This window comes from Niallia sp. 01092, from assembly GCF_052318935.1.
Classification (GTDB): domain Bacteria; phylum Bacillota; class Bacilli; order Bacillales; family Cytobacillaceae; genus Niallia.
Window position 1 is genome coordinate 57,672 of sequence record NZ_JBQRKO010000006.1, and the last position, 57,671, is coordinate 115,342.

General features: G+C 36.2%; 57 protein-coding genes and 1 riboswitch (2 of these 58 cut by a window edge). Of the genes, 37 read left to right on the forward strand and 20 right to left on the reverse strand.

Annotated elements, in window-relative coordinates; all coding sequences use genetic code 11:
- From ACTXGU_RS07375 to ACTXGU_RS07390, 4 genes are all read left to right on the forward strand, one after another.
- On the forward strand, positions 1-1,086 hold the 3' portion of the coding sequence (locus tag ACTXGU_RS07375; RefSeq protein ID WP_443480857.1) for a Zn-dependent hydrolase. Its footprint begins 177 nt before the window's first position; the window shows 1,086 of its 1,263 coding nt (coding positions 178-1,263); its start codon lies off the left edge, out of view; it ends in the stop codon at positions 1,084-1,086.
- A 13-nt stretch (positions 1,087-1,099) separates the two neighbouring features.
- Complete coding sequence (locus ACTXGU_RS07380; protein WP_443480858.1) at positions 1,100-2,425, forward strand: amidohydrolase family protein; 1,326 nt, start codon at positions 1,100-1,102, stop codon at positions 2,423-2,425.
- A gap of 73 nt (positions 2,426-2,498) precedes the next feature.
- Complete coding sequence (locus ACTXGU_RS07385; protein ID WP_443480859.1) at positions 2,499-3,161, forward strand: HutD/Ves family protein; 663 nt, start codon at positions 2,499-2,501, stop codon at positions 3,159-3,161.
- A gap of 322 nt (positions 3,162-3,483) precedes the next feature.
- On the forward strand, positions 3,484-4,854 hold the full coding sequence (locus tag ACTXGU_RS07390) for an FAD-dependent oxidoreductase (protein WP_443480860.1): 1,371 nt from the start codon (positions 3,484-3,486) through the stop codon (positions 4,852-4,854).
- A 405-nt stretch (positions 4,855-5,259) separates the two neighbouring features.
- Here ACTXGU_RS07390 and ACTXGU_RS07395 read toward each other — a convergent pair whose 3' ends face one another.
- Complete coding sequence (locus ACTXGU_RS07395) at positions 5,260-6,228, reverse strand: bile acid:sodium symporter family protein (RefSeq protein ID WP_443480861.1); 969 nt, start codon at positions 6,226-6,228, stop codon at positions 5,260-5,262.
- A gap of 244 nt (positions 6,229-6,472) precedes the next feature.
- On the opposite strand from ACTXGU_RS07395, the gene ACTXGU_RS07400 reads away from it, so the two are divergent.
- From ACTXGU_RS07400 to ACTXGU_RS07440, 9 genes are all read left to right on the forward strand, one after another.
- Positions 6,473-7,237, forward strand: coding sequence for an ABC transporter ATP-binding protein (locus ACTXGU_RS07400; RefSeq protein WP_443480862.1), 765 nt, complete (start codon positions 6,473-6,475; stop codon positions 7,235-7,237).
- A gap of 22 nt (positions 7,238-7,259) precedes the next feature.
- Positions 7,260-8,078, forward strand: a complete 819-nt coding sequence (locus ACTXGU_RS07405; RefSeq protein ID WP_443480863.1) for an ABC transporter permease — start codon at positions 7,260-7,262, stop codon at positions 8,076-8,078.
- A 264-nt stretch (positions 8,079-8,342) separates the two neighbouring features.
- On the forward strand, positions 8,343-9,368 hold the full coding sequence (locus ACTXGU_RS07410) for an ABC transporter substrate-binding protein (RefSeq protein WP_443480864.1): 1,026 nt from the start codon (positions 8,343-8,345) through the stop codon (positions 9,366-9,368).
- A 61-nt stretch (positions 9,369-9,429) separates the two neighbouring features.
- Positions 9,430-9,538, forward strand: a riboswitch (TPP riboswitch).
- A 131-nt stretch (positions 9,539-9,669) separates the two neighbouring features.
- Positions 9,670-10,167: an energy coupling factor transporter S component ThiW gene (gene thiW, locus ACTXGU_RS07415; RefSeq protein ID WP_443480865.1), complete on the forward strand. Its 498-nt coding sequence runs from the start codon at positions 9,670-9,672 to the stop codon at positions 10,165-10,167.
- Between the two features lie 555 nt (positions 10,168-10,722).
- On the forward strand, positions 10,723-12,168 hold the full coding sequence (aspA, locus tag ACTXGU_RS07420; RefSeq protein WP_443480866.1) for an aspartate ammonia-lyase: 1,446 nt from the start codon (positions 10,723-10,725) through the stop codon (positions 12,166-12,168).
- Between the two features lie 171 nt (positions 12,169-12,339).
- Positions 12,340-13,581 (forward strand): PucR family transcriptional regulator, encoded by a 1,242-nt coding sequence (locus ACTXGU_RS07425; protein ID WP_443480867.1) that lies wholly within the window; start codon positions 12,340-12,342, stop codon positions 13,579-13,581.
- A 135-nt stretch (positions 13,582-13,716) separates the two neighbouring features.
- Positions 13,717-14,853 (forward strand): alanine dehydrogenase, encoded by a 1,137-nt coding sequence (gene ald, locus ACTXGU_RS07430; protein WP_443480868.1) that lies wholly within the window; start codon positions 13,717-13,719, stop codon positions 14,851-14,853.
- Between the two features lie 222 nt (positions 14,854-15,075).
- Positions 15,076-16,017 (forward strand): ABC transporter ATP-binding protein, encoded by a 942-nt coding sequence (locus ACTXGU_RS07435; protein WP_443480869.1) that lies wholly within the window; start codon positions 15,076-15,078, stop codon positions 16,015-16,017.
- A complete protein-coding gene (locus tag ACTXGU_RS07440) occupies positions 16,014-16,961 on the forward strand; it encodes an ABC transporter permease (RefSeq protein WP_443480870.1) in 948 nt (315 codons plus the stop codon). The genes ACTXGU_RS07435 and ACTXGU_RS07440 overlap by 4 nt, the downstream gene beginning before the upstream one ends.
- A gap of 414 nt (positions 16,962-17,375) precedes the next feature.
- Here the strand turns inward: ACTXGU_RS07440 and ACTXGU_RS07445 are convergent, their stop codons facing one another.
- On the reverse strand, positions 17,376-17,513 hold the full coding sequence (locus ACTXGU_RS07445) for a hypothetical protein (protein ID WP_443480871.1): 138 nt from the start codon (positions 17,511-17,513) through the stop codon (positions 17,376-17,378).
- 235 nt (positions 17,514-17,748) lie between these two features.
- Here ACTXGU_RS07445 and ACTXGU_RS07450 point away from each other — a divergent pair, with 235 nt between their 5' ends.
- The 4 genes from ACTXGU_RS07450 (at position 17,749) to ACTXGU_RS07465 (ending at position 20,679) form a co-directional block, all read left to right on the forward strand.
- Positions 17,749-18,075 (forward strand): MerR family transcriptional regulator, encoded by a 327-nt coding sequence (locus tag ACTXGU_RS07450; RefSeq protein ID WP_443480872.1) that lies wholly within the window; start codon positions 17,749-17,751, stop codon positions 18,073-18,075.
- Positions 18,076-18,433: 358 nt separating this feature from the next.
- Positions 18,434-19,198, forward strand: a complete 765-nt coding sequence (locus ACTXGU_RS07455; protein WP_443480873.1) for a threonine/serine exporter family protein — start codon at positions 18,434-18,436, stop codon at positions 19,196-19,198.
- Positions 19,199-19,210: 12 nt separating this feature from the next.
- Positions 19,211-19,663 carry a threonine/serine exporter family protein gene (locus ACTXGU_RS07460; protein WP_443480874.1) on the forward strand — a complete coding sequence of 151 codons (453 nt, stop codon included), beginning with the start codon at positions 19,211-19,213 and terminating at the stop codon, positions 19,661-19,663.
- A 116-nt stretch (positions 19,664-19,779) separates the two neighbouring features.
- Positions 19,780-20,679 (forward strand): NAD(P)/FAD-dependent oxidoreductase, encoded by a 900-nt coding sequence (locus tag ACTXGU_RS07465; RefSeq protein ID WP_443480875.1) that lies wholly within the window; start codon positions 19,780-19,782, stop codon positions 20,677-20,679.
- Here ACTXGU_RS07465 and ACTXGU_RS07470 read toward each other — a convergent pair.
- Positions 20,676-21,398 carry a class I SAM-dependent methyltransferase gene (locus ACTXGU_RS07470; protein ID WP_443480876.1) on the reverse strand — a complete coding sequence of 241 codons (723 nt, stop codon included), beginning with the start codon at positions 21,396-21,398 and terminating at the stop codon, positions 20,676-20,678. The genes ACTXGU_RS07465 and ACTXGU_RS07470 overlap by 4 nt on opposite strands.
- Before the next feature lie 187 nt (positions 21,399-21,585).
- Between ACTXGU_RS07470 and ybaK the strand changes: the two genes are divergently transcribed.
- Positions 21,586-22,059 (forward strand): Cys-tRNA(Pro) deacylase, encoded by a 474-nt coding sequence (gene ybaK / locus ACTXGU_RS07475; protein WP_443480877.1) that lies wholly within the window; start codon positions 21,586-21,588, stop codon positions 22,057-22,059.
- A gap of 590 nt (positions 22,060-22,649) precedes the next feature.
- Here the strand turns inward: ybaK and cydC are convergent.
- The 4 genes from cydC to ACTXGU_RS07495 are packed head-to-tail and all read right to left on the reverse strand — an operon-like array spanning position 22,650 to position 28,489.
- The gene (cydC, locus tag ACTXGU_RS07480) at positions 22,650-24,371 is read right to left on the reverse strand and encodes a thiol reductant ABC exporter subunit CydC (RefSeq protein WP_443480878.1); all 1,722 of its coding nucleotides are present in this window, start codon (positions 24,369-24,371) and stop codon (positions 22,650-22,652) included.
- A 14-nt stretch (positions 24,372-24,385) separates the two neighbouring features.
- The gene (cydD, locus tag ACTXGU_RS07485) at positions 24,386-26,077 is read right to left on the reverse strand and encodes a thiol reductant ABC exporter subunit CydD (RefSeq protein ID WP_443480879.1); all 1,692 of its coding nucleotides are present in this window, start codon (positions 26,075-26,077) and stop codon (positions 24,386-24,388) included.
- Positions 26,077-27,093 carry a cytochrome d ubiquinol oxidase subunit II gene (gene cydB / locus ACTXGU_RS07490; protein ID WP_443480880.1) on the reverse strand — a complete coding sequence of 339 codons (1,017 nt, stop codon included), beginning with the start codon at positions 27,091-27,093 and terminating at the stop codon, positions 26,077-26,079. The genes cydD and cydB overlap by 1 nt, the downstream gene beginning before the upstream one ends.
- Complete coding sequence (locus tag ACTXGU_RS07495; protein ID WP_443480881.1) at positions 27,086-28,489, reverse strand: cytochrome ubiquinol oxidase subunit I; 1,404 nt, start codon at positions 28,487-28,489, stop codon at positions 27,086-27,088. Before ACTXGU_RS07495 ends, cydB begins: the two co-directional genes overlap by 8 nt.
- Positions 28,490-29,135: 646 nt before the next feature.
- Between ACTXGU_RS07495 and ACTXGU_RS07500 the strand changes: the two genes are divergently transcribed.
- Positions 29,136-29,993, forward strand: coding sequence for a Cof-type HAD-IIB family hydrolase (locus tag ACTXGU_RS07500; protein ID WP_443480882.1), 858 nt, complete (start codon positions 29,136-29,138; stop codon positions 29,991-29,993).
- A gap of 36 nt (positions 29,994-30,029) precedes the next feature.
- Here ACTXGU_RS07500 and ACTXGU_RS07505 read toward each other — a convergent pair whose 3' ends face one another.
- The 3 genes from ACTXGU_RS07505 to ACTXGU_RS07515 form a co-directional block, all read right to left on the reverse strand.
- The gene (locus ACTXGU_RS07505) at positions 30,030-30,680 is read right to left on the reverse strand and encodes a TetR/AcrR family transcriptional regulator (RefSeq protein ID WP_443480883.1); all 651 of its coding nucleotides are present in this window, start codon (positions 30,678-30,680) and stop codon (positions 30,030-30,032) included.
- Positions 30,681-30,755: 75 nt separating this feature from the next.
- On the reverse strand, positions 30,756-31,778 hold the full coding sequence (locus ACTXGU_RS07510) for an ABC transporter permease (protein ID WP_443480884.1): 1,023 nt from the start codon (positions 31,776-31,778) through the stop codon (positions 30,756-30,758).
- Positions 31,768-32,505, reverse strand: coding sequence for an ABC transporter ATP-binding protein (locus ACTXGU_RS07515; RefSeq protein WP_443480885.1), 738 nt, complete (start codon positions 32,503-32,505; stop codon positions 31,768-31,770). Before ACTXGU_RS07515 ends, ACTXGU_RS07510 begins: the two co-directional genes overlap by 11 nt.
- Positions 32,506-32,692: 187 nt before the next feature.
- On the opposite strand from ACTXGU_RS07515, the gene ACTXGU_RS07520 reads away from it, so the two are divergent.
- Entirely contained in the window at positions 32,693-33,142 is a 450-nt protein-coding gene (locus ACTXGU_RS07520; protein WP_443480886.1) for an SRPBCC family protein, read from the forward strand.
- A 254-nt stretch (positions 33,143-33,396) separates the two neighbouring features.
- On the opposite strand, the gene bshB2 is transcribed toward ACTXGU_RS07520, so the two are convergent.
- From bshB2 to pdxK, 3 genes are all read right to left on the reverse strand, one after another.
- The gene (gene bshB2, locus ACTXGU_RS07525) at positions 33,397-34,068 is read right to left on the reverse strand and encodes a bacillithiol biosynthesis deacetylase BshB2 (RefSeq protein ID WP_443480887.1); all 672 of its coding nucleotides are present in this window, start codon (positions 34,066-34,068) and stop codon (positions 33,397-33,399) included.
- A gap of 28 nt (positions 34,069-34,096) precedes the next feature.
- Entirely contained in the window at positions 34,097-34,444 is a 348-nt protein-coding gene (locus ACTXGU_RS07530; protein ID WP_443480888.1) for a YojF family protein, read from the reverse strand.
- A 145-nt stretch (positions 34,445-34,589) separates the two neighbouring features.
- Entirely contained in the window at positions 34,590-35,420 is an 831-nt protein-coding gene (pdxK, locus tag ACTXGU_RS07535) for a pyridoxine/pyridoxal/pyridoxamine kinase (RefSeq protein ID WP_443480889.1), read from the reverse strand.
- A 281-nt stretch (positions 35,421-35,701) separates the two neighbouring features.
- Here pdxK and ACTXGU_RS07540 point away from each other — a divergent pair, with 281 nt between their 5' ends.
- The 7 genes from ACTXGU_RS07540 to ACTXGU_RS07570 all read left to right on the forward strand — a co-directional run bounded on the left by ACTXGU_RS07540 (position 35,702) and on the right by ACTXGU_RS07570 (position 40,604).
- Positions 35,702-36,157, forward strand: a complete 456-nt coding sequence (locus tag ACTXGU_RS07540) for a molybdenum cofactor biosynthesis protein MoaE (protein ID WP_443480890.1) — start codon at positions 35,702-35,704, stop codon at positions 36,155-36,157.
- Positions 36,158-36,159: 2 nt separating this feature from the next.
- Entirely contained in the window at positions 36,160-36,393 is a 234-nt protein-coding gene (gene moaD, locus ACTXGU_RS07545; protein ID WP_443480891.1) for a molybdopterin converting factor subunit 1, read from the forward strand.
- Positions 36,394-36,494: 101 nt separating this feature from the next.
- The gene (locus ACTXGU_RS07550; RefSeq protein ID WP_443480892.1) at positions 36,495-37,517 is read left to right on the forward strand and encodes a MoeB/ThiF family adenylyltransferase; all 1,023 of its coding nucleotides are present in this window, start codon (positions 36,495-36,497) and stop codon (positions 37,515-37,517) included.
- 373 nt (positions 37,518-37,890) lie between these two features.
- Positions 37,891-38,640: a DUF4230 domain-containing protein gene (locus ACTXGU_RS07555; protein WP_443480893.1), complete on the forward strand. Its 750-nt coding sequence runs from the start codon at positions 37,891-37,893 to the stop codon at positions 38,638-38,640.
- A gap of 1 nt (position 38,641) precedes the next feature.
- On the forward strand, positions 38,642-39,334 hold the full coding sequence (locus ACTXGU_RS07560; RefSeq protein ID WP_443480894.1) for a uracil-DNA glycosylase: 693 nt from the start codon (positions 38,642-38,644) through the stop codon (positions 39,332-39,334).
- Positions 39,335-39,831: 497 nt separating this feature from the next.
- Positions 39,832-40,122: a YwdI family protein gene (locus ACTXGU_RS07565; protein ID WP_443480895.1), complete on the forward strand. Its 291-nt coding sequence runs from the start codon at positions 39,832-39,834 to the stop codon at positions 40,120-40,122.
- Positions 40,123-40,232: 110 nt separating this feature from the next.
- The gene (locus tag ACTXGU_RS07570) at positions 40,233-40,604 is read left to right on the forward strand and encodes a DUF423 domain-containing protein (protein WP_443480896.1); all 372 of its coding nucleotides are present in this window, start codon (positions 40,233-40,235) and stop codon (positions 40,602-40,604) included.
- Positions 40,605-40,711: 107 nt separating this feature from the next.
- Here ACTXGU_RS07570 and gerQ read toward each other — a convergent pair whose 3' ends face one another.
- Both gerQ and hemQ read right to left on the reverse strand, forming a co-directional pair.
- Positions 40,712-41,161 carry a spore coat protein GerQ gene (gene gerQ / locus ACTXGU_RS07575; RefSeq protein ID WP_443480897.1) on the reverse strand — a complete coding sequence of 150 codons (450 nt, stop codon included), beginning with the start codon at positions 41,159-41,161 and terminating at the stop codon, positions 40,712-40,714.
- 522 nt (positions 41,162-41,683) lie between these two features.
- Complete coding sequence (gene hemQ / locus ACTXGU_RS07580; RefSeq protein ID WP_443480898.1) at positions 41,684-42,436, reverse strand: hydrogen peroxide-dependent heme synthase; 753 nt, start codon at positions 42,434-42,436, stop codon at positions 41,684-41,686.
- A 261-nt stretch (positions 42,437-42,697) separates the two neighbouring features.
- Here hemQ and pta point away from each other — a divergent pair, with 261 nt between their 5' ends.
- Positions 42,698-43,675 carry a phosphate acetyltransferase gene (gene pta / locus ACTXGU_RS07585; RefSeq protein ID WP_443480899.1) on the forward strand — a complete coding sequence of 326 codons (978 nt, stop codon included), beginning with the start codon at positions 42,698-42,700 and terminating at the stop codon, positions 43,673-43,675.
- 200 nt (positions 43,676-43,875) lie between these two features.
- Positions 43,876-44,721, forward strand: coding sequence for a lipoate--protein ligase family protein (locus ACTXGU_RS07590; RefSeq protein ID WP_443480900.1), 846 nt, complete (start codon positions 43,876-43,878; stop codon positions 44,719-44,721).
- Positions 44,722-45,075: 354 nt separating this feature from the next.
- Here ACTXGU_RS07590 and ACTXGU_RS07595 read toward each other — a convergent pair whose 3' ends face one another.
- Both ACTXGU_RS07595 and ACTXGU_RS07600 read right to left on the reverse strand, forming a co-directional pair.
- Positions 45,076-45,846, reverse strand: a complete 771-nt coding sequence (locus tag ACTXGU_RS07595; RefSeq protein WP_443480901.1) for an RsfA family transcriptional regulator — start codon at positions 45,844-45,846, stop codon at positions 45,076-45,078.
- Positions 45,847-46,209: 363 nt separating this feature from the next.
- Positions 46,210-47,565, reverse strand: a complete 1,356-nt coding sequence (locus tag ACTXGU_RS07600; protein ID WP_443480902.1) for an MFS transporter — start codon at positions 47,563-47,565, stop codon at positions 46,210-46,212.
- Positions 47,566-47,875: 310 nt separating this feature from the next.
- Between ACTXGU_RS07600 and ACTXGU_RS07605 the strand changes: the two genes are divergently transcribed.
- The 3 genes from ACTXGU_RS07605 (at position 47,876) to ACTXGU_RS07615 (ending at position 50,243) form a co-directional block, all read left to right on the forward strand.
- The gene (locus ACTXGU_RS07605) at positions 47,876-48,100 is read left to right on the forward strand and encodes a DUF1450 domain-containing protein (protein WP_443480903.1); all 225 of its coding nucleotides are present in this window, start codon (positions 47,876-47,878) and stop codon (positions 48,098-48,100) included.
- Between the two features lie 272 nt (positions 48,101-48,372).
- Positions 48,373-49,674, forward strand: coding sequence for an HD domain-containing protein (locus ACTXGU_RS07610; RefSeq protein WP_443480904.1), 1,302 nt, complete (start codon positions 48,373-48,375; stop codon positions 49,672-49,674).
- A gap of 62 nt (positions 49,675-49,736) precedes the next feature.
- Complete coding sequence (locus ACTXGU_RS07615) at positions 49,737-50,243, forward strand: YwgA family protein (protein WP_443480905.1); 507 nt, start codon at positions 49,737-49,739, stop codon at positions 50,241-50,243.
- Positions 50,244-50,696: 453 nt separating this feature from the next.
- On the opposite strand, the gene ACTXGU_RS07620 is transcribed toward ACTXGU_RS07615, so the two are convergent.
- Entirely contained in the window at positions 50,697-50,882 is a 186-nt protein-coding gene (locus ACTXGU_RS07620) for a 2-hydroxymuconate tautomerase (protein ID WP_443480906.1), read from the reverse strand.
- A 246-nt stretch (positions 50,883-51,128) separates the two neighbouring features.
- Between ACTXGU_RS07620 and ACTXGU_RS07625 the strand changes: the two genes are divergently transcribed.
- The 3 genes from ACTXGU_RS07625 (at position 51,129) to ACTXGU_RS07635 (ending at position 52,806) form a co-directional block, all read left to right on the forward strand.
- Positions 51,129-51,770, forward strand: coding sequence for a site-2 protease family protein (locus tag ACTXGU_RS07625; protein ID WP_443480907.1), 642 nt, complete (start codon positions 51,129-51,131; stop codon positions 51,768-51,770).
- Between the two features lie 19 nt (positions 51,771-51,789).
- Complete coding sequence (locus ACTXGU_RS07630) at positions 51,790-52,299, forward strand: YwhD family protein (RefSeq protein ID WP_443480908.1); 510 nt, start codon at positions 51,790-51,792, stop codon at positions 52,297-52,299.
- Between the two features lie 264 nt (positions 52,300-52,563).
- Positions 52,564-52,806, forward strand: a complete 243-nt coding sequence (locus ACTXGU_RS07635) for a hypothetical protein (RefSeq protein WP_443480909.1) — start codon at positions 52,564-52,566, stop codon at positions 52,804-52,806.
- Here ACTXGU_RS07635 and ACTXGU_RS07640 read toward each other — a convergent pair.
- On the reverse strand, positions 52,797-54,863 hold the full coding sequence (locus ACTXGU_RS07640) for a transglycosylase domain-containing protein (RefSeq protein ID WP_443480910.1): 2,067 nt from the start codon (positions 54,861-54,863) through the stop codon (positions 52,797-52,799). The genes ACTXGU_RS07635 and ACTXGU_RS07640 overlap by 10 nt on opposite strands.
- A 240-nt stretch (positions 54,864-55,103) precedes the next feature.
- On the opposite strand from ACTXGU_RS07640, the gene speE reads away from it, so the two are divergent.
- Positions 55,104-55,928, forward strand: coding sequence for a spermidine synthase (speE, locus tag ACTXGU_RS07645; protein WP_443480911.1), 825 nt, complete (start codon positions 55,104-55,106; stop codon positions 55,926-55,928).
- Positions 55,929-56,150: 222 nt separating this feature from the next.
- On the opposite strand, the gene ACTXGU_RS07650 is transcribed toward speE, so the two are convergent.
- Positions 56,151-57,284 (reverse strand): sigma-70 family RNA polymerase sigma factor, encoded by a 1,134-nt coding sequence (locus ACTXGU_RS07650; protein WP_443480912.1) that lies wholly within the window; start codon positions 57,282-57,284, stop codon positions 56,151-56,153.
- A 238-nt stretch (positions 57,285-57,522) separates the two neighbouring features.
- On the opposite strand from ACTXGU_RS07650, the gene ACTXGU_RS07655 reads away from it, so the two are divergent.
- Positions 57,523-57,671, forward strand: partial view of a DUF1934 domain-containing protein gene (locus tag ACTXGU_RS07655; RefSeq protein WP_443480913.1) — the start only. 304 nt of this gene lie beyond the right edge of the window; the window shows 149 of its 453 coding nt (coding positions 1-149); the start codon lies at positions 57,523-57,525; its stop codon lies off the right edge, out of view.

Genomic DNA, 57,671 nt, shown 5'->3' on the forward strand with positions numbered 1-57,671 from the left:
GTAGATCAAGCGGCAAATATATGGGCAAAGCGTGTTGGAGAAGATGAAGCACTCCCTAGTATCGCATTTGGATCGCATATTGATACGGTCCCGAATGGTGGGAAATATGATGGAGCTTTAGGAGTATTAATTGCTCTTGAAATAATGAAGGTGCTGGAAGAAAATCAAATTTCAACACGTCACCCGCTAGAATTGGTTTCTTTTAGTGCGGAAGAGCCGAATCCTTTTGGTTTATCCACCTTTGGCAGCCGTGCAATCAGTGGAAAGTTAAAGCAGGAGAATATTACACATGTAACAGACTCAGAAGGAACAAAGTTAACCGATGCCTTAAGAAGCGCTGGTGGGGATCCAGAAAATTTTAATAAATCCCTACGTAAATCAACAGAGTTAAGTGCATTTTTAGAGGTGCATATTGAACAAGGAAAAAGGCTGTTAACTCGTTCAATTCCTGTTGGAATAGTAACCGCTATTACAGGGATTTACCGTGAGGAAATATCCGTATATGGAGAAGCAAACCATGCTGGCACTACTATTATGGAAGATAGAAAAGATGCTTTGCCAGCAGCCTCAGAGATTATTCTGGCATTGGAAAGCATTGGACGTAATCATCCTTCTACTGAAGTAGTTGGAACGATCGGAAAGATAGAGGTTATTCCTAACGCACCGAATATTATACCTGAAAAAGTAAACATGGTTTTAGAAATTAGAGGTAAGTTGTCATCAGAGATTTATGAAGTAGTAGAAGAATTAAACGCTCATTTTAAGAGAATACAAGAAAGTCGGCCCGTTCAGATAGAGCGGAATATTATTTTAGACCAATCTCCCGCTCCTATGGATGAAACGGTTATTAAAACGCTTCAAAAATGTGCGGAATCATTAAACTATCCTTCTTATTTGCTTGGAAGCATGGCAGGGCACGATGCTACACATATGGCGTCTTTAACGAAAAGCGGGATGTTATTTGTTCCAAGTTTAGAAGGAAAAAGTCACTGTCCGGAAGAAGAAAGCCGAATGGAAGATATTGAAAAAGTGGCGAATGTGTTATTGCAGACGATTCTTTTATTAGATCAAAAACTTGATATATAAAGGAGATATGAACATGAGTGTTTTATATATTGCTGATTCTATATACGTAAATAATCAGTTTAAAAATGATCAAGGAATCTATGTAATGAATGGAATAATTAAAGAAATAGGGCCCAAAAACAAATTGCTGGAAAAGTATAGAGGAGTTCAAATCGTTGATTGGAAAGGAAAAGCAATTTTACCTGGAACGATTAATGCCCATAATCATTCCTTTCAAAGCCTATTGAGAGGGATTGCAGTTGACCGTCCATTTCTAGAGTGGCGTGACCAGGCACTTTATCGCTATACACCATTTTTAGATGAAGAAGCAATCTACACTGGAGCGTTATTTGCGTTTGGAGAAATGCTAAAATATGGCGTAACAACAGTAAGTGACTTCTTTTATGTGCATAATGGCGGAACGGCTACAGATGAAGCTGTTATTCAAGCTGCCAAGGATTTGGGAATTCGTCTCGTTTTTGCGCGTACAATGTATGACTGGGATGGTGCTCCTAAAAGTTATCGTGAAACGGTTAGTGAGGCAGTAGATAGAACTAGGCAATTAGCGATTAAATATCAGGGAGATCCGATGGTATCTATACAGCCAGCACCGCATAGTCCGCATGCAGCATCTCCTGAAATGATTAAAGCTGGCCATCGTTTGGCAAAAGAATTAGGTACGCCATTTCATATTCATGTTGCAGAAGAAACATTTGAAGTAGATGAAACTCTTGAAAAGTATGGGTTAAGACCTGTTCATTATTTAGATTCACTAGGAGTTGTTGATGAAAGCATGATTGCCATCCATCTTGTTTGGCTGGATGATAGCGAAATCGAATTATTGGGACGAAAAAAAGCTGCTTTAGCCTATTGTCCTTCGAGTAATATGTTTTTATCAGACGGTGTGACTCGTATTCCTGATTTACTTCAAGCAGGCGTACGCATCTCATTAGGATCCGATGGAGCTTGCAGTAATAATCGTATTAGTATTTTTGAAGAAATGAGAATGTGTTCTCTTCTTCAAAAGGTAACTCGATTAGATGGAACATGTATAAATGCCAAGCAGGTGTATGATATGGGTACGAAAGTAGGAGCTGAGCTACTGAACCTTCCTACAGGAGAAATTCGTGAAGGATTGAAAGCTGATTTTGTCACTTTAGATATAAATGATCTTTCTCTTTCGCCTAAGTCAGAATTATTTGCGAATGTGGTTTATTCCCTTCAGCCAAATGCCATTATTGACGTAATTGTAGATGGGAAGCTGATCGTAGAAAACCGAAAAATCACAACTGTTTCTGAACAAAGCATCGTCAATCGAGTGGATAGCTTAATGGAAAAGTGGAAGAGCGTAACAAAATGAGTCTTTCTTTCGGTATGAGTGTCGTGATAAAGCAATAGCTTCAAAAATCTTCAAGGAAATTCAACAAATTTCTTTGAAAATAGGAGAAGATTTTGCTGCTATTAATAAAGGGGCGAGGATAATATCTTACTCAGTAAGAACCATTAAAAAAGAAGATCAAACTATAAATTTATGGACAGGCGGAACAACAACAGAGCTAGCTATTTTTCCTGAAAATACAGATTATTACAAACAAAATTTCTTATGGCGACTAAGTGTTGCAACAATTGATGAAGAAGAGTCTTTGTTTACTTCCTTACCCGGTGTCCAGAGAATCACCATGATAATAAATGGTGAAATGCACTTGGAACATGCTGGACATTATCGGAAATTTTTAAAACCATTTGATCAAGATACTTATAAAGGAGAATGGACTACCCGGAGCAAAGGAAAAGTAAAGGATTTTAATATAATGTTAAGAAATAATTATCAGGCGGAAATGGAAACGATAAATCTTGAAGCTGGTACACAAAGAGTTTTTAATCTTAAAAATAAATCTTCCTTTGATAAAGTAACAGACTTTGTTTATTGTATACAAAGCAAAGTTAGAATAAGAATTTCTGAAGAAAAACCATTGGTGTTGCAAGAAGGAGATTTATTGCTAATAAACAGAAATGTAAAAGAAGAATGGAATATTGACTTATATAACCAGGGCAATGAAAAACTAACATTAATTAAAGGCGAGATATTTATTTAGTAGTAAAATATTTAATTCCATGACCATTATATGAAAATTTCTATTTTATAAACATGAAACCCTTACTTGTTCGGTAAGGGTTTTTAAGTGTTCACGGTGTTTATTTAGAATGAATAAGGACACTGTATAAGGGAATATTAAAAAAAGAAAAATTTATTGTGAAAATCATCACAAAAAGATTGTATAAAATAAAATAATATGTATAATTAAATTATGAACATTTTGTGAATGGAATCACAATATATGTGATTGTTTTCACTATATAAGTGAATATTTTCACAATCGCTTAATGTTTAAATTCATTACAAAAGGAGCTTTTTAAATGAAAGTAATTGTAATTGGATGTACTCATGCAGGAACAGCAGCAGTTAAGACATTAGCAAAATTAAACCAGAATATAGAGATTACTGTATATGAGAAAAATAATAATGTATCTTTTTTATCATGTGGCATTGCATTGTATGTTGGAGGAGTAGCAAAAGATGTCAGCCAATTGTTTTACTCTTCTCCGGATGAATTAACATCTCTTGGTGCTCAAATGTTTATGGAGCATGAGGTATTAGAGGTAGATACGGATAAAAAACAAGTTGTCGTAAAGGATTTAAAAACAGGCGAACAAAAAGTGGATAGCTATGATAAATTAGTGATGACAACAGGCTCTTGGCCAATAATTCCTCCGATTGAAGGAATTAAATTAGATAATATTTTATTATCCAAAAATTACAACCAGGCAAATGAGATAATCGAAAAAGCAAAAGACATCCAAAAAATAACCGTTATTGGCGCCGGATATATTGGAGTTGAGCTTGTAGAAGCGTTTAAGCTAAACGGAAAAGAAGTGACATTAATAGACGGAGTAGATCGAATATTAAACAAGTATTTAGATAAAGAATTTACCGATATAGTTGAGGAAGAATTCAGCAATCAAAATATTCAATTAGCGCTTAACCAAACGGTAACAAAATTTGAAGGAAATGAACAAGGCAAAGTAACAAAAGTAGTGACAACAAAGGGAGAGTATGAAACGGATCTTGTTATATTATGTGTTGGTTTCCGTCCAAACACAGGATTATTAGCAGGCAAGGTGGATTTGCTTCCAAACGGTGCAATCAAAATCAATGAGTATATGCAATCAAGCAATCCAGATATATATGCAGCAGGAGACAGCTGTGCGGTGAATTATAATCCAACAGGAGAAAAAGTGTATATTCCACTGGCAACAAATGCTGTAAGAATGGGAACGCTTGTCGGCTATAACATTGCTGGGAAGCCGTTAAAATATTTAGGTACGCAAGGTACGTCTGGACTGCATATTTTTGGATGGAGCATGGCTTCAACTGGATTAACGGAAATTACGGCAAAATCGAATAATATTCCTTATGAAATGGTGGAAGTAGTAGAAAATAATCGCCCAGAATTTATGCCAACCTTTGAGGAAATACGTTTAAAAGTATTGTACCATCAAGAAACAAGACATATAATCGGAGCGCAAATTATATCAAAAGCCGATATGACGCAAATGATGAACACATTATCTGTTTGTATACAAACAAAAATGACCATTGATGAGCTAGGCTTTACTGATTTCTTCTTCCAGCCACATTTTAATAAACCGTGGAACACATTAAATCAAGCTGGTCTATTAGCGGTAGCAGAAAGGGAAGAAGCAGAACAAAAAGCGGTGCATATATAAGAAAGGGCGGTTAGATAAACATTTGTTATAAGCTAAACAACTGTTTATTCCAATAAAAAGGGAACTCCTATATATTAGGAAGTCCCTTTTGTATTTTTTATAGGAATCTTAAAGACACAATCGAAAAAAAAGAGAAGATTTGTCTAATAGAAGGCATCTCAAGGACAAAATCAAGGGAAAAAGAGAAGATTTGTCTAATAGAAGGTGTCTCAAAGACAAAATCAAGGAAAATAAACCAAGTTTTGTCCTAGTACCATAATTGAATATTTTACAAGTTAGATAACGGTCCAGCTTCAATGCCTATCCTAAAGAAAAAAATAATCTCTTGTCTCCAAAAGTAAAGAGCACACTTCTGGGCCAAGAGATCATTTTTCTTCAGTGCTAACAATCGTGCCTACGCCTTTCTTACTGTTTCACCGCTGTTTTTATCGAAGCCGGCTTCGAATAGACCATTTTGATCAGATGTCCATAAAAAGCAGCAAGTATTTGTTGGAACAACATGCCGATGACAACTGGTACTGCTACTTGAGGCGGGAAAAAGCTAACCGCCAAAACAGCTCCTGCGCTAATATTCCTCATTCCGCCAGTATAGATCATCCCAATCACTTCATCTTTATTTCTTTTCGTTAATACGCCAAGAATCCATGCGAAAAAGTAGCCAGATAAAGCGATAAAAAAGATAGTTAGTGCAATTTGAATAAACTTTTTATCAATATGGCGTAAATAGGGAGCAACAACAGAGCTATTAATGCCAACAACTGCTGCTAAACCTAGCTTTGAAAAAGGGGCTAACGTTTTATTCCATTTCTCTGCAACAGACTTGGAATAAAACTGGTTAATGGCCATGCCAGCAATAGAAGGAAGGACAATCATTCCTAATAACCCCTTCATCATTCCCCATACTTCTAGATGAACCGTTTCTCCAACGAATAAAGACATGCTAAAAGGAACAAGAAAAGGAGAAAGCAACGTATCTAAAAGGATAATGGCTAATGTAAGCGGCACGTTTCCTTTATACATCGAAACCCAAATAACACTCGTGATGCCAGTTGGAATAACAACGGCTAATGTTAAACCCGTGATCGTTAATGGGTCATTTTGAAAAAATAAATGTCCAATCGCAAATGCCCATATCGGGGTGATTAGGTGAAGAACAGCTAAAGTTAAAATTAATGATAATGGATGTGTTATTGTATGCTTCACTGATTTGAAGTTAGATGTAAGACTTCCAGTGAAGGTCATTGCAGCAAAAATCCATGGAACTAAAAAGGAAAAATGGTGCAGAAAACTAGATAGAATGACTCCGATAATAACACTTGTAGGAGTTAGAAGCGGCATCCATTTTCCGAGAAATGCATTTAAACTTTGTAACATTTACAGGACTCCAATCGAGATTACTATTCTTCTAAGAATAAATTAGTGTAATTTGTTTCATTATAGCAAAAGAGATCGTACTGTAACGGGAATTTTCGAAATTTTTGTAACTTTTGTTACTGTAACATAATCATTCTTCCTAATACCTAATGTATGTACCATTTTCCACTTAGAATACTTGCAAAACGAAAACATATACATAAAAAAAGTGGTTCTTTTCAAAAGCTCCGATTGGAGGACAGCTATGGTTAAGTTAGAAGTGAGAAATAACAGTAAAGTGTTTAAAAAAGCAGGCAAAGAATTTTATGCTTTACAAGATACAAGCTTAAATATTTCAGAGGGAGCGTTTGTTAGTATTATTGGTCCCAGCGGCTGTGGGAAATCTACCTTATTTAATATTATTGCAGGTCTTATTAAACCAACAACAGGAAGCGTGCTGTTAGATGGAAAAGATATTGTCGGGAAAAATGGTTATGTAGGATACATGCTTCAAAAAGATTTATTGCTGCCATGGAGAACGATTCTTCATAACGTCATTTTAGGTCTTGAAGTAAAAGGAATTTCGAAAAAAGAGGCAAAAGCAAGAGCAATGCCGCTTCTCAAAAATTACGGATTAGGAGGATTTGAACATCATTATCCGGATGAATTATCAGGGGGCATGAGACAAAGAGCAGCCCTTTTGCGTACACTTTTATATGATCAAGATATTATTTTATTAGATGAACCGTTTGGAGCGTTAGATGCGCAAACAAGGTTAAAGATGCAGCAATGGCTTCTGCAAATATGGGCAGATTTTAAAAAAACGGTCCTTTTTATTACCCATGATATTGACGAAGCCCTTTTTTTATCAGATGAAATATATGTACTGACACCGAGGCCAGGAAGGATAAAAGAGAAGATAACCATTTCATTAGAAAGGCCAAGAAATGAGAACACCTTATTAACTACAGACTTTATGGAGCTTAAGAAATATATTTTAAAATTGTTGGAAAACAACGAAAACGAATAAAAAAAGGAAAGGAGAAAAACCAGTGACAACAAAACAAACAAATACCTTTCCATATATTGAAGATGAAGAAGCAGAGGCTAAAAAAAGGAAACGTATTACTTTTTACGGTCAGTGGGCAATTGGTATTTTATTTGTTGTTTTATGGGAGCTGCTGACAAAATGGCAAATCATTGATGCTTATTATTGGAGTAGTCCTACAACTATATGGAAAACAGCATTGGTTGCTTTTTCGGAGGGAACGTTGCTTGATGATCTTCTATATACCTCGGCTGCTACCATTTTAGGTTTTATATTAGGCACATTTTTTGGAGCATTGATAGGGTTGTCTTTTTGGTGGTCGTATTATTATTCGAGAATTTCTGAACCATATTTAATTGCCTTTAATGCGGTTCCAAAGCTTGCTTTAGCACCAGTCCTTGTTATTCTGTTTGGAATTGGCTTTAGTTCGAAGGTTGTATTGGCATTTATGATGACGGTTATTGTTACGGCATTAGCTGCATATAGTGGAGTAAAAAGCGTAGATACAGATTTAGAAAAGCTTCTCTACTCTTTAGGAGCAAAAAAAAGGCATGTTTTTACAAAAGTAGTGATTCCAACAAGTATGCCGTGGATTATTAGCAGCTTAAAAATAAATATTGCTTTAGCATTAGCAGGCACGATTGTAGGCGAGTTCATCAGCTCCAGACAAGGTATCGGAAGAATGATTTTATATGCCGGACAAATCTTGAATATTAACCTTGTTTGGGTAGGCGTTGTCGTTTTGTCCATTCTTTCTATCGTTATGTATCTTGCAACCGTTTGGATTGAAAAGGTATTGCTAAAAGGAAGACATGGAAATTAACAACAGGTAGTAAAAAGAAAGGAATGCAATACCATTTTACAAAAAAATGAATATCTCTGTCGTTGCAAAACACGAAATACTCTCTATAAAACAACCACCCACCTCTTACTATTCCCACTTCTTAATAGACATAAATATACCTTTCTTTTTTATTTTATGGCTATGTTAAAGCTCATTGTTGATTTTGGCACTATGTTGATTGGAGCGGAAATCAACAGGCAAGTTTAACAGAGCCTATTATATATATAAAAAGGGGGATTTACGTTGAAAAAATGCAAGCTGTTGTTTATTGCTTGTCTAGGTTTTATGCTTTTACTTGCAGGGTGTACAAATGACAAGAAGGAGCCCGCTGATGGAAAGAGCAAGGGATTAAAAAAGATTGTGATAGCCGAACCTGTGCACTTAATTGGTTATTTGCCATTATATGTAGCAATAGAGGAAGGATATTTTAAAGAGGAGGGGCTAGATGTAGAAGTGATTACGGCAACAGGAGGAGCGCACGTGACATCCGTTGTCAGCGGAGATGCGTGGGGAAACATAGGAGGACCTGAATCGAATCAGATGGCCAATACAGGAAGTTCAGATCCGATTGTATCTGTTGTGAACGTGGTAAATCGGGCAAACGTATACTTAATGGGGAATAGCGATGAAAAAATAGACAGTACAAATAAAGAAGCATTAGCAGACTACTTAAAAGGAAAAACAATCGCAGCAGGCCGTTTTGGCGGCAGCCCAAATTTATTAACAAGATGGCTGTTAATGGATTTAGGATTAGATCCAGAGAAAGATGTTTCGTTGGAAGAGCCGGCTGATGCTGGTGCGGTCGTTTCGTTAGTAGATTCAGGCAAAGCAGATATTGCAAACGGTGCAGAGCCGCAAATAACTGAGGGCATCAAAAAAGGGGTATGGCAAGAGCCGTTTTATAGTTTCGCTAGCTTAGGAGATTATCCATATTCCGTATTAAGTGTAAAACAATCTACGATAGATAAAAATCCGAAAACAGTGGAAAGCTTTGTAAAGGCTGTTTTAAAAGGATTAAAAGCAGTCAATGAGAATCCAGATTTAGCAATGAAAGTATTAAAAGCGGAATTTCCTTCGACTCCAGTAGAAAGTTTACAGGCATCACTGGACCGGGCATATGCAGACAGCTTATGGAGTAAAGATGGATTTATTTCAAAAGAGTCTCTTGCAAAACCAATGGAAGTGGTAGAAAAAACAGGAGTGTATACAAAGGGGTATGACTACGATAAATTAATCGATATGCAGTTTGTTGAAAAATTATCAAAATGATCATCCTAAATACACTTTTCGGTTCATAGAAAATAGGTTAAGATTAAAAAATAAGCAAAGTATTGACTACTAGGGGTGCCAGTGGCTGGCTGAGAAAAAAACAAACCGTTTTTTAACCCTAATAACCTGATCTGGATGATGCCAGCGTAGGGAAGTAGTGGATGATTCTCTATTTCTTGTTGACTAAAAGTCAGGTCTTTTTGGACCTGGCTTTTTTTGATGGTTACAGTCAATATCCAAAAAAGTGTGTTTCTTTTCGACCGCTTTTCGCTTAAATAATTGTAAGTGAGGAATAAATAGGATGAAAAAAGTAAATCAGCTAGTATTAATGGCTTTATTTACAGCAATTGGTACATTCGGTTCAACTGTTCTTTGGTTTCCAGCAGGAATTGCTAAAGCATACCCAGTCCAGCACGCATTAAATGTCATAGCAGCTGTACTGTTAGGGCCTATCCCTGCAGTTATTATTGCTTTTATGACATCTTTATTAAGAAATCTTATGGGGACAGGGTCGCTGTTGGCTTTTCCAGGAAGTATGATTGGTGCATTACTTGCCGGGTATTTGTATCACAAAACGGCAAAAACGTATTTCGCTTCGTTAGGAGAATTTATTGGCACAGGAGTTATTGCATCTTTAGTGGCAGTACCTTATGCAAGTATTTTGATGGGAACAAAAACAGGCGCCTTTTTCTTCTTGCCTTCTTTTGCTGTCAGCAGTTTAGCAGGCTCTATTATTGGTTTGTTATTAGTGAATCGATTAGTAAAAATGAAAAATATTACATTAATAAAGCAAGGTTAAGAAATGAAGGACTTTCCTAAAGTCGGATAACCGAATTTTGGGGAAAGCCCTTTTTTTATTAAAAACGAACTAAAGGAGTCTTTGTATAATATATTAGTATACTATTAACGTTTATGACTGACTTAAATATCTTTTGTTGAGGCAATAGATAACATAATAGTTAAATAGTTTTTCCTCTTTTTTCAAGAATAATACATCTTTTCACCTATTTTTGTATGATGAAATGGGGAAGGATGTAAGTGAAAATGAATCTAAAGTAGTGTGTTCAGCAAATCTAATTTTGAAATATTTCGTAAATAAATATAGTCTTTTGATTTTTTTTGTAGATTTTACTCTAGATATTTCTTTATCCATTTTTTCGATATTATTTAACAAAAAAACAGTAGAAATAATAATTTGAAAAGTATTGTCATGAATTTAGAATGGGGATTATAATGACACGTAACGTTAGAAAAAGTCACATGATTAGTTTTATGACGAGAGTTTATTTATGGGTGATAATTGTTGATTACGTTAGCCCTTCATAAAATAGGAGATAATAAAGGTGGAATGGAAATGTCAAATCATAAAGAAAGAGTGGAAGAAGATTTCTTAGGAACGAAAGAACTTCCTATAGATGCATATTATGGTATACAAACGTTGCGTGCGGTGGAAAATTTCCCAATTACGGGATATCGTATTCATGAAGAATTAATTAAAGCTTTAGCGATAGTGAAAAAAGCAGCAGCTTTAGCAAATATGGACGTAAAACGTTTAGATAATAGATTAGGGCATGCAATTGTACAAGCATCAGATGAAATTATAGAAGGTAAATGGCATGATCAGTTTATTGTAGATCCTATTCAAGGCGGGGCTGGCACATCCATGAATATGAATGCAAATGAAGTGATTGCCAATCGTGCGCTTGAATTGCTGGGCTATGGCAAGGGAGAGTATATTCATCTAAGTCCTAATAACCATGTTAATATGTCTCAATCCACAAATGATGCATTTCCAACGGCCATTCATATTGCAACGCTTAATCTCTTAAAAAGCTTGCTACAAACAATGACCTACATGCGTAGTGTCTTCCAAAAAAAGGCGCAGCAATTTGATCATATTATAAAAATGGGGCGTACGCATTTGCAAGATGCCGTTCCAATCCGCCTTGGGCAAGAATTTGAGGCATACAGCAGGGTGTTGGAACGTGATATAAAACGCATTCAACAATCGCATCAACATTTATATGAAGTAAATATGGGGGCAACAGCTGTTGGAACGGGCTTGAATGCGGATCCACGTTATATAGAGAATGTTGTGAAATACTTGGCGAAAATTAGTGGTTTTCCATTAATAAAAGCAGAGCACCTTGTTGATGCAACTCAAAATACAGATGCATATACAGAAGTATCAGCTTCATTAAAAGTATGTATGATGAATATGTCAAAGATTTGTGATGATTTACGTTTAATGGCATCTGGTCCTCGTGCAGGATTAGCGGAAATTACATTGCCGGCACGGCAGCCGGGTTCTTCGATTATGCCGGGAAAAGTTAATCCGGTTATGGCAGAAGTTATCAATCAAATCGCGTTCCAGGTTATTGGAAACGACAATACTATCTGTCTAGCATCAAAAGCAGGCCAGTTTGAATTAAATGTAATGGAACCGGTCCTTGTTTTTAATTTGATTCAATCTATTAGTATAATGAACAACGGATTTCGAGCATTTACAGAGAATTGCTTGATTGGTATTGAAGCAAATGAACATCGCTTGAAAGAGTATGTGGAAAAAAGCGTAGGAACGATCACAGCTATAAATCCTCATGTTGGTTATGAAATCGCAGCGAAAATTGCTAGAGAAGCCATCTTAAAAGGAAAGTCTGTCCGAGAGCTTTGCCTGCAGCATGGGTTGCTAACGGAAGAAGAGTTGAATTTAATTTTGAATCCTTATGAGATGACCCATCCTGGAATTGCAGGCGGGAGTCTTTTGGAAGGAAGTAAGAAAAAAAGCATTCAAAAATGAAAAAATGCCAAACAGGAGACCTATTGAAGGTATCCTGTTTTTTCATGAACCCGCCTATTCTAATTAAGTATTGTTGGATAAGAATGAAACGAGCTAAAATAGAAGGAGTAAGTATGTTACGATAATCAGGAATAATGCTAAACCTACAATGGAAAAGGAAGGAGCAGGCTGATGTCGAATGAGCCGTTAAATCCGTTCCGACGGGAAATGTATGATTCCCTTGAAAGCTTTGTCGATCATGTAAGTGAATTTTTTGGCTGTCCTATTACGTTGGAAGATACTCATCATCGTGTTTTAGTATATAGCAGTCACGGTGAGGAAACAGATATAGTTCGTATTTCTACGATTATTAGCCGTAAAGTTCCCGAAAAAATCATTAATCGTTTGTGGAAGGATGGCGTCATTCCTCAATTGCTGAAAAGCAAAAGACCAATTCGAATTAAGGAGAAAAAAGAAATTGGCTTAGGCAATCGGGTTGCCGTTTCGATTTGGAGAGGGGAAGAAGTAATTGGCTATATTTGGGCGGTCGAAATAAATAATTATTTAACAGAACAGCAAATGAAGCAATTGGAATATGCAGCAGCAGCTGGAAAGCATTTGCTCTCCCGTTTTGGCAAAAGCAAAGGACCATCGAGCCAAGATAACCAGGAGTTTTTTTGGAGGCTGCTAACTGGTCATGTTAAGGAGCAAGAAGCGGAAGTGAAGTTAAAAGAAGTTGGCATTCCTCCATTTGATCAGTTCACCATCATGGTATTCCGATTTAATAACATCATCAGCAAAGAAGTAGAACGACATATTTTCTATTTATTAAAAATAGCCGAAGAAGTAAAAATTTCATTTTCAACCATAGACGATAATGAGTTAATTATTTTGGTCACCCCAATCGAAAAGCGTGTAAATCCATCGATAACGTATAACAAATTTATTCAAAGTTTTCCAAAACATTTAAAAGAAAGATTTGATATTTTACATGTTAAAGGAGGATTTGGTGGAATCTACAAAGAACTTATACATGTAAAGAAAAGTTACAAGGAAGCGAAAACAGTGATAGAAGTTCAGGAGAAGTTTCCTGCTGAAGCAGATTCTTTTTTTAACTATCAAGATTTAGGCATTTATCAATTTTTAGATATTTTATTAGAAAAGAGACTGCAAGACGGGTTTGAAAATATCGCGATTCAAAAGTTAACAGAATACGATCATAGCCATAATACGGAGTTGCTTGCAACTTTAGAAGCGTATTTAGATGAAAGTGAAAGTGTGCAAAAAACCGCAGCGCGTCTCCATATTCATGCGAATACGTTAACATATCGATTAAAAAGAATAGCGGAAATCATGGATGTAAATTTATCGATGCCTGCTCAAAAGTTTATGTTATATTTAGATTTAAAGCTGATGCACTGGCGTAAAAAATAAGGTTTGTGAATTTTCACAAAAGACCTGTTATACTTTTATTCTTTTAAACAATGATAAATATTTCTATCCGCCTTATGATGATGTTAAGAAATCTAACGTAATAACGTGAGGAAACTTTACAAGGAGGAATAAGAGATGATTATTGGTATCCCGAAAGAAATAAAAAATAACGAGAACAGGGTTGCGATTACTCCTTCAGGTGTATCTTTCTTAAAAAAAGGTGGACATGAGGTATTAGTTGAAAATAACGCAGGTATTGGCAGTGGCTTCACTAATGAAGAATATGCAGATGCTGGAGCGAAAATTATCAGCGCAGCAGCAGAAGTTTGGAATGCATCTGACATGGTTATTAAAGTAAAAGAACCGTTAGCATCTGAATATGTATATTTCCGAAAAGGTCTTATCTTATTTACTTATTTACACTTGGCAGCAGAAAAAGAACTTGCTCAAGCGTTGGCGGAAAAAGGGGTCACTGCGATTGCGTATGAAACAATTGAAGTGAATGGAAAGCTGCCGCTTTTAACGCCGATGAGTGAGGTTGCTGGAAGAATGGCAGTACAAATCGGCGCTCAATTTTTAGAACAGCCGCATGGCGGGAAAGGCATTCTGCTTGCAGGTGTACCAGGAGTGAAGAAAGGAAATGTAACGATCATCGGTGGTGGTATTGTTGGCACAAACGCTGCGAAAATCGCGATTGGCCTCGGAGCGAATGTTACATTATTAGATTTGAATCCAGAGAGATTAAGAGAGTTGGATAATCAATTTGGTGCAAGTTTGAATACCGTTATTTCTAATCCAGCAAATATAGAAGAGGCAGTATTGGAAGCAGACTTAGTTATCGGTGCAGTATTAATTCCTGGAGCAAAAGCGCCTAAGCTTGTAACAGAAGAAATGGTGAAGAAAATGTCGCCAGGTTCCGTTATTGTCGATGTGGCGATTGATCAAGGTGGTATTTTTGAAACAGTTGATCATATTACAACGCATGATAATCCAACCTATGTAAAACACGGCGTTGTTCATTATGCAGTAGCGAATATGCCAGGGGCAGTTCCAAGAACATCAACAATCGCCTTAACAAATGTGACAATCCCATATGCGCTGCAAATTGCCAATCAAGGGGCAGTAGCAGCGATTGAAAATAATTATGCTATTAAACAAGGTGTAAACACTTTTGATGGTAAAATTACGTATGCGCCAGTTGCGAAAGACCTTGGCTATGAGTATGTATCTGTCCAAGAAGTGATAAATAATTTATCAAAAACATCTGTTTAATATAAATCTCTAATTTCCATGTAAGGTAAATAAATAACAGCCGGTTTCTCTTGGATCAGTTTAGAAGAGACCGGCTTTTTTGTCTTTTCTCCATTTAACTTCCAAAAAAAATGAAACTATTTTTGAAAAAAAGACGTATATAGAATAGTATGGTATTTTTATACAGCTTCGGTGATAAAACAAAAAATATGAAAAGTCATTATAAAAAGAAAGGAGCAAGTTATGTCTCGATATGCTTTAGAAGTTAAAAACTTAACAAAAACCATTCGAAACAAAACGATTGTAGATTCTGTCAGTTTTTCGGTTGAAAAGGGGGAGGTATTTGGACTGTTAGGACCGAACGGAGCAGGGAAAACGACGATTATTCGAATGATAGTCGGCTTAATAAACAGAACAAAAGGTGAAGTTGTCATTAATGGACACTCTTTAGACAGTTCTTTTGCTCATGCGATGAGCAGCATTGGCGCCATTGTCGAAAATCCTGAATTCTATAAATATATGAGTGGATATAAGAACTTGCGCCACTATGCAAGAATGGCCAAAAAGCAAATAACAGAAGAGCGTATTCGTGAAGTAGCCAAAATAGTAGGGTTAGAGAAGGCGATGCATCAAAAAGTAAGAACCTATTCGTTAGGGATGCGTCAACGTTTAGGAGTTGCTCAAGCGTTATTACATAATCCTGCCATCCTTATTTTAGATGAGCCGACAAACGGACTTGATCCGCAAGGAATAAAAGAATTCCGCAACTACCTTCATGAGTTGGCAGAGCAAGGAATATCCGTGTTAGTTTCGTCTCATTTATTAGCGGAGATGGAGCTGATGTGCCATCGGTTTGCGATTATTGAGAAGGGGGAATTAATCCATATTTCCACAATGGATGAAACTATAAAAGAAGACGAAGAGGATATTAGAGAGGTTATATTTGAAGTAGATCAGCCTGAAAAAGCGCTGCCTCTTTTAAATAATAGTAATATTAAATTTGAATTTGTCACACAGAATAAAACAGAACTAACACTCAAGTTAACGAAACTAGCTGTTTCACTTGTGAACAAGCTATTTGTAGAAAACGATATTTCTGTATATGGCATTAATGTTAGAAAACTAACCCTTGAAGACAGATTTTTAGAGATTACTAGTCAAAAAGGAGAGAAGCAAACGGTATGATTGGTTTAATTCATAATGAACTCATCAAAACATTTGAAAAGAAAATGAGCTGGATATTTGCCATTGTGCTTATTGTGGCATTAATAGGGGCAGGATTGCTTGTTCAAAGAACATCGGATAAGCAAAAAGGGGATACATGGCAGGAATCGGTACAGATGGAAATAAAGGATCTTCAAGAACAGCAAAAAAAAGCGCCTGATCAATACCAAAAGGAAGATATAGCAGGTCAAATCATGCAAAAACAGTGGAACTTAAAAGAAAATGTTAATCCCTATCCTACGAATTGGTCGTTTATGAATGATTGGGTCATTGGTTTAAAAGCATTGGTAACTCTTTTTGTTGTGATTATGTGTGCGGGAAATATTTCATCCGAGTATTCAGATGGAACGATTAAACAATTGCTGATAAGACCACACAGGCGCTGGGCTATTTTACTGTCTAAATATATTTCCATGCTAATCTATGCGTTATTTTTATTGGTCGTTTTGCTTGTATTTGGCTACATTGTCGGGATAATATTTTTTGGAACGGGTAATTTTGTAGATAAAATCGGAGCTTATACCGAAGTTGGTATGGCAGCTGTCAGCGGCGGAAGTCATTTCTTTAAGATATTTGCTTATTATTTGCCAGGTCTTTTAATGATTATTACTATGGCCTTTATGTTATCAACATTATTTAAAAACCAGGCAGTCGCAGTTGGTGTAGGCATATTTGTCCTATTTTCCTCTTCTACGATTGGCGGCCTCATAGTAGGTTATGCAAAAAAGTATACATGGACTAAAGCGTTAATTTTCCCTCATTTAGACCAAACGATATTTGTTATGCAAGATAAGATATTAGAAAATATTACGATGCCGATGTCATTAGGAATATTATGTGTGTATTATGTTATCTTTATGGTCATTACGTTTCTGTTTTTCCAAAAACGAGATATTAGCATTTAATATAGAAAGGGAAGGTTTCTGTTGAGTAGAGGCCTTCTTTTTCTTTTAAATAAAAATTACTAAAATAAAGATTATTAAAAAAATTTCGGCATTTACTTGATGTTATTTGTCTATTCCATTAAAATAATGTTAGATTTCCTAACCTTCTAATAAAAAATGCACTTATTGTGGACTTTTTAGATTAATAAAAGCTGTTATCGGTATTAATGATGGAAGAATCATTAACATCGGAAATGCGGAAACCTTGATATAATGGATGATATGTTTCCTAATATGATTGATGACAAGTTAAGAGTTTTCCCGATTATGATAAAAAGTCGGACGACAACAGCTGCTAAATGCAGATTATGGGTCCAACTATAATGTGAAAATAAGGATTTATGGTTATTGAAAAGAATGAAAAACGATAGCAATTTAGCTGTTTTGAATAATTCGAAGTATATCGTGAGCGTGGTCACCTGCAACTGCTGTGAAGTTTTCCCAAATTTCATCCCGCAGAAGATCTAGTTCAACAATTTTTTTCGCTAAATCAATTGCTTCCTTGTTAATCATTTCAAATAATACTCCTCTCGATTTTAGAAAAATGTATGCATATATCTTGTTTGGCAGATATAATATGCATTTTATAGGAAAAAAAGAAAATATACATCTATATTGTAAGGTATTCTGACCTATTTTTTTAATTAGATGTCAGAAAATCTGACAAAAATGGTTTTGTTTTTGGTTAATAGTATTATAATTGCAAATAATGAGATAAATAACTACTTCAATGAGGTGGGAGGATAAAATGGATCACGAACCATCCTATAAAAAAAGAAAAGTTATTACGATTGGTGTTGTCAGTGAATTAACAGGATTAACAGAGAGACAAATAAGATATTACGAACAACGAAAATTGATTTTTCCAGAAAGACCAGAACGAGGAAATCGGAAATATTCTTTTTCGGATGTGGAGCGACTGATAGAAATTGCCAACAAACGAGAAGAAGGTGTTCGTACACATGAAATTAGACAGGAAATTATGAAGAAAAATAAAGAAGAAGAAGAACGCAAAGTAAAAAAACAAATGCTGCGTGGGCAAATTAATGCACGATTTGGTATTCAAAAAGATTAGAAAATAACGGTTTAAAATGCCTCGCGTTTATCAGCCTGAACTTCCCCTCGCATCCCCATGTGAAAAGGAGAATAAGTCTAACCTATTGAAGGCGGCGTGAGCGGAGCGATTCCTTTCTATATACGTATAAAAACAAGATACAAAGCACTCTAATTCTATCTGCACACGTAAAGCAGGCGAAGCTCCGTCCCTTTTTCCACAAGTCCTTGTAACTAGCAAAGGACTTTTTTTGCGCCTTAATTAGTTATAGATTTATACAAGGGAATTCTATAAACTTTACTTTAGATCGGTATGTAAAAAAATCGGTGTTATATACTAAACAAAAAGCTGTTTAAGAAAGAATCAGGAGCGATTTTTTATGGGATATATATCTAAAGAAAAGACATGTGACATCATTGAGGTATGTTTGCTTGCTGGCAGAATTATGTTAAGAAACGGTGCAGAAACTTATCGTGTAGAAGATACAATGATAAGAATTGCAAATGCTTTTGGGGTAGAATATTCCGATAGCTATGTGACCCCAACAGGAATAATTTTTACTTTGGAAGGGTTAGAACAAACGAACACAAAACTGATTCGTATTATCGAAAGAACAACAAATTTAGAGAAAGTTGTCAAAGTAAATGATGTTTCTAGAAAAATCAGTACTGGCGACCTTTCTATTGAAGAGGCGTATCATTTATTAAAAGAAATAGAAAAAGAGAAAAGTACATACAGTGACTGGGAGAGAGTTGTTGCTGCAGCATTAGCAAGCGGTTGTTTTCTGATTATGTTTCAAGGTGTTTGGGGAGATTTTTTCCCAGCGTTTATTGCTGGTGGAACAGGGCTATTATGTTCCATTTATTTTCACAGGGTAGTGCAAATTAAGTTTTTTGCAGAATTTTTAGCTGCGTTCCTTGTAGGACTGATTGCCTTTTCAGCGGTTTATCTTGGTTTTGGCAAAGAAGTGGATAAAATTATTATCGGATCAGTTATGCCGTTAGTTCCTGGATTGTCCATAACAAATGCCGTTAGAGATTTAATGGCAGGGCATTTAGTGGCCGGCATTTCTAAAGGGGCAGAAGCCTTTTTAACTGCATTTGCGATTGGTTCCGGAATCGCAGTTTTGTTTGTACTTTTATAAGGAGTTGCGACTATGATTACTTTTTTTGAACAAGCCCTTACAAGTTTTGTTGCATCATCCGCTTTTGCGGTGATATTTCATACTCCTAGAAAAATGCTGCTTCCATGCGGTTTTGTTGGAATGTGTGGCTGGGTTGCTTATTGGTTTACTGTTTATTATGATATAGATGCGGTTCCTGCAACGATAATAGGAGCCTTTCTAGTAGCAATTATTAGTCTTTTTTTCGCTAAAAAATATAAAAAGCCTGTTATTATTTTTAGCGTAGCAGGTATTATCCCACTTGTGCCAGGGGGGATGGCGTATGATGCGATGCGGAACTTTGTTGAAAATAATTATACCGATGCAGTAAGTTTAGCTGCAAAGGCTTTTCTTATATCTGGATCCATTGCAATGGGATTAATGTTTTCTGAAGTTTTTAATCAATTAATATATAAAGTTAATTATAAAAAGAAAGCAAGTAATTAGTAGGGGATATCTACTTTTTACTTGCTTTCTTCTTTTTGTCTAAATAAGAATAAAAATGGGTTTTTTCTGAAAATCTATACGAATGGATACAAAAATTTTTATTAGTGGGAGGATTTATGAATACATATGATTGCATTATTGTAGGCGGAGGCATAGCTGGTTTGCAGGCGGCCATTCAATTAGGGCGGTATCAGCATAAAGTGTTAATTATTGATTCCAATCATGGCAGATCTACTTTATGTCGAAGCTATCATAATATTTTGGGCTATCCGGATGGAATAAGTGGAGCAGAATTACGTACAATCGGTCAAAAACAAGCAAGCAGCTTAGGCGTTTCCTTTTTGCAGTCAACGGTTTTACATGCGGAAAAAAGGAATGGAGAATTTATATTATCAACAGAGTCGCAAGAACAATTTCATGCAAAAAGGCTGTTATTAGCAACGGGTATTATCGATACAATCCCACCTTTTCCTGAGTTGTTTCCTTGTTTAGGAATAAGCGTATATGTTTGTCCGGATTGTGACGGCTATGAAGTAAAAGGGAAAAAGACTGTGGTGATTGGAAACGGAGAGGTTGGGGCCAATATGGCGTTAACTTTAACTTACTGGACAAAAGACATCCTTTATATCAATCATGGCGGAGAGAAATTAGATGTAGAAGTAGAAAAAAAGCTGCAAGAACAAAACATCTCCTATATAAATAAAAGAATAAAAGAGGTAAAAACAGACGGAGCAAAACTAAAAAGCTATGTTTTAGAAGGGGAGATCGAAGTAAAGGCAGAACATAGCTTTATCGCATTTGGCAAAAATAAAGTAAAGTCCGATTTGGCAAAACAGTTAGGTATCGAGCTTTTGAGTAATCAGCATATTGTAGTGGATAGTCGTACAAAAATGACCAATATCAAAAATGTATGGGCAGCTGGCGATGTTGCAGCACATTCTGAACAAGTGACGATTGCGATGGGGGAAGGATCACAGGCCGCTATTTGGATCCATAAATCTTTGCTGGAAAACTAACAAGTCGCTCGATAAACGCGGTAACCGATAATGTTGCCATAAACATATAAGATGTGGGAATGCTCCATTAATTTGTTTTCCATCTCAGTATTTCTGGGAGCGGTAAGATCTAAGCCGTCTTCGTCTATTTCTGGTGAGGATGCCAAATATGAGAAAACAGAGTGTGCAGCTTTAATGTCAACGGATGCAAAACCTGCTTCTTTTATCTCGTATATCCATTCTTGTTCTGTCAAAACTTTTTCAATTCCATAGACAGAACACATATTATGTTGTTCATTCGACGTTAATTTTCTTTCGGAGGTCATTTCCAACACAAGCAGCACCCCATTTGGTTTTAGTACACGTTGTAACTCTTTTAATGATTTCTTCCAATTCGTGAAAATAAGAACGGATTCAACAAGAATAATATTAAAGCTATGATCATGAAAAGGCAGTTTTTCCACATTTCCTTGAAACAATCGAATCGGAAGCTGTTCTTTTTGAAAACGATGCCGGGCTCTCTTTACCATTGTAGGATGATAATCGATACTCGTTACATGACAAGGGTAATTTTTTTTTATATAAGCAGATGTTTGCCCGGTGCCACATCCAGCGTCAAGCAATTCTGTAGCTGCTGTTATATGCTCTTGTTCCAATAACGATTTCGTTAAAGACAATCCGCCTGGATGAGCACCGTTTACGCCATAATAAGCAAGCGCATCTTGATAGGTTGGTTTCATCTGGTTCCTCCTCGAATAAAGAAAAAGTCTTTAGAGTGCAAAATAACATTTGCTCTAAAACCTAAGCCTGAAAGACTTTTAATACTATATGGAGGTTTTTCGAAATTTGTTCATAAGAAGAGAAAGGAGGGCTATTTTCCTTTTGCTATAATAAGGACAAGAGTATAAAAGGAAGAAGGGGAATAAGATGGCACAAGCGAAAACAAATGCGATGCGTTTTTTAGATAGTCATGAAATTGCTTATGAAATCTATACATATAACAATAAGGACGGAAAAATAGATGGAATATCCGTTGCTGATAAAATCAATAAAGATGTTCAAATGGTTTACAAAACATTGGTTGTGAAAGGCAGCAATGATATTTATGTGTGTGTAATTCCAGTAGCAGAGGAGCTTGATTTAAAAAAAGTCGCCAAAGTGGTAAAGGAAAAGAAAATAGAAATGGTTGCCGTAAAAGATATTCAAAAATTGACAGGATATATTCGCGGTGGTTGTTCCCCAATAGGAATGAAAAAGAAGTATCAAACAATCATCGATGAAAGTGCTTCAAACCTTGCATCCATCATTGTAAGCGCTGGAAAAATTGGCATGCAAATCGAGTTGGAAGTGATGAATTTGCAAGAGGCAACAGATGCGTTATTAGCAGATGTTATTCATTAGCAGCGAAAGGTAGTGTGTCTCTATGATGGATCTGTGGGATATATTAACTCCTATTATCTATATAACGATTGTGTTCAATTTATATTACTCATATAGAGCTTACAAAAAAAGAATCCATTGCTAATTTTATTATTAGTATATTAATCAATTGCTGTATAGGGTTTCTAGCTCTATGGTCCATCGGAATTTTGTTGTTTATTATGGCTGGAATTCAGGCGCTAATTTTATTTAGATTAATACAGCGTGAAGATAGAAGGAGTTAGGGCTAAGAATGATGTTGGTTTGGAGAAGCGTTCGCTCGACTCCTGCGGGATTAGCGAGAAAGGCGAGACCCCGCAGGAGCAAAGTGACGAGGAGGCTCGGCGCTCGCCCCGCGGAAAGCGAGCGATAAGCTTCGGAAAACCCCTTTTAACAGAGCTTATTTTCAGGGTAGCCAATTTTTAAAAAGAAAGCATCATCTAAAATATAGATGATGACTCTCAACGTTTTTTATTACTTCAATAGTCAGCCCCGTTTTTTCCAATCTTCAAATTTGTCGGTCACGAAACCAGTTAATCTGAAGCTATTTGCAACATTAATCAAACGTTTGATTAAAAACTTGGATGATCAAGACGATATAATTGTTTGTAACGAGGATTCGCTGCTAATAGCTCCTCATGTGTACCGCGCATCTCAATTTTCCCGCCATTCATAAAGATGATTTCATCCATTTCTTCTATACCGACTAAATGGTGAGTAATCCAGATGATCGATTTCCCTTTCAAACTTGCAAAAATAGTTTTTAACAGCTCTTTTTCTGTTCGAGGATCTAAACTTGCATTCGGTTCATCCATAATGACAACAGGTGTATTTTGCAGAAGAATCCTTGCAAGTGCGACCCGCTGTTTTTCTCCTCCTGAAAAGCGCTGGCCAGTTTCTTGCATAAATGTATCTAAGCCATCTGGCAAGGTTTCCACCAATTTTTCGAGCTGCGCTAGTTTTATTGCTCTTTTGATATCTTCTTCTGATGCTTCCTCGATTCCTAGGGTTACATTATTTCGCAGCGTCGTATCAAATAAATGAGGATTTTGATTCAAAACAGAAATGATAGAAGCACTGTTTTCATGGAAAGAAAAAGCATCTCGACCATTAAACGTCACTTTTCCGGCAGTTGGAATAAGCGCCCCTTGAATCAGCTTTAGCAAAGTCGATTTCCCCGCACCGCTTCTCCCGATAATAGCGATTTTTTTTCCTTGAGGAATAGAAAGGCTCACATCAGAAACAGAAAAGTCCTTCTCGTTTTCATAAGAAAAACTCACTGAATCAACTTGAATATTGACTGTACTACCCTCTAGAACAGCCTCGTTATTACAAGGTGCATTGCTTGCTGTTAACTTTTTTAATCTTGCTAACGAGTCCTGATAAGCAGGGATTTTTTCAAAAGCATCGGAAATAATGAAAAAAGCTTCCAAGACAGGAAAAGCAACCAAAATAATGGCGGCAATTACTGTAGCGGAAATCGTTCCCTCTGCATACTGCTGGCTTGACCAAAGAGTTAACGAAATAATAATAACGGCTGCAATGCCCTGCGCAAGCAAGTTTCTCCATCTTGAAAAGCGCTGTAATTGATTATTGATGGCAGCAACAGCAGCTTCCTCTTTTTCATAACCAGCAATAAAGCTTGTCGTGCGGCCGCTGATTACCCAATCACTTATGCCAAGAATGCTGTCTGTTAAGCTTTGATATAAGCCATTTCTTTTCTGTTTGAATGCTTTTTGTTTTTTCTTGATAAACAACAATGAAAGGATTGGCAAAATAACTAATAATACAGCAAGATAACAGCCAATAAGAAGAGCGAATGGAACGTCCAACATCCCGATTGAAAACACCACTACAACATATAAAAAAATAGCAGAGATGGTTGGGAAAATCGTTCGTAAATAAATATATTGCAGCTGTTCAATGTCTTCCGCTAATATACCGAGCATATCTCCCATTTTGAAACGGCTTTTTAAAAACAGTGCTTGCGTTTCTAATATACGATAAAGCTTCACTCTCATCTTTGATAAGATTCGCAGGACGGTATCATGTCCGGCCAGCCTTTCTAAATAAGCAAAAACGGCACGACCTATGCCGAAAGTTCTGACACCAACAATCGGTATATACACAAGTAGTATATTTTCTACAGGAATTGCAGCTTTAGAAATTAAGTACCCGGATGTAAAAGTAAGCATAGCTGCTGTAAGAACAGTAAGAAAGCTTATAAGAATGATAAAGATAATTCGCGGGACATTTCCTTTTATAAACGGAACAATCCATTTTTCCTGATTCATGTTCTATTCACTCCTTACGCTTTCAGCAGCCTGTAATAGGCACCTTTTTTTGCAACTAACTCTTTATGTGTTCCTATTTCTACTATTTGCCCTTTATCTAATACAAATAGAAGATCCATTTCTTCCATCCAGTGCAAGCGATGGGTCGCAAGAAAAACTAATTTTTCGTTAAATAGGGGCAGCATCGTTTTCTTCAGCTCAAATTCTGTTTCAATATCTAAATGGGATGTCGGTTCATCCAATAACATCACAGGGCGGTTGCTTAAATAGGCCCGTGCTAACGCGACGCGCTGCTCCTGCCCGCCGCTCAGTGTTCTGCCCCCATCTCCTAATAATTCATCTAAACCGTTTGGAAATGTTGTATACAGTTCATACAAACCGGTTGCTTTTAAAGCGTCAACCACTTCTCCGTCCGTTGCCTCAGGAGAATAGAAGCGAATATTATCTCTTAATGAAAGACTGAATATATAAGGAGACTGTGGAATATAAGTAGTCTGCTGTCTCCAGCTATCATTTGTTAAGCTTGTTTTACTCCCATTTAAAGCAATCGAACCAACAGTATGACGGGAAAAACCACTTAATATATCAATGAGGGTAGATTTTCCAGCTCCACTTTCTCCGACAATTCCGATTTTTTTCACACCATGAAGATGAAAGGTGATATCGTGCAATGTCTCTTCTTCGTCTTCGTGATGACGAAAGCCAACGGAATGAAAAGAGAGTTCATTAATAGTAGAACCAATAACATTGCGGTCTTCCTTATTTATTTTTTTGCCAAGAATTGTTTGAATCGATTCACCCGCTTCTTTTCCATTTAATGTAGCATGATAATCTGCGCCAACCATTCGAACGGGAAGAAAATATTCTGGTGCTAACATTAAAATAGTGAGTGCTGGCAATAAAGTTAAATGTTCATTTATTAATCGAACACCTAAATTAACGGCAACTGAAGCTACTGACAATGAAGTGAAAAAGTCTAATGAAAAAGAAGAGAGAAAGGCAACTCTTAATGTTTTCATCGTGGCAGAACGATACTGTTCGCTGACTTTTTTAATATTTTCACTATGTTTTTTGCTTTTTCCAAGAAATTTAAGTGTCTCCAACCCTCTTAAAGAATCTAAAAAGTGATTGGATAAAATTCGGTATGTAGCCCATTGCCGGTTCATTTGGCCTTTTGCAGCAAGTCCGACTAAGATAAGAAAGCCAATTAAAATCGGCATCGTGATTGTTAAAATAATGCCGGATATCCAATCCATCCAATAAACATAGAGAAGCAGCATCGGCGGAATAACTGCTGTTGCAATCATTCTTGGAAGAATTAGCTCTAAATACGTTTTAAATTGCGAGATTCCTTCTATTACAAGGGTGGAAACTGTACCACTTCCTTGTTTTTTCGTAAATTTAGGTCCGAGTTGAAATAATTTCGTCAATAGTTGAAATCGTAAGTTTTTGCTCGTTTTTTCTGCAAAATCTGATGAGATTTTTTGCTGCATAAGATGAAGAAAATGACGGGCGATAAATGCGAACAAAAACAATATGATTTCCTCATATTGTTTTTGAAGTGATTCACCCTTATATAACGCAACGATTACTTCTGCAAGCCATTTGGCCTGCAGAATAATCGCTGCACCTTGTATAATGATTAACAGTGTTAATATAAAGAGAATCGGCTTGATCCCTTTAAATTTAAGTAAATCTTGTTTCATTAATATTCAAGATGAGACTTCTCAGTAACTCTTTTGCGGAATACAATATAGCTCCATATTTGATACCCAAGTACAAAAGGCAATAAGGTAAGAGCCACAATTGTCATTACTTTTAAAGAATAGTTACCAGAAGCTGCGTTTGAAATCGTTAAGCTGAAAGTTTCACTAATCGAGCTGATCATTACTCTTGGGAATAAGCCGATAAAAACTGCTGCAAAGGATAGGATGATAACGCCGCCTGTCATGCCAAACGCCCAGCCATCTCTTTTTCTAGAAATAAAGAAGCCAGCAAGAACAAATACGATGACACCTAATCCGAATATCGCAGTTAAAATTTCACCTCGAGCATCAAAAATATCTGATTTAATATACGTCAGAATCGAAAATGCCGCTAATAAAATTCCTAAAAGAGGCAGTAGCTTTTGTGCTGTTTTGCGAGCACGATTTTGTAAATCTCCAACAGTGCGAAGGGTTGTAAACATAAGGCCATGAACTAAACAAAGAATTAAAACGGTTAAACCGCCAACTAGTGTATAGTAGTTCACGATATCAAAAAAGCCAGCTTTTAATTCCATGTTTTTATCGATTGGCAAACCTTGCATGAAACAAGCAAATACGACGCCAAATAAAAGCGGAGGCAACAAGCTTCCTAAAAAGATGCAAACATCCCAAGATTTCTTCCATAAGGGGCTGTCGCCTTTTGCACGGAATTCAAATCCAGTAGCACGGATAATCAATGCTAATAATACAACAACAAGTGGTGTATAAAATCCACTGAAAAGCGTAGCATACCAGTGAGGGAAAGCAGCAAATAAAGCGCCCCCAGCCGTAATCAGCCAAACTTCATTCGCATCCCAGAAAGGGCCGATAGAATTAATTAAAATACGTCTTTCCATATCATTTTTTGCAATAATCTGCGTGGACATGCCAACACCGAAATCAAATCCTTCTAAAAAGAAAAACCCAATGAATAAAACAGCGACTAATATAAACCAAAGAACATTTAACTCAAGCATGGAAACCCTCCTTCGCAAATGGGTCATTGTTTACTTTACTATCTTTTTTGTCTAGCATATAGGGTCCTTTTTTAATTACTTTCACGTATAAAAAGGCCATGATGACAGCTAGAATTGCATAGATGGTTGAAAATGTAATCAAAGAAAATAATACTTGACCGGCACTTACACTAGGAGAAATACTGTCTTCTGTTGTCATTAGACCAAACACAGTCCAAGGCTGTCTGCCGATTTCTGTCATAATCCATCCTGAAGTATTTGCAATAAATGGCAAAGATATACTTGCGATCATTAAACGGTAAAAGACTTTATTTGATTTTGTTGTTAACTTTTTCTTCCATGCTAAATACACACCGTATATGCCTAATAGAATCATCGCTACACCTGCAGCAATCATAATTCTAAAGCTCCAGAATGTTGTTTTTACTGGTGGGATATAGTTGCGCTCCCCATATTTAGCTGTATACTCTGCTTGCAGCTCGTTCATGCCTTTTACACTGCCTGACAGCGTATTATAAGAAAGAATACTTAGTGCATAAGGAATTTTTATTTCATTTGAGTTTTGTTTCTTTTCTACATCAATGTTAGCGGACATAGTCCATGGTGCTGGATCTTCACTTCTATCCCAGAGACCTTCACTAGCTGCCATTTTCATTGGCTGTGTTTTCACTAAGTATTGTGCTTGGCTGTGGCCGGCAACAGCTGTTAAAAAGGAAGCAGAAAGAGCAACTGCAATTCCGATTTGGAATGATTTTTTGAAAAATTCGACTTCTTGTTTTTTTAACATTTTGTAGGCGCTAATGCCTGTTACGAGAAAAGCGCCAGTTGCTAATGCACCTAAAACTGTGTGCGGGAATTCTACAAGTACTTGACCGTTTGTAATGAGGGCAAAGAAGTCATTCATTTCTGCACGGCCGTTGTTTGTTTCAAATCCAACAGGATGCTGCATAAAGGAGTTAGCGACAAGAATCCAAAAGGCGGAAATTGTTGTACCAAGAGCAGTTAGCCAAATGCATGCTAAATGAACTTTTTTCGATAATCTTTCCCATCCAAAAATCCACAAACCGATAAAGGTTGATTCCATAAAAAATGCAAGAAGTGCCTCAATCGCAAGTGGTGCACCAAACACATCGCCAACAAATCGAGAATAATTAGACCAGTTCATGCCAAATTGGAATTCTTGGAGAATTCCTGTAACGATTCCGATAACGAAATTAATAAGAAATAGCTTTCCCCAGAATTTCGCCATCTTTTTATATTCTTCATTGCCACTTTTTACATACATTGTTTCCATGATTGCGATTAGAAATACTAATCCAATAGAAATTGGTACGAATATAAAGTGGAAAATGGTAGTGGAAGCAAATTGTAAACGTGATAGAAATACCATATCCATGTATTTCTCCTCCTTTTCTTTTATGTTCCCATTTTTCGGGAGATATTTGTGAACTTCAAAACTTTTAAAAGCGATAAATATCATTGCGTAATCAGTGTGTTTGTTAATAAAAATTAAATAAAATGATGGAAAATAGGTATGTTTATGTCCGTTCGTGCAGTGAATTTTTTGTTAAATCTTGTTGATTAAATACTGGTATATACGGAAATTCTAAAAGAATAGGTGTATTTTTTCCAACCGTCTCCTTTTTTTAAAATGATAGCTATATCATAATGAAAAATAGACGGTTTGAGTGGAAAATCACAAAAAGTTTGAAAAAAGTTCACAATTTCACATAAAACGAAAGATTGGCAACAAAAGGATATTGAAATTTGTTAATCGCCAGTTATCTGTGATATGGGAAGAATTTATTGTTTCAATTTCTCCTCTTTTTGTTTCATTTTCTTAGAAATAGCTATTATTCTACAAAAATCGACGGAAATTGCACATTTTTCATACCACATCATCGGTTTATTTTCCAGATTATGTTTCATCAGGAGTTAAATTAGGAATAAATGCATATACTTTGATTGATAAAAAGGAAAGTTGTATGCTTTTATAGGCGGGCTATGGAAGGGGAATATTAACAGTTGAGGGTGTTTAAATCATGGTGAAATGTATTGCAATTGATATGGATGGAACGTTATTAACCTCTGCGCAAGAAATAACAACAGCAAATAGGGAAGCGGTTAAGCTGGCTCAACAAAAAGGAATAGAGGTTATTATTGCGACAGGCCGTGCTTATGAGGAAGCAGGCGATTTATTAAAAGATGCTGGGATTATTACACCGTTGATTTGTGTAAATGGTGCTGAAATACGAACAAATAAGCATGAAATAATCGGAACCAACCCATTAGAGAAGAATCTGGCGAAAGAAGTAGCAGAAATCTTACATCAAAATCAAGTTTATTATGAGGTATATACAAATAAAGGGACATTTACATTAGATAAAAAAATGGCAAAAGCATTGATTATGGACATTTTTACTGTAGGTGGACATGCAAGAGATTTAGAGGAAATACAACAAGCGGCAGACGAGCGGCTGGAAGAAATTAAGGAAGCAGAAAGTTATTTACCTTTATTTGAAGAGGACGAGTACATTATCTATAAATTACTTGCTTATCATGCAGATCAAACGAAACTGGATGAAGTGAGAAATGAGTTAAGCAGCGTGAAAGGCTTGGTTATTAGTGCATCAGGTAAAGAAAACTTAGAGTTGACAGCAGTCAATGCGCAGAAAGGTGTAGCCTTAGAAAAGTTTGTGCAGTCAAAAGGAATTTCATTAAAAGATACAATGGCAATTGGTGATAATTTTAATGATCTTTCTATGATATTAAAGGCAGGCAGAGCGGTTGCGATGGGAAATGCAGTGGATGAATTAAAAAAACATGCTCATTTTGTAACGGCAACAAATGAAGAAAGTGGTGTAGCTAAAGCAATAAATTTAGTGATAAAGGATGAATAGGAAAAAAGGCAAACCGTCAAAGTGTGGTTTGCCTTTTTAATCCCTTGGTTTTAACCCATAAAGAATAAATTGAATCGTTCGTTCGATTTCTTCCTCTTCATTCCATTTTGCTTCTGGAAGCATAATATAGCGGGCAATAAAATAGCCAAAGATAGAGGAGATTGCTAATCGGACAGCGGAAAAAGTAGGGATGTCGATGATTTCTTCTTTTTCCTTGTATTGATCAACAATTTCTTGCAATCGACCAAATACCTTAACCGCGATTTGTTCTTTAAATGTTTCTCTGAGGTCATCGTGAAAAGGTATTTCTTGAATGAGAATTTTAAACAGAGTATAGTTTTTTTGTAAAAATTCTACTCTGTTTTTTACTATTGCTCGGAGTAACTCTTCAAAGCTATTATGAGAAACCTTTAGCACCTTATCAAAATCTTTCATAATCAAAGGGGCAATAAATGTACTTACCATTGGTGCAAGCAAAGCTAAAAGTAAATCTTTTTTTGTTTTATAGTGCCGAAATATCGTTCCTTCTGCCACTCCAGCCTTCTTTGCAATTTCACTTGTAGAGGTTGCTGCAAAGCCTTTTTCAGAGAACGCCTCAATAGCTGCAGTAATAATTTTTTTTTGCTTTTCTGTAATATTGGCTTCATCTTTAAGAATATGTTCTAAAATTGAATCTTGATCAGACATTATAATGCTCCTTCTGAGTAACTGATTACTATTATTATAATGGAAGATGGCAAAAAAGAGAAAAGCTGAAATAAGTTATATTTTACGATATTTTTTTAGAGAAATAATATTAATGATGATAAAAATGACAGAGAAGCCTAAAAGCACAGCAAGCGGCACGATAATATCTTCGAATCCCTTGCCGCGAATCATGACATCTTTTAAAGCATCACCTGCATAGTACAAAGGTGTAATAATGGAAATCCAACTAATGGAAGAAGAAATCGTTTCTAAATTAAATAAACCAGAAAAAAATACTTGTGGTACAACAATTAATGGGATAAATTGCATCATCTGTAATTCATTTTTAGCAAAGGAAGAAAGTAAAATACCTAGTGTTAATGCTGTTAAAGAAAGAAGCAGATTCGTTAACAAGACATAAGCAATGGAACCTTCATTTATCATGTTTAATATATAAACAGAATAGACAACAATAATACTTGATTGAATCATTGTAAATAATCCAAAACCAATTACATAAGATAGGACAAGCTCCCATCTTCTAATGGGACTAGATAACAGCCTTTCTAACGTACCTGAAGTTCTTTCTCTTAAAAAAGAAACTCCCGCTACTAAAAATACAAAGAAAAAGGAAAAGAAACCTAGTAGCACAGGTCCAAATGAATCGAATTGGCTAATATCTTTAGAACCGTATAAATATTCTATATTTAGATGTTCAGCATTACTATCAGCAGGCTGCAGCACTTCTTTTATAGTAGATAATGTAGTGCCATTTACTGTTGGATCACTGCCTTCAATTAAGATCGATGGGGTTTGATTTTCGAATGATAGAAATCCGTCGATTTTTTTATCTTCTATTGCCTTTTTAGCGTCCTTATTATCTTGATAAGAATAAAGAGTAACATCACTTTCTTCAAGTGAGGCTGTTACTTTCTCTGGGGCATTTACAAGACCTATTTTCGGTTCATACGCATCACTGTTAAAAATTAAGTTTAATAAAGTTAAAATGAAGATTGGAGCAAGTATCATCATCGCCACTGTTCGTTTATCCCGGTAAAATTGTTTCATAATGCGAATAACTAGCGCCTTAATTCTCATAAGAAAGACCTCCGTAATATAAGAATGCTTCTTCCATGGTCTTAGCATCACATTGTTCCTTTAAGCTTTTAGGCGTCCCACTGGCAATAATTTGACCATTGCGAATCATGCCTAACGTATCGCATTTTTCTGCTTCGTCCATTACATGTGTTGTTATAATAATAGAAGTGCCTTTTTCTTTTAATTTTTCAAAACTGGCCCAAATATTTTTTCGTAAAACAGGGTCAATACCAACAGTTGGCTCATCTAAAATCAATAAATCAGGATCATTTAATAGTGCGATGCTAATCGATAATCTCCTTTTCATTCCTCCAGAATAGTTTGAAACAAGCTTATGAAGGTGATCAGATAAGTCAACTAAGGAAGCTGCCGTTTCGATCCGTTCTTTTTTCTTGTTTCCTTTTAAGCCATATAATGTTGCAAAAAAATCCAAGTTTTCCATTGCGGTTAATTCATGGTACAAGGCATCTGCCTGTGCCATGTATCCAATCCGTTCCATTACTTTTAAATTAGGCATTTTGTTATCTAAAACGGTGATGTTTCCTTTATCAGGTGTATCAAGCCCAACCAATTTTTTTACAAGCGTTGTTTTCCCAGAGCCAGAAGGACCTAATAAACCGAAAATTTCTCCCCTTTGAAGCTTCAAATTTATGTTATTAAGAATAGCCTGCTTACCAAATGATTTGTAAACAGAATCAACAGAAATAATGAGATTATTCGTCATCATCATTCTCCTTCCATTAAAATGAGTGATTACTCACTTTTATGATAATATGATATCAGCGAAATGTAAAGTGAGTAATCACTCATTATGCTAGTTTTTTGTGAATTTTCACCCACTACATAAAAATCAGTTATACTGAAATTATCATTAATTGAGACAAACCTATTTAATACAATTTGAGGTGGAATAAATGACTGATTTTCAGGCTAGTGCAGTGATTGCAAAACCAGTAGATCTTGTTTTTTCCTATATGGTAAATTTGAGGAATGCTCCAGAATATATGAAAGCAGTAGTAGAAACGAATAAAATAACAGATGGGTCAATTGGAGTTGGCACAAAATATCAAGAAACTAGAAAAGTGCGGGGGAAAAAGGCGGTTGCAGAAATTGAATTCCTTTCTTTTGAAGAGAATGTTTCTTATAAGACAAGAAGTAATTCCAATGGTTTAATCGTTGATTACGAATACGAGTTTTCAGAAGTAGAAGAGGGTACAAAAGTACAATTTAAAGCTAAATTGCATGTAAAAGGATTGATGATGAAGTTGACAAAAAGAATGCTCGTCAATATTTTAAGAGCAGAAGACGGAGATCATCTTCAGAGAGTGAAAGCAAATCTAGAAGAAGATAGTATCACAGAATAACTTTTATAAAAAAGGCTGTTTTCTCAAAGTTTGTTGTTTTTCACGAAAAAAAAATGGGAGAAGAAGTACTCAGCAGACTGAATACACGTAGACTCCTGTGGGAATGCGAGAAAGACGAGACCCCACAGGAGCGTATGCGACGAGGAGGCTCGACGCTCGCCCACGGAAAGCGAAGTGTATTCAGGCTGCGCGTTTAAAAGCAACAATCTATACGAAAACAGCCACAAAAAAAAGAAGAGGTGTGGTCCTCTTCTTTAATCATTAAATGTATACGTCCAAAATTTTTCTGTATAAAGTCTTGCATGAACTTCGGGATTTTGGTTGTTTAATCCTTCTTGTATCATTGCCATATACTCTTGTGTTTGTGAGCGATGTGCTCCAAGAGCAGCGATTTTTTTATCTGCATAGTTTTCTACATCCATTGTTATATCAGGATCTCCAAGATCTTCATAGCAATTTCGTGAAAAAGCTAAACAATAGAGCTTCGGACGTTTAGAAGCTTCTATTTTTTCTAATGTTTTTACAACCGCTTCTGCTGTAGCATCATGGTCTGGATGTACAGAGTAGCCAGGATAAAAAGAAATGACTAACGATGGATTTAACTCCTCGATAAGTGCTGAAAACTCGTTGATTAACACATCTTCTGCTAAAAATTCAATCGTTTTGTCGCGGTATCCCAACATGCGAAGGTCTTCAATCCCTAACACTCTTGCCGCTTCCTGCAATTCAGTTTTGCGGACAACTGGCAATGTTTCTCTCGTAGCAAATGGAGGATTTCCTAAATTTCTTCCCATTTCTCCAAGCGTTAAGCAAGCATAAGTTACAGGAGTTCCACTATGCGTAAATTTTGCGATTGTTCCTGAAACGCCAAATGCTTCATCATCAGGATGGGGGAAGATCACTAAAACATGTCTTTCATTTTCCATAGATACTTTTTTCCTCCTTTTCTATATCTTATTCAAATGGTTTTTCGCTGATTTCAAGGGCAACTGCCAGCTTTCCAGCAAAATCAAGCCCAGCGAGTAATAAACGATCTTTATCATCTACTTCATAATGAGTAATTCCTTCTGCATATACCCATCCTATTTCTGTTTTAAGTCCCACTCGATAGGGGCCATTGCCAGTGATTTTTCCATATTGATAGGCTAGTTTTGCGTTGCGTATATAGGCACCTGAATTAAAGAAGGATTCGTCTTTATGATTGGCATAAGCACCATTTGTTGTTTCTAGATGAATATATACATCTTTATTTGCTTTTCGGTCAATTTCCTGTTGTACTTTTTCAGCTTGTACGAATTCCATTTGCTCCCTCCTCCTATTCTAAAGTTTGTTAAAAAAAAGCCTAGAAGCTATAGAGAGAGAGTCTCTTAAGTCTTTACTTAGTATCGCTGCTCTTCTCCGACTTTTTTCTCCTGCTAGTATATTCTCTTGTTTATTTAATGGCGTCTTATTTTGCACTGATTGTTTCTTTTTGTTCTTTATTATTTCTATATGCACCATGCATCGTTGGGCCAACATATTCATTTAGTTTAAAACCATGGCTGATAGCTGCTGTGATAAAATCTTTTGCTGTTTGAACTGCTTCTAATACTGTTTTTCCTTTTGCCAACTCTGCTGTAATCGCCGCTGAGTAAGTGCAGCCTGCCCCATGTGTATAAGTAGTTTCTACAACGTCACTTTCATAAAAAGTAAAGTCATTTCCATCGTAAAGAAGGTCGATTGCCTTTTCGTGATTTAATTTGCTGCCGCCTTTAATAAGTACGTATTTAGGACCTAAAGCATGAATTTTAACAGCAGCTTCTTTTAAATCATCCACTGTTTTAATAGGTTTATCTGTTTTTGCCAACTGCCATGCTTCGAATAAATTAGGTGTTACAACCGTTGCTTTTGGTACAAGCAATTCCCGTAGTGCATCTGCTGTTTCAGGATGGAGCACTTCATCTTCTCCTTTGCATACCATAACTGGATCGATGACCACTTTAGCTAATTTATGTTCGTCTATTAACTTGCTGGCAAGTTCAATGATTTCAACAGAACCTAACATACCTGTTTTCATTGCATCAATGCCGACAGAAAGAACCGTTTCCAATTGTGATTCGACTGTATTGATTGCCTGAGGAAAAACGTTATGATGCCAGCCGTTTTTAGGATCCATTGTGACGATTGTTGTTAGTGCAGTCATTCCATATACGCCTAACTCTTGGAATGTTTTTAAATCTGCTTGAATACCAGCACCGCCGCTTGTATCCGATCCAGCCAATGTTAAAACTTTTTTCATTTTGAATGCCTCCTAGAGATGTCACTATAAAGTTAAAAATATATTGCCATATTTAGCGATATACAATTAGATTGGATAATTGTAGAATATTTTAAACTAATCATACAACTATTCACATTTTTTTTCATTAGATGACTATTGAAATCTATATTCTTTTTCCGTCTAGTTATAATTATAAGAATGGATAAAGGTAATTTGTATTAAATAATGATATTTTTTAGTAGAATGGGAATAGCAGTTAAGTTAGTGAATGATATAATCCGTTATAAAAGGAGTCCAAAATGAACGTTGAAATAACTAATAACCCAATTTCAGTACAAGAAGTAATTGATAAAGTGATTAGAAGAGATGCTGGTGCTATTACTACTTTTATTGGCACAGTTAGGGAATTGACACATGGCAGAAAAACGCTACACTTAATATATGAAGCATATGAATCGATGGCGTTAAAGAAACTGCAGCAAATCGGGGTTGAAATAACTGAAAAATGGCAAAATTCAGAAGTGGCAATCACCCATAGAATCGGCAGGTTGGAAATAACGGATATCGCAGTTGTTATCGCTGTTTCCACCCCCCATCGTAAAGATGCGTATGAAGCAAATAGGTATGCAATTGAGAGAATAAAGGAAATAGTGCCTATTTGGAAAAAAGAACATTGGGAAGATGGAGAAGAATGGATAGGGAATCAACAGGGGACGATCTCTTATCTAACAGGAGAGCTGAAAAAGGAGGAGTAGTAATGAACAAAGTATTATTTTTTGCAGCCTTAAAAGATATTGCCGGAACAGAATCAGTTCAAGTAGAAGCTAGTGGAAAAACGGTAAGCGAAATAAAGACATTATTACAAAAAGACTATCCTGCATTGCCATTAGATGTCGCGATGACAGCTATTAATGAGGAATTTGCATTAGATGACGATGTAATAGCAAAAGAAGATGTGATCGCATTTATTCCTCCTGTAAGCGGGGGATAAGAAAAGCGTAGGCGACTTGTTCAGCCCTGAAGCTGGACAGCCTTCTAATTTCAAAAAGTTATACTGTTTTAACTTTTAGTTTTACGGAGAGGGGATAAAGGATGAACAATGATCGCTATTCCCGCCAAATACTTTTCCCTCCTATCGGAAAAAAAGGGCAGAAAAAGCTGGCAGAAAAGCATGTATTGCTGATTGGTGCAGGCGCACTAGGATCAAGTGCATCCGAAATGCTGACAAGAGCGGGAATTGGAAAATTAACTATTATTGATCGAGACTATATTGAATCAAGCAATTTGCAGCGGCAGACGTTGTATACAGAAGAAGATGTAGCAAAGAAACTGCCGAAAGCAATTGCCGCCCAAAAACGATTGCAAGCAGTGAATTCAGCATGTGATATACAAGCGATTGTTAGTGAAGCATCGATTGATTTATTGGAAAATATCATTGCAAGCGTAGATGTCATTTTAGATGCAACAGATAATTTTGAAACAAGGATGCTTATTAATGATGCAGCCCAAAAATATAATAAACCATGGATTTATGGTGCCTGTGTCGGCAGTGTCGGCATGAGCTATACAATTATTCCTGGTGTAACACCATGTTTGCACTGTTTATTACAGACTATTCCTCTTCAAGGAATGACATGTGATACCGGTGGAATAATAGCCCCTGCTGTCCAAATGGTGGTAACCCATCAAGTCACAGAAGCGATGAAGCTTTTAGTAGAGGATACGGAAGCGTTAAGAGGAACATTTTTAAGCTTCGATTTATGGAATAATCATTATCAGTCTTTAAAAGTGAACCGCATGAAAAAATCTACGTGTACCTCATGTGGAACAGAGCCGACTTATCCATTTTTAGACAAGAATAATCAAACAAAAACAGCGATTTTATGCGGCAGAGATACCGTGCAGATCCGGCCATCGAAAGAAAAAAAGGTATCGCTGAACAGATTGGCTGAAAGCTTGCAAAACAATGGATATGCTGTAAAGTTAAACCCGTTTTTATTATCGGTACAAATGGAAAAAGCAAGAATTGTTCTATTTACGGATGGAAGAGCGCTTGTTCATGATACAAAAGATCCTGTTTATGCAAAAACAATCTATGATAAATTGCTAGGATAGCATGTTCAGTTCCTAACATAAAACTCAAATGAAGATTCATCCCTCGTCTTCACCATCTAAAAAGAAATGAGGGCAGAATCAAACCTAATAAAGGCGGCGCGAGCGAAGCCAAACCATCTTGCATAAGGATAAAAAAACAAACTATGAAGCACCATCACTGGTTTTTTTAGTCAAGTAGGCATAGCTCCGGCCCCTTTTCAATAGAAGGCTGCTCTAAAGGAAAGAATGCAACCCATTATGGGAATTTGCATTTTACCATTTAGAGCAGCCTTCTGTTTGTGCAAAATAGTCAAATGAACAATCCTTTTGACAAATGGGGCGGGATGCTATAAGGTTCAACTAACCATTTACAATTGATAGAAAGGGAGAAAAGATGGTTAATAAAAAAGAAAAAGAAATACTAAAAAAAGAGTTAAGTGCTGCCGAAAAGGAACAAGCGAGCGCAGCGATTGGAATAAATAGATCACGAGAATTCAGCTTCCCTACATTACGTTTATTTAAGAGAAAAAGGCGGCAGTTTAAACTACTATTTTTTCTGTTTGTTACAATCATGGTACTGCTGGCGGTGATTGCAGGGCTTTGGAAGATTGCTTTTACCGAAAAAGCGTCAGTAAGAACGAGCAGTTACTTAGAACAAATGAAAGATTTATCTTCCCTAGCAACCTCTCAAGCCTTTGTAAAAGTCATCCTCGAAAAAGAGGATAATGAGCTATTTGGTAAAGAAATTGAAACCAATATCCCAGGAACAAAAAGAAAGATATTACTCGTCGTTCCAGGTGCTGTAACGGCAGGGGTAAATCTAGAAAATTTGTCTGCTGATGATTTGAAAATCGACGAAGATAAAAAGCAAATAACGCTGCATTTGCAACATGCGCAAATATTGCAAGACCCTTCTATTGATTTTGAAAAAGTAGAAACTTACTCGTTAGCAGGGGTTTTCAGAGGGGAAGTAGACTGGAATGAGGCATATTCTTTAGCAAATGAAGCAAAGGAAGAAATACAAAAGGAAGCGATAGATCAAGGGATATTAACGGTTGCAGAAACAAATGCGAAAAAGACATTAAAGCAGTTTTATGAACAGTTAGGGTATTCTGTAAACGTAACATTTAGCGAGGAGAACTAACATGGGAGATTTATTAATACAGAATGATTGGCAATCTTTTATAGCGAAAGAAAAACAGAAATACTATTTTTTAAAGCTTGAAGCTTTTTTACAGCAGGAATATCAACAATATACGATTTATCCCGCCCAAAAGGATATTTTTAATAGCTTACTATTTACTCCCTATCATCATGTGAAAGTGGTGATACTAGGGCAGGATCCTTATCATGGACCTAATCAAGCCCATGGCTTAAGTTTTTCTGTTCAACCTAATGTTCCTACTCCTCCTTCTTTAAAAAATATGTATAAAGAATTAAAGGAGGATCTCGGCTGCCCTATTCCGAATCATGGCTATTTAAAAAGCTGGACAGATCAAGGAGTACTGTTATTAAATACCGTTTTGACAGTAAGAGAGGGGAAAGCTCATTCTCATCGAGGGAAAGGATGGGAAACTTTCACAAACGAAATAATAAAAGAGCTGAATAGACGGGAAGATCCAGTAATATTTGTATTATGGGGAAAACCCGCCCAAGAAAAGCTGACCTTTATTGACACGACTAAACATGAAGTAATTTTGTCCAGCCATCCAAGCCCATTATCTGCTTATCGCGGCTTTTTTGGAAGCAAACCTTTTTCTAAAATAAACGAGATTTTATCCAAATGGGGAAAAGCGCAGATTGAATGGCGTGTGGATGATTTTTTTGATCAGGAATAATATAATAAGAGTATGAACAAACAATTATGGTAGGCTTAAATGGAAGTCTGCCTTTTATTTATTGGCTGTGTTAAAGTAAATTATTAATATTGACACTTTGTTGATTGGAGCGAAGACGTGAAACTCCTGCGGGAAAAGCGAGTCAAAGGGAGACCCCGAAGGCGCAAAGCGAACGTCTCTCGCTGCAATCAACAGGCATGTTTAACAGAGTTTAACAGAGCCACCTATGCTAATAAAGATTTGTACCATGGGGGATGAAAATAAATAGTGTTCATTCAGCGTGAAGATATAAGGGGTTAGAGCTAAGAATGATGTTGGTTTGGAGAAGCGTTCGCTCGACTCCTGCGGGATTAGCGAGACAGGCGAGCCCCACAGGAGCAAAGCGACGAGGAGGCTCGGCGCTCGCCCCGCGGAAAGCGAGCGATAAGCTTCGGAAAACCCCTTTTAACATAGCTTATGTCAGGGTAGCCTATTTATAAAAAGCAAAGGAGCGAGAGATGAATATATCAATCCAAAAATTATTAGCAAAAATGGAAGATCAATTAAAAGAAGCAAAAGCAAGTGAATCGGAGTCGCGAATAAGAGAGCGTGTTCACGCGATTAAATCTTTATGTGAACTGATTTTAGAACAGGAAGAGAAAGGGGCAAGCTTGTCTTATCAAGTCGTGCAGCAGCCGGCAATTACTCCGCAGCCATCGTTCAGTCCTGCCCCACAACCTATACAACAAACACAAACACAGAAATTAAATACAGACGAAGGTAATGGAGACTCTTTATTTGACTTTTAAGAAGAAGTTCAAAAAGTCACCTAATTGATAAGCGTCGAATCTCTTTGTTGGCTTGCTGCTAATTTGTAGCCTTTTTGAACACACAATTTAAGATAAGGCAGGAGAATATGATGAAAACTTTTATTATAATTGGGGCGTTAAATGCCTTTTTAGCGGTAGCGTTAGGGGCGTTTGGTGCACATGGTTTAGAAGGAAAAATAAGTGCAAAGTATTTAGAAATTTGGAAAACAGCTGTGACATATCAAATGTTCCATAGTACAGGGATCTTAATTATCGGAGCACTTATGATGAAATTCCCGCAAAGCAATTTATTAAGCTGGTCTGGCTGGCTGATGCTCGCAGGCATTATTCTATTTTCTGGAAGCTTATATGTTTTAGCTCTTAGTAAAATTAGTGTTTTAGGTGCAATCACACCAATTGGCGGTTTGGCCTTTTTAACTGCTTGGGTATTATTAATTATTGGTGCTGTTAAACATTTATAATTTGTAGCAAAGGAAACGGAGCCACGCCTATTTTAATTGTAATTGTATAAAATAGGGTGCTCCGTATTTTGTTTTCTTTTTCAAAAGAAGTACAGCCCCATCGAATATTATCTTGGCGGGTAGACCGACAGACCTGGTGCTGCTGCTCCGTATGGATATTCATACTCAATTTCTTCCTCAAATGTAACGTAATCTAAATAAACCATTGGAATTAAATAGCGTACACCAGTTTGTGGATCGCTTAAAATCAAATGATCACGGCCAGCAGCTTCAATAATTCCTTTAAAAATCTTTGCATTCCATTGTGTGTTATTTTCAAATGTTGTATAAACAGTTGCCAGTTTGCCTTTATTTAACCGTAAAATATTTTCAATATAAGATGCTTCAATTGGCAGCTGTCCTTGTAATGCAGGTGGTGTAGTAGGTTGAGCAGGCGCTTGCTGGGGGGCAAATTGCTGTCCCTCAGGTGTTTGCCCAGGAGCTGCTCCATAACCTTGTGGAAAGCCGTAATTTGTATAATTGCGGTACGTAGGATTTTGACCGTAATACTGACTCATTTTCATCCCTCCATTTATTTAAAAAGAAGTAAACATATTTCATCCATCCAAATGATCGAAGTTGCCATTATTCATTTCTGGTAAAGTAAAACTCACTATTTCATCCTATGAAGGGATTTCCACACTTATGCCTATCTTGATTAAATGTTAGTAATAGTACATTTAAAAAGAAGGCTCTGTTAAACATTAATGTTGTTTATAGGAATGGAGTGGATTTCCTGACCTTTTGAAAATCAACAATGGAATTTAACAGAGACACCCATGCAATAAAATTTGCACCATGGCACATGGAAAGAAGCAGTCTTCACATTTATAGCGCAGAGCAGCGTGAATACACGAAGACTCCTGCGGGAAAGCGAGACAGACGAGACCCTGCAGGAGCGTAGCGACGAAGCGGCTCGGCGCTCGCCCGCGGAAAGCGTAGTGTATTCACGCTGCGGAACTTCTTTTCAGGGTAGCCAAATAGAAAAAGGATAACGATAATGTCATCCACTTTTCGTTATCCTAAAATATTTCTACTATTTAATTTACGTTTAAGTAGCTCTGAATAGATTCCACTTTTAAAAGATTTCCTACAAAAAAAGAACCGAATTCTCCGTAGCGTGCGCTTACTTCATCAAAGCGCATTTCATAGATGAGTTTTTTGAATTGAAGAACATCATCAGAGAATAGTGTAACTCCCCATTCATAATCATCAAAGCCAACAGAACCTGTAATAATCTGTTTTACTTTTCCGGCATATTGGCGGCCGATCATGCCATGGCTGCGCATCAGATTTTTTCGATCCTCCATCGGAAGCATATACCAATTATCATTTCCTTGGCGGCGCTTGTCCATTGGATAGAAGCAAACATATTTTGCCATTGGAAGAATCGGATATAGTCTTGCTTTAATATGAGGGTTCTCATATGGATCTTCATCAGAATCAGCTGGAAGATAGTTGCTTAACTCTACTACTGATACGTAGGAATGGGCAGGGATTGTAAACTCTGCCAATTTTGTTTTATTAAATTCTGTTTCTATTTCGTTTAGCTCTTCCATTGTCGGGCGCAAAATCATCATCATTAAATCTGCTTTTTGTCCAACAACCGTATATAATGCATGGCTGCCTTTATTATCGGATTGAACAGTGCTCCATTTTTCTAATAACCCAAGAAATTCATGGATTGCTGCTTGTCTGTCATCATTGGATAACATTTTCCATGTCGTCCAATCAATTGTTCGGAAATCGTGGAGACAATACCAGCCATCCAGCGTTTTTGCTGCTTCACTCATCTTATCACTCCTAAACGTTGAAACGTTAAATATATAACCCTACTATAACATAGTTTCTCCAAAATCATGTTGCATACAACTTGCTGAAAAAGAAAATTGAGATGAAATAAATCAAGTAAAATTGCTAAATAGTCGGAAAAATTTTGTCAAATATATGAAAAAAGGGAGAGATTTCATAAATATAGTGGTTACTCCTTGAATTTTTACTATGGTAGAGTATCCTATAATAGGGACTATAAGATATATAGGAGGAGTAAATGAATGAGCGATTTATTTACAGGTTTAAAAGAAAAAGTAACTGGACAAGATCTAAGAATTGTTTTTCCTGAAGGATTGGATGAAAGAATTTTAAAAGCAGCTAGCCGTTTAGCGGAAGAAAACGTGTTAACTCCTATCTTAATTGGCGATATAGAAGAAATTCAAACAAAAGCAAAAAACTTAGGTGTTTCTTTAGAAAAAGCAGAAATTTATGATCCAAAAAAATATGATCAATTCGATGAACTTGTAGCTTCTTTTGTTGAAAGGCGTAAAGGAAAAGCAACAGAAGAAGATGGTAGAAAGATTCTTTTAGATGAAAACTACTTTGGTACAATGCTTGTTTATACAAACAAAGCAGAAGGATTAGTAAGTGGAGCGATTCACTCTACTGCAGACACAGTTAGACCAGCATTGCAAATTATTAAAACAAAGCAAGGTGTAAAAAAGACATCTGGTGTCTTCATTATGGTACGTGAAGATGAAAAATATGTATTTGCGGACTGTGCAATCAATATTGCTCCAGATAGTCAAGATCTTGCAGAAATCGCTGTAGAAAGTGCAAAAACAGCAAAAATGTTTGATGTGGATCCACGAGTTGCATTATTAAGCTTCTCGACAAAAGGATCAGCAAAGTCTCCTGAAACAGAAAAAGTAGAAGCAGCTCTTGCAGAAGCTAAATTAAGAGATCCACTTCTAGTAATTGATGGAGAATTCCAATTTGACGCAGCGTTTGTTCCATCTGTTGCTAAACAAAAAGCGCCGAATTCACCACTTCAAGGAGACGCAAATGTATTCGTATTCCCAAGTTTAGAAGCAGGAAATATTGGCTACAAAATTGCTCAAAGACTAGGAAACTTTGAGGCAGTAGGACCGATTTTACAAGGCTTAAACCGTCCGGTAAATGACCTTTCCCGCGGCTGTAATGAAGAAGATGTGTATAAACTAGCATTAATTACAGCAGCTCAAAGCTTAAGCAACTAAATAGCGGTACATAGAGTACCATACCAAAAATGTCTGCTGCAAAATAGCAGGCATTTTTGGTATGGAAACAATACAAAGTTTTTCCTCTACAACCCCTGATGGCTTTTCCACCGAAAAATTAGATAATCTATCTTCTTTTTTTCCCAGATTGTTTCCGTTATAATAGGGTATTATTTGTTCCTGAAAAAAGGAGATTAAGGATGAAAGAGAATCATAATTTGTTGCATCAAGAAAAATGGAGAATTATTGATCAGTCCAGCACAGGGCTGCATGTATCAGCACTGCATTCGTTTGGAATGGACGATACATTATGTGCTTCTGTAGGCAGCGGCAGTTCTCCTGCAACGGTGCGGACATGGGTCCACGACCGTACCGTTGCACTAGGTATTCAAGATACAAAGCTGCCTCATATGCAAAAGGCGCTGGCATTTTTAGAAGATCAAGGATACCGTTATATTGTACGTAATTCAGGTGGACTGGCGGTTGTATTAGATCAAGATGTATTAAATATTTCCATCATCTTGCCGGAGCAGGAGAAAGGAATAGATATAAATAGTGGATATGATGTGATGTGGGAACTAATTAAGCGGATGTTTGCTAATTTTCAGCGAGATATTGAAGCAAAAGAAATTAAAGGGTCTTATTGCCCAGGCAGCTATGATCTTAGTATAGACGGCAAAAAATTTGCCGGCATATCACAAAGGCGAATTCGTAATGCTGTAGCAGTGCAAATTTATCTTTGTGTGAACGGCAGCGGGAAAAAACGAGGCGAATTAATTCAGCAGTTTTATTCATTAGGTGTTGCAAATGAACAAACAAGACTTGCTTTTCCAGTGATTAAGCCAGATGTTATGGCATCTTTATCTGAACTTCTCGGAGTAGAATTAACCGTGGATCAAGTAATGACAAGATTATTATGGACGTTAAAGGAACATGCGGGCCTATTATATGCCGATCAACTGCAAGGGGAAGAAATCTCTTTATTTGATGCGTACTATCAGCGCGTAACAGAAAGAAACGACAAGATTTTACAAGCGTTTGTATAATCAAAAGGCTGTTTTCTCAAAGTTTGTTGTTTTTCACGTGAAAAAATGGGAGAAGAAGTACTCAGCAGACTGAATACACATAGACTCCTGTGGGAATGCGAGAAAGACGAGACCCCACAGGAGCGTTTGCGACGAGGAGGCTCGACGCTCGCTAAACGGACGAAGTGTATTCGGGCTGCGAGTTTAAAAGCAACAATATATACGAAAACAGCCAATCAAAAAGAGGATTTTTCCTAATTATGCTTACCATTGCTATAAACAGCATGGTAAAGTAGTTTTAGGAAAATCCTCTTTATTTAATCGAGAATGGCTGCCAGTGTCCTCTTCCTCTTTTTTTATCTCTTTGTTATTAACTTATTCTGCTACTTTTTCTAAATTCCCGTTTTTATCCATTTTAAATTTAGTGGCAGGTCGGTCCTCTTCATCTAATAAAACAAGTTTTCTTGCCCTATTCATTATTTTCATTAATGTTTCGTAGTCTTCTTGAATCGTTTCTGAATTGTTCTCCAGGTTATTCAAAGTGTTCTCTAATTCCTTATTTTTACTTCTTAATGTACCTATTTCTCTTTTTAATCTTTCATTCTCGCTTTTTAAAATATCCACTTGCATTTGTAAGTTTCTAAAATTTTGCAAATAAGAAATAACAGTATCAAAGTCTAGGTTATTCGTATTGTAAGTAGGATTGGATCTTACATTAGCCTGCTGATAATTCTCATTTTGTTCGAAATTACTTGGTTGGTAGCTTGCTATAACTTCCTCTTGTGGAGGTAAAACATCTGCTTCCAATAAGCCCATTTCTACATTGGTAGATACAGATAATGCCTCGAAGTCATCTGCTGTTGGGGCAGGTGGCGAGTAAAGTAGTTTCTTCTTTCCACTCTGATCCTTCCCTAACATTCTTTGCCGTTGTTTTCGTTGCTTTTTAGCCAATTGCAGCGCTTTTTCATACTGGTGTCGTACAACAGCGTTCCATCTAAATCCACAAGCTGCAGAAGTTCGATTCAACTTATCTCCAACTTCTTCAAAGGCATTTAATTGTGTGCTGCCTTCGCGCACATGACGCAATACTGTTTCCGCTAATAATAAATCATTTTCCTCTGACCAAGCATCTTGGCGTAATTTCATTATACTCAACTCCCAAAATTTTACGATAAATAAATAGTGATAGTTACATCATTTCCAACTATTTTTTTATTTATACAAGGAATTGTAAGGATAGTAGATTTTTTTATAGTAAAGGCTCAGCTAAACTATAATGTTGTTTATGGAAAGGGAGTAGATTCCCTGACCATTTGAAAATCAATAATGGAATTTAACAGAGCCTTAGTAAAAAATAATCATGAGTTTCCTATTTATATGGATAAGAAGAAGAGTACTTGTAGACCACAGGCTCGAAGGATGCAAATCAATCGACGAAAAGTAATTACGTTGCGTACTTAGTCGACTTTCCTTTTTCTGCGTATTTAGCCGGTCAGGAGCCATCTTGGTTTATGCTTGTCGCTGATAGACAGGCGGCTTACCCTTTTCCTTCGATTGTTCATTCTGAATAAAAAAGGCTGAAAGAAAGGCAAATATACTAGTGACAAATCCAAACATAAATAGATGGTGAATGCCAGCCATATTACTTGTTCCACTTGTTAGAAGGGCTCCCATAATAGTAACTCCTACAGCAGTACCTATATTTCTGCAGAACATAAAAAAAGAAGTGGATATGCCTTTTTCATGGTTGCCTACTAACTGTTGTGAGCCAATTACGCCAACGGTGCTGATTAGCCCGAAAGCTAATCCTTGAATAAGCATAATAGCGAAAGTATACACAAAACCGTGTGTCTCATTTAATAAAGCTAATAAAATCCCGGAAATAACTAATAATGTATTCCCAATTATTAATAGAATACGATAGCCGTATTTTACTATCCATTTTCCGGCAGGGACAGATACAAGCATCCATCCGACTGCAACGCCTAGTAAAGCAGTCCCGCTTATAAAGGTGGATAATCCTGCGATATCTTGTAGGAAAAGGGGAATAAAACTAGCAGTTCCAAATAAAGCTAGTGTCCCGATAAAAGAATTTATATAAATCCATGTAATCGTCTTATTTTTAAAAATGGTAAATGGCACAATAGGAGAAATTTGTTTTTTTTCAAAAAAATAAAAAAGAGTTAATAATGCAATTCCAAGCATAGAGAAGAGAATAGTATTTTTTTCAACGATTGTAATAAGAAGCAGGAAGGTGATTCCAGCAGCAAATAAAATGGCCCCTATATAATCGATGTTTGCTTTTTTCGGCTGATAATGTTCTTTATAAGGCAAGAGGGTAAGAACAGCTAATAAACAAACAGGCAGATTAATAAAAAATATCCATCTCCATGAAAGAAGTTCAACAAATAAAGAACCAAGCAATGGTGCAATAATAGCAGATAATCCCCACATTGCAGTAAATAGCGCCTGGATTTTTCCGCGTTTTTCCATAGGGAAAAGATCACCTGCAATAATAGCTGGAAATGGCATCATAAATCCTGCTCCCAATCCTTGAATGCCTCGGAAGGTAATCAGCTGTACCATATCTGCTGAGAGTCCACATAATAAACTGCCCAATAAAAATAAAATAATTCCAAAACCAAAAATCTTTTTCCGCCCAAATAAATCCGAAAGTCTTCCTGCAATAGGAGAAAGAATGGTACTCATAATCATATAGGTTGCAAAAGACCATGCATATAAGTCCAATCTGCCTAATTCCTCTGCGATAATAGGCATGGTAGTGTTCATAATAGTCGAATCAATGGATGCAACAAGCATGGCGAGTACAATGCTGGTCATTACGAATAATCTACTATTTTTCATTTAAACGCTCCTCCTTAAATTCAGAAGAAATTATACAATAATAATAATCAGAAAGATAGGCAGAAAGCTTAAAGAACGTTGAAATGTTGTCGAAACGCTGCATAATATGTTTTTTTATCTTAAATAATAGAGGCAAACAAGCAGTTATTACAGTATTTCTACTAATTTTGAAAAAAGTTTGCATCTTGCATTGAAAAGAAAGAAGGGGTAAAATACCTTATAATGCGTGTTCAAAAAGGGGATAAATAAGAAGCTTTTTTGAACAACCTCTAAGATTAACGATATGTTTTTTATAGAAAGGGATGTCCCGATGGCAAACGAATTCCGTGTTTGCGACGATTGTCAGGCGGTTAATTTAAAAACATTAATACCTCGCCTAAAGCAAATTGACCCAGATGCCAAGATTGAGGTAGGTTGTCAATCTTATTGTGGTCCAGGTCGAAAAAAAACATTTGCTTTTGTAAATAATCGTCCACTTGCAGCGTTATCTGAAGATGAACTAATGGATAAAATAAATAACAAGCTAAAGAAGTAACCTGCTCTCTTAAAAATGAGAATAGAGCTGCAAACTTGTTATGTGCATAAATAGATCTCATAAAATAGAGGATGTTTCCGCAGGAAGTGTTAGCATTCATAAGAAGATTCTTATGATGGTTCACTTTTCAATTGGAACCACCTCTTTTTATATTTACTAGTATGTTGAACAACGAAAAACTTCCTATTGCTTTTCTTACAGTTCCTTGTTTAGACAGATAAAGTAAGGGGAAAATGTAAGAGAAGTAAGTTGATAGAGAGAAGGTACAAAATATGCCCTATTCTATGGAAAAGTTAACTGAAGAAAAGGTATTTAAAGATCCGGTGCATCGTTATATTCATGTACGAGATCGGGTTGTTTGGGATTTAATTGGAACAAAAGAATTCCAGCGATTGCGAAGAATTAAGCAGCTTGGTACAACCTATCTGACATTTCATGGAGCAGAGCATAGCAGATTTAATCATTCTCTTGGTGTGTATGAAATTGTCAGGCGTATTGTAGATGATGTTTTTAAAGATAGAAAAGAGTGGAATAACAATCAAAGATTACTTTCCTTATGCGCTGCCTTGCTGCATGATTTAGGCCATGGACCTTTTTCCCACTCATTTGAAAAAGTATTTGATTTAGATCATGAACAGTTTACCCAGGAGATTATTTTAGGAAATACAGAGGTAAATCAAGTCCTAACGAGAGTAGAAAAGGATTTTCCTAAAAAGGTTGCAGAAGTAATTGGCAAAACATCAAAAGAAAAGCTGGTAGTAAGTTTAATTTCCAGTCAGATTGATGCTGACCGGATGGATTATTTATTGCGGGATGCTTATTTTACTGGAGTCAGCTACGGGAACTTTGATATGGAACGAATTCTGCGCGTCATGCGACCAAGAGAAGATCAGGCGGTTATTAAACAAAGTGGGATGCATGCAGTGGAAGATTATATTATGAGCAGGTATCAAATGTACTGGCAAGTATATTTCCATCCCGTAACAAGAAGTGCTGAAGTAATTCTAACGAAGATATTACATAGAGCAAAACACTTACATTCGCAGCTCTACTCCTTCAAACATCATCCTACTCATTTTTATTCACTTTTTGAAGAAAAAACAACATTAGAAGACTACTTAAAATTGGATGAAGCGATTATTCTTTATTATTTTCAAATGTGGCAAGAAGAAGATGACGCAGTACTAAGTGATTTATGCCGCAGATTTATGAATAGAAACTTATTTAAGTATGTAGAGTTTGACCCAGCAAAAGAATTTAAAAAGCTCGCAGAACTATCTGTCCTTTTTCGAAAAGCTGGAATAGATCCAGATTATTATCTTGTTGTCGATTCTTCGTCTGACCTGCCATATGACTTTTATCGGCCGGGTGAAGAAGAAGAACGATTGCCAATTCAATTATTGATGAAAAACAATGATATAAGAGAACTTTCCAGAGAATCAGAAATAGTAGATAGCATTTCTGGAAAAAGAAGAACCGATCACAAGCTATATTTTCCTAAAGATATCTTAAAAAAGGACAACACGAAGGGGAAAATAAAAAAACAAATTTGTCAATTGTTAGATATAACTTAAAAGCAGTCGTTCAATAAATTAGTGGTGTTTTTGGGAATAAATGGAGTAGGAGATGACTAGTTTTGTTAAAAGATCATGCAAAAATAATAAAAGCTATTGCTGCTTCAGGTGAGATTATCGGAAGAAAAAAATTACAAAAGATGATTTATATAGCCAAGAAGCTGGATTTTCCGTTCCAAGAAAAATATCAATTTCATTTTTTTGGTCCCTACTCAGAAGAGTTAACATTAAGAGTGGAAGAACTATGTAATATGGGATTTTTAAATGAAATAAAAGAAAAAAAGGGCGGATATTTTCAATATCGTTATTCTTTAACAAATAATGGGGAAGAATTTTTGGAACTGAATGAAGTGGACATGCCATTGCTGGCATCCTGTCTTACAGATATGAATGAACAAAATTCCAGATTTCTTGAGCTTGTTTCTACGGTGCTCTTTTTTGATAATTTAGCAAAAGAAGAAGTACAAGAAAAAGTGTTTACATTAAAGAGTAAACAAAAATATACAGTGGAAGAAATAGAGAATGCCTATTTATATATTGAAAGCCTTAGAGAAAAAGTAAAGCAATAAGTAAAAGCCAGCCGTTTGCAGAGGCTGGCTTTTAGTATAATGTTTTAGATTTAGTCTTAAGCTATTTTGGCACAATGATAAGGATGGTAGGTTTATAGTACAAAAAAACCCCCTCTATCCGTAAATGAGGTCACTGAAAAAGTGGATGCTATGAAATAAAGATAGTGAAAATCCAAGCATTCAGAGGTTTTCGTTCGGTTTTCCGAGGCTTACCACACGCTTTCCGCGGGGCGAGCGCCGAGCCTCCTCGTCGCTTTGCTCCTGTGGGGTCTCGCCTGTCTCGCTAATCCCGCAGGAGTCGTGCGGACGCCTCTCCTAACCAACATGATGATCGTTTTCAAACTCTCTATACCATTTTTATCCTACTCTATAATTTATATAATAAAACACTTCTTCGGTGGCCTTGCCGTAAACCACGAATAAAGTAGGCGTTTTACTAATCATTTTTTGAGCTTATTCATCACTTGCACGTTTGCCGGCGATGCCGTAATTATTTTTTGACATTTCCTCAATAAATACAACAATTTTTTCTTTTGGAGCGCCTGTTGTTTCAGATACTGCATCTGTTACTTTTTCTACAAGATTCTTTTTTTGGTCTTCTGTACGGCCTTCTAGCATTTTTACAGTAATGTATGGCATTGGTTGTCCCTCCTGATAATATTCTCATTTTTGTCTGAAAAATTTACAATTTATTCGTAAGTAGTTTTTCATATTTTCAGAAAAATTGCAAGGTCCATATTCAATCTTTTACAGATAAGTGAAGTCAACGAAGAAAGTGAGAAAGTTTTCCTTTCCAATTTAATATCATGTATAATTTTAATGGAGAGAAACGAGAGGAATTATCTAATTTTGAGTACATAATGTTTTAAGAAAGGAGCTTATCATTTGTTATTTTCACAATCATGGGCAGATTTGCCGTATATTATTATTACTGTCATTATAGGTTTTACACTACATGAATATGCACATGCATATGTAGCTTATAAATTTGGGGATCCAACAGCAGAAAAGCAAGGAAGATTAACCTTAAATCCGATTGCTCATATTGACCCGCTTGGTGCTATTTTTATTATACTTGTTGGCTTTGGATGGGCTCGGCCAGTACCTGTTAACCGTTATTATTTTAAACGTCCTAAACTAGCAGGAGTGCTTGTTTCCTTCGCAGGACCATTCAGTAATTTAGTGTTGGCTTTTATCGGTTTTGTTTTATATTCTATTTTATATAAAACAGGAATAACAGATGGATTGCCGATTGATTTTTATCCTTTTTTAAATATTTTTGTGTATATGAATTTATTGCTTTTTGCATTTAATTTAATTCCTTTGCCTCCATTAGATGGATACCGAATCATTGAGGATTTAGTTTCCTCTCGAACTAGAGCGAAAATGTCCCAATATGAAGTGTATGGCTCAATTTTATTTATTGTATTAGTTGTGACAGGATTATCCCAAATCACTATTTTTCCGTACATAGAAATGGTGCAAAGGGTATTTATTCAGCTGTTTAGAAGTATTATAAATGTATAAGAAAAGGAGTGTTTAATCATTGGAAGAGAAAAAGAAAAAAACGATTGGATTTAATATTATAAAAAATGATCCAACAGACGGGCATGGCGGTTTCGGCGTTGGCAGCTTAAGTCTAGAAAATGTATCTCCTGTTATTATTGATGTGGAGGCAGGGGAAGCGGCTGTAGATGTTGGGGCAATGCATGCAAGAAGCGTTGTGGAAAAAGGGATAAAATTTTTAAAAGACAAGGAAGAAGTTCCTAATGGAAAACCATACTGGTTAATATGGGTAACGATTGACCGTAAACTAGACGGTCCTTATTACGCTGGGGTAACTGCATGTGAAATGACGGTGGATCGTTCCATACGACGAGGCTATAAATCGTTGCCAGAGCATGTCAATAAAATGGATAAATCGATGAAACGCCATATTATGGTTGATCATATGGACGATAAATCGAAAAAAGTGCTGGCTGAGTTTCTACAAAACCATGATCAGACTTTATGGGATAATTCCAGTGTAAAATTAAAAGAAGATTTATTAGGGTGAAAAGAACGCAGACCTTTTTTATGAGCTTACTTTATGAGTAAATAAGTGTAAAGGGTAAAACGGGGTCGAATAAGAAGAAAAATATTTTGAAGCGAATTATAAAAGACAAAATGTGTTGAACAATAAGGAAAATGTCCTTCACCAGGGTTATGAAGGACAAAATGTGGTCGAACAATAAGGAAAATGTCCTTCATCAGGGTTATGAAGGACAAAATGCGTTGAACAATAAGGAAAATGTCCTTCATCAGGATTATGAAGGACAAAATGTGGTCGAACAATAAGGAAAATGTCCTTCATCAGGGTTATGAAGGACAAAATGCGTTGAACAATAAGGGAAATGTCCTTCATCAGGGCTATGAAGGACAAAATGTGTTGAACAATAAGGAAAATGTCGTTCATCATGGTTATGAAGGAAAAAAACGTTCGAACCCCAATAAAGATGTCCTTCATCAGAGCTATGAAGGACATCTTTATTTGAGAATTGCCTGTGAATTAAATTACCAATGAAAAATCCGTTTATACCAAGGCATTTTTTCCTCAATTTTCTTGCCTTTTTTATTAGAATCAGAAGCATCCTCTTTCGGCAAGTCAGAGCAATACTCGGTTGGCACTGTTTCTTTTGTAAAGTACATCAACCTTTTTGTAGGACAGCCACTTGTTGCCAGCTTGCCGCTTTTCGGATCTATATACACGCCGACTGTTCCTTTAGTAGGCTCAAATCCCTTAATCGGTTCCTCTTTTAAGCTTTCTTCCATAAAGTGAACCCATACGTTTTTTGCGTATGTTTTATCGGCAGCCAAAGTAATTGGCTCTCCTTGATCGTATCCAGTCCATACTGCAGATACGAGCTGTGGGGTATAGCCAATCATCCAGCTGTCTGATTCCGTTGAACCAGATTTTCCAGCATAAATTCTGTTCATTTCTTTCATAATGGTCGTTCCAGTAACACTTGAATAGCCGTCTAAGTTTTTATCAAACATACCGGTCATCAATTCGTTCATCACAAAGGTTAAATCTTTATTTAACAATCTTTTTTGTTCTTGTTTATGCTGATACAACACTTTTCCATCAGCTGTTTCGATTTTTGTAATAAATACTGGTTCTACTTTTTTTCCGCCATTGGCAAAGATGCTGTAGGCGTTTGCCATTTCAATTACTTTCACGTTGGAAGTACCTAATGCCAACGAAGGGACTTCCTGCAGCGGAGTAGAAATTCCGAATCTTTTTGCTGTTTCGACTAAAGTGTTTTGTCCTAAAAATAAATGGGTTTTCACAGCATACACATTATCTGATAAGGCAAGTGCCTGAGCTAACGTAATATTTCCTTCTGCATATTTATTATTAAAATTATGGGGAGTATACGGATCCTGTCCGTCCTCAAAACGGAAAGTTGTTTTTTCACTGCTCATCATTGTTGCTGGAGTAAAACCATGTTCTAAAGCAGCATAATACAACAACGGTTTCATCGTCGATCCCGGTTGTCTAGTCGCTTGTACTGCTCTGTTAAACGGACTTTTATCATAATCCCGGCCGCCAACCATTGCTTTTACATACCCCGTTTTAGGATCCATTGAAACAAATCCAATTTGAATATTGCTTTTCGGATTTATGACGGAGTGAATGGTGTTTTCTGCAATTTCCTGCTGTTTCGTATTTAAAGTTGTATAAACGCGCAAGCCTCCAAGGGCAATTGTCCGGTCATCTAAATGAAGCTCATTTTTTAAAATATTTTTTACAGTATCTTGAAAATATGGTGCTGTTTCCACATTTGATATCGGGAACTTGCCGACATAGGTTAATTTTTCCTTTAAGGCCTGCTCCATTTGTGTTTTGTTAATATAATGATTTTTTTTTAGTGATTGTAAAATAATCTTTTGTCTTTGTTTTGCTTTATCCAAAGATATGAGTGGAGAGTATGAGCCAGGACCTTTTGGAATTCCTGCAAGCATCGTTGCTTCTCCTAAGGAAAGGTCCGATGCGTCTTTTCCGAAATAGTATTGACTGGCAGCTTCTGCACCGTAAGCACCGTTTCCATAATAGATCGTATTTAAATATCCTTCCAAAATTTCTTGTTTACTATAAAACATTTCGAGGCGAATCGCATAAAAAGCTTCCGATAACTTTCTTTTCCATGTTTTATCATGCTCTAAAAATAAGTTTCGGGCGTATTGCTGCGTAATCGTACTTGCTCCTTGCACCTTTTCCATCGCCTTTATATCAGCAAGAACTGCGCCTGCCATTCGTTTATAATCAAATCCATGATGAGTAAAAAAGTTTTTATCTTCAATAGAGACGGTTGCATTCACAAGAGAAGGACTAATCTCTTCAATCGGAACCCAATATCGTTTTTGTCCATTATTGCTTTCACCGATGATGCTGCCATCATCGGAATAATAAAAAGTAGATTGGGAAACAGCAAGAGGTGGCGGCCCTAATATCTTCGCATAAATAAGAATGCCAATAACGACTATGCTGACAGTAATCATCGATAATAATCCTAAAAAAACAAATAGTCGAAAATATTTAGATGAGTTTTTAAGCCGGTTTTTTGCCATGATCTCCATTTATATAACACCTCCCAAATGATAATGAATTCCATGAGCTTTTCAAGCTGATGAAAGTTTACTACAGCAAATAATAATAGATAGCTATAGTATGTAGTTATGATGTGGGTTTTAAACATTTTTATACCTCTATAGTTAAATTTTTCATGTAAATACTCTAAGGCTTGTTTCAGGTTTAATAAGTATTTGTTTGGGGAGTATGAGGAATGATAGAAAGAAAAAAAGAATGGGGGATATATAATGGGAATATGGTTTACAGAAAAACAAACAGATCATTTTGGCATTACGATGAAAATTAACCGAACTTTACATACAGAGCAAACAGAATACCAAAAGCTGGATATGGTAGAAACAGAAGAGTGGGGAAATATGTTATTGCTAGATGGAATGGTCATGACGTCTGTTAAAGATGAGTTTGTTTATCATGAAATGGTGGCACATATACCTTTGTTTACACACCCTAATCCTGAAAATGTGTTAGTAGTAGGCGGTGGTGATGGTGGTGTAATTAGGGAGGTATTAAAACATCCAAGCGTAAAAAAAGCAACATTGGTTGATATAGACGGAAAGGTAATCGAATACAGCAAACAATATCTTCCGGAAATTGCAGGGATGTTAGAGGATAAAAGAGTGGAAGTAAAAGTAGGTGATGGTTTTATGCACATCGCTGAAAGTGAAAATGAATATGATGTTATTATGGTAGATTCAACTGAACCTGTAGGACCAGCAGTAAACTTATTTACAAGAGGTTTTTATGCTGGAATTTCTAAAGCGTTAAAAGAGGAAGGGACTTTTGTAGCGCAATCAGATAATCCATGGTTTAAAGCGGATTTAATTCGCTCCGTTCAAAAAGATGTAAAAGAAATTTTTCCAATTACTAGATTATACTTGGCGAACATTCCTACTTATCCAAGTGGTATATGGGCGTTCACAATCGGATCAAAAAAATTTGATCCATTAGAAGTGCCAGATAGCCGTTTCCATGATATCGAAACGAGATATTATACAAAGGAAATACATAAAGCAGCATTTGTATTGCCGAAGTTTGTGAAAGATCTAATGTAAGTGAGTTTCAAAAAGGAGATAAAAAGAGCCGAATAAGTCGAAGCGTAGAAGTCACTTCAAGCAATGAACACAGCAAATAAAACAAGTGAAAAAACTCGTTGAAAGAAACGAGTTTTTTCTACTAAATTCTCAGGTTGATTCACGACATGCTCTATTAAGGCATGAAGACTTGCGAGGAGTAGAGTGTTTGTCGACATCCTGAAATTATACGCTTTTGCTTGGTTATTTCTCAACCATTGAAAACAATATCTTTTCCATTTCTTCTTTAGATAAAGTATCCGCAATCATTACAATTTTATATTTTTTATCTGGTACAGTTATTCTCATCCCTGTGATATTGCTGCTTGAATAGTAACAATAATCCATTGTATATCCATTTCTTTCATATGACTCTGTATGCTCAAAGTGCCATTCTTCTATTGTGTCTTTTACTTGGTCGTCTATTTTCTGCTGTTCTGTAATGAATCCGCCGAATTTCTCGCTTCTATATTGTAATGTGACAGTCGGATCATGCCCTATGTTATTTTCCGAAGTTTGTGCTTTTTCCCACTCTAATTTATATCCTTCCGGGATATAGGTTGGTCGGTTTATAGGGTAACTGGACATTTTTTGTGCTTCTTCAAATGTATGTTGCGTTAGTTGCGCTATTCTTTTTTCGTATTTTTCTATTTTCTGTAGAATAGTATCGTTCTTCTTTTTCTCTTCAGAAGTTAAGGAATGTCTATTTTCGTCTTGCATTTTTTTGATTATTTTTAAACCCTCTTTTTCTAGTTGAATATACTCAGAAAACTCTTCTTTCGTCAAAACCTTTTTTGCTAATTCCAAATGAGTTTCTAAATAGGGAACAAAATGATCCCCACCATCTGGTAATTCTTCTTTTGAGCCAAAAATTTTATTTATTAATGTATCTGCCGCTTCTGCGAAATAATAATTTCCTAAAGTTAATGGTAAAATTATTATCAAAATAGAAGCAGCAGTGCCGATAATCCATTTTGGGAAATGTTTCTTTTTCTCTTTTGTTAAATGCAGAGAGAGATCTTTATCATTTGAACTTATGAACTCTGTATTTTCTGTTTTCATAGGAACAACTTTCTGCTCTTTTCTCAAAAAACTAATTGCAGAGTTAATGGCTATCTTAATTAGCCACGTTTTAAAATATTCTGGTTTTTTCAAGGATTTTAATTTACTGAATGATTTATAAGCGGTCTCTTGAACAATATCAAGGGCATCATTTTTATTTCTTACATACACATACGCAATTCGATATAAATCTTCTTCATATTGTTGGAAAAGAGTTATGTATGCTTTCTCATCACCCTTTTGTGCTTTTTTTACTAAGTTGTAAATGGTAATCACCTCTTTTTTTGATTTCTAATTATTAGACAGTCTTGTTGACTATTTGGCTTTAATTAGCTAAAAATTTATTTTTCGATTAGCGGGATATGAATAAGGAAGAAAAGGATTGTTTTTTCTGCAAAATGTACTATATAGCATTTAATAAAAGTATAACTTTTCCTAGATTATCCTCACCATCTTGCACTTCCCCTTTAAAAAATTTATACTTATAAAGTTATACACAGTAAACGAAAAGGAAGTGTTGCCGTTGTCAGCTTTATCAGCGGAACAAGTGCCTGTTAAAATACATGTAACAACCCATATATACAACGGGAAGAATAAAGAGAGCATTGAGTGGATTGGGTTTGGACAATATTTAGAAAAAGATAATAGTAAATATATAAAGTA

What these genes read in the sequence shown, in the direction of transcription:
- ybaK (WP_443480877.1), top strand. Translation starts at nt 21,586, where the DNA reads ATGGCACAAGCGAAAACAAATGCGATGCGTTTTTTAGATAGTCATGAA.
- ACTXGU_RS07455 (WP_443480873.1), top strand. Translation starts at nt 18,434, where the DNA reads ATGGGATATATATCTAAAGAAAAGACATGTGACATCATTGAGGTATGT.
- ACTXGU_RS07400 (WP_443480862.1), top strand. Translation starts at nt 6,473, where the DNA reads ATGGTTAAGTTAGAAGTGAGAAATAACAGTAAAGTGTTTAAAAAAGCA.
- cydD (WP_443480879.1), bottom strand. Translation starts at nt 26,077, where the DNA reads ATGAAACAAGATTTACTTAAATTTAAAGGGATCAAGCCGATTCTCTTT.
- ACTXGU_RS07460 (WP_443480874.1), top strand. Translation starts at nt 19,211, where the DNA reads ATGATTACTTTTTTTGAACAAGCCCTTACAAGTTTTGTTGCATCATCC.
- ACTXGU_RS07495 (WP_443480881.1), bottom strand. Translation starts at nt 28,489, where the DNA reads ATGGATATGGTATTTCTATCACGTTTACAATTTGCTTCCACTACCATT.
- ACTXGU_RS07565 (WP_443480895.1), top strand. Translation starts at nt 39,832, where the DNA reads ATGAATATATCAATCCAAAAATTATTAGCAAAAATGGAAGATCAATTA.
- ACTXGU_RS07390 (WP_443480860.1), top strand. Translation starts at nt 3,484, where the DNA reads ATGAAAGTAATTGTAATTGGATGTACTCATGCAGGAACAGCAGCAGTT.
- ACTXGU_RS07620 (WP_443480906.1), bottom strand. Translation starts at nt 50,882, where the DNA reads ATGCCATACATTACTGTAAAAATGCTAGAAGGCCGTACAGAAGACCAA.
- ACTXGU_RS07445 (WP_443480871.1), bottom strand. Translation starts at nt 17,513, where the DNA reads ATGATTAACAAGGAAGCAATTGATTTAGCGAAAAAAATTGTTGAACTA.
- bshB2 (WP_443480887.1), bottom strand. Translation starts at nt 34,068, where the DNA reads ATGGAAAATGAAAGACATGTTTTAGTGATCTTCCCCCATCCTGATGAT.
- ACTXGU_RS07590 (WP_443480900.1), top strand. Translation starts at nt 43,876, where the DNA reads ATGAAAGAGAATCATAATTTGTTGCATCAAGAAAAATGGAGAATTATT.
- ald (WP_443480868.1), top strand. Translation starts at nt 13,717, where the DNA reads ATGATTATTGGTATCCCGAAAGAAATAAAAAATAACGAGAACAGGGTT.
- ACTXGU_RS07600 (WP_443480902.1), bottom strand. Translation starts at nt 47,565, where the DNA reads ATGAAAAATAGTAGATTATTCGTAATGACCAGCATTGTACTCGCCATG.
- speE (WP_443480911.1), top strand. Translation starts at nt 55,104, where the DNA reads ATGGGAATATGGTTTACAGAAAAACAAACAGATCATTTTGGCATTACG.
- ACTXGU_RS07395 (WP_443480861.1), bottom strand. Translation starts at nt 6,228, where the DNA reads ATGTTACAAAGTTTAAATGCATTTCTCGGAAAATGGATGCCGCTTCTA.
- ACTXGU_RS07515 (WP_443480885.1), bottom strand. Translation starts at nt 32,505, where the DNA reads ATGATGACGAATAATCTCATTATTTCTGTTGATTCTGTTTACAAATCA.
- aspA (WP_443480866.1), top strand. Translation starts at nt 10,723, where the DNA reads ATGTCAAATCATAAAGAAAGAGTGGAAGAAGATTTCTTAGGAACGAAA.
- ACTXGU_RS07500 (WP_443480882.1), top strand. Translation starts at nt 29,136, where the DNA reads ATGGTGAAATGTATTGCAATTGATATGGATGGAACGTTATTAACCTCT.
- moaD (WP_443480891.1), top strand. Translation starts at nt 36,160, where the DNA reads ATGAACAAAGTATTATTTTTTGCAGCCTTAAAAGATATTGCCGGAACA.
- ACTXGU_RS07425 (WP_443480867.1), top strand. Translation starts at nt 12,340, where the DNA reads ATGTCGAATGAGCCGTTAAATCCGTTCCGACGGGAAATGTATGATTCC.
- ACTXGU_RS07555 (WP_443480893.1), top strand. Translation starts at nt 37,891, where the DNA reads ATGGTTAATAAAAAAGAAAAAGAAATACTAAAAAAAGAGTTAAGTGCT.
- cydB (WP_443480880.1), bottom strand. Translation starts at nt 27,093, where the DNA reads ATGCTTGAGTTAAATGTTCTTTGGTTTATATTAGTCGCTGTTTTATTC.
- ACTXGU_RS07530 (WP_443480888.1), bottom strand. Translation starts at nt 34,444, where the DNA reads ATGGAATTCGTACAAGCTGAAAAAGTACAACAGGAAATTGACCGAAAA.
- ACTXGU_RS07605 (WP_443480903.1), top strand. Translation starts at nt 47,876, where the DNA reads ATGGCAAACGAATTCCGTGTTTGCGACGATTGTCAGGCGGTTAATTTA.
- ACTXGU_RS07570 (WP_443480896.1), top strand. Translation starts at nt 40,233, where the DNA reads ATGAAAACTTTTATTATAATTGGGGCGTTAAATGCCTTTTTAGCGGTA.
- ACTXGU_RS07440 (WP_443480870.1), top strand. Translation starts at nt 16,014, where the DNA reads ATGATTGGTTTAATTCATAATGAACTCATCAAAACATTTGAAAAGAAA.
- ACTXGU_RS07635 (WP_443480909.1), top strand. Translation starts at nt 52,564, where the DNA reads ATGTGGTCGAACAATAAGGAAAATGTCCTTCATCAGGGTTATGAAGGA.
- gerQ (WP_443480897.1), bottom strand. Translation starts at nt 41,161, where the DNA reads ATGAGTCAGTATTACGGTCAAAATCCTACGTACCGCAATTATACAAAT.
- ACTXGU_RS07510 (WP_443480884.1), bottom strand. Translation starts at nt 31,778, where the DNA reads ATGAGAATTAAGGCGCTAGTTATTCGCATTATGAAACAATTTTACCGG.
- ACTXGU_RS07550 (WP_443480892.1), top strand. Translation starts at nt 36,495, where the DNA reads ATGAACAATGATCGCTATTCCCGCCAAATACTTTTCCCTCCTATCGGA.
- pta (WP_443480899.1), top strand. Translation starts at nt 42,698, where the DNA reads ATGAGCGATTTATTTACAGGTTTAAAAGAAAAAGTAACTGGACAAGAT.
- ACTXGU_RS07465 (WP_443480875.1), top strand. Translation starts at nt 19,780, where the DNA reads ATGAATACATATGATTGCATTATTGTAGGCGGAGGCATAGCTGGTTTG.
- hemQ (WP_443480898.1), bottom strand. Translation starts at nt 42,436, where the DNA reads ATGAGTGAAGCAGCAAAAACGCTGGATGGCTGGTATTGTCTCCACGAT.
- ACTXGU_RS07540 (WP_443480890.1), top strand. Translation starts at nt 35,702, where the DNA reads ATGAACGTTGAAATAACTAATAACCCAATTTCAGTACAAGAAGTAATT.
- ACTXGU_RS07610 (WP_443480904.1), top strand. Translation starts at nt 48,373, where the DNA reads ATGCCCTATTCTATGGAAAAGTTAACTGAAGAAAAGGTATTTAAAGAT.
- ACTXGU_RS07435 (WP_443480869.1), top strand. Translation starts at nt 15,076, where the DNA reads ATGTCTCGATATGCTTTAGAAGTTAAAAACTTAACAAAAACCATTCGA.
- ACTXGU_RS07380 (WP_443480858.1), top strand. Translation starts at nt 1,100, where the DNA reads ATGAGTGTTTTATATATTGCTGATTCTATATACGTAAATAATCAGTTT.
- ACTXGU_RS07640 (WP_443480910.1), bottom strand. Translation starts at nt 54,863, where the DNA reads ATGGAGATCATGGCAAAAAACCGGCTTAAAAACTCATCTAAATATTTT.
- pdxK (WP_443480889.1), bottom strand. Translation starts at nt 35,420, where the DNA reads ATGAAAAAAGTTTTAACATTGGCTGGATCGGATACAAGCGGCGGTGCT.
- ACTXGU_RS07595 (WP_443480901.1), bottom strand. Translation starts at nt 45,846, where the DNA reads ATGAAATTACGCCAAGATGCTTGGTCAGAGGAAAATGATTTATTATTA.
- ACTXGU_RS07560 (WP_443480894.1), top strand. Translation starts at nt 38,642, where the DNA reads ATGGGAGATTTATTAATACAGAATGATTGGCAATCTTTTATAGCGAAA.
- ACTXGU_RS07470 (WP_443480876.1), bottom strand. Translation starts at nt 21,398, where the DNA reads ATGAAACCAACCTATCAAGATGCGCTTGCTTATTATGGCGTAAACGGT.
- cydC (WP_443480878.1), bottom strand. Translation starts at nt 24,371, where the DNA reads ATGAATCAGGAAAAATGGATTGTTCCGTTTATAAAAGGAAATGTCCCG.
- ACTXGU_RS07505 (WP_443480883.1), bottom strand. Translation starts at nt 30,680, where the DNA reads ATGTCTGATCAAGATTCAATTTTAGAACATATTCTTAAAGATGAAGCC.
- ACTXGU_RS07520 (WP_443480886.1), top strand. Translation starts at nt 32,693, where the DNA reads ATGACTGATTTTCAGGCTAGTGCAGTGATTGCAAAACCAGTAGATCTT.
- thiW (WP_443480865.1), top strand. Translation starts at nt 9,670, where the DNA reads ATGAAAAAAGTAAATCAGCTAGTATTAATGGCTTTATTTACAGCAATT.
- ACTXGU_RS07450 (WP_443480872.1), top strand. Translation starts at nt 17,749, where the DNA reads ATGGATCACGAACCATCCTATAAAAAAAGAAAAGTTATTACGATTGGT.